This window comes from Bradyrhizobium sp. BR2003 (assembly GCF_009720285.1).
In the GTDB taxonomy this organism is placed as follows: Bacteria; Pseudomonadota; Alphaproteobacteria; order Rhizobiales; family Xanthobacteraceae; genus Bradyrhizobium; species Bradyrhizobium elkanii.
On record NZ_SMYJ01000028.1, the window covers coordinates 227,372 to 281,366 of the forward strand.

The 53,995-nt window shown below is 63.6% G+C and carries 60 protein-coding genes, 1 tRNA gene and 1 pseudogene (1 of these 62 only partly in view); 32 read left to right on the forward strand and 30 right to left on the reverse strand.

Annotated elements, in window-relative coordinates; genetic code table 11:
* From E2I15_RS23445 to E2I15_RS23460, 4 genes are all read left to right on the forward strand, one after another.
* Window positions 1–300 carry the 3' end of a PepSY domain-containing protein gene (locus tag E2I15_RS23445; protein WP_137478087.1) on the forward strand. 303 nt of this gene lie to the left of the window's left edge, so 300 of the gene's 603 nt are visible here — the last part of the coding sequence; the start codon falls outside the window, past its left edge; the stop codon is at window positions 298–300.
* A gap of 418 nt (window positions 301–718) precedes the next feature.
* On the forward strand, window positions 719–1,108 hold the full coding sequence (locus tag E2I15_RS23450; RefSeq protein WP_137478088.1) for a hypothetical protein: 390 nt from the start codon (window positions 719–721) through the stop codon (window positions 1,106–1,108).
* An 831-nt stretch (window positions 1,109–1,939) separates the two neighbouring features.
* Window positions 1,940–3,115, forward strand: a complete 1,176-nt coding sequence (locus E2I15_RS23455; RefSeq protein WP_137478089.1) for an LLM class flavin-dependent oxidoreductase — start codon at window positions 1,940–1,942, stop codon at window positions 3,113–3,115.
* Between the two features lie 1,064 nt (window positions 3,116–4,179).
* Entirely contained in the window at window positions 4,180–5,574 is a 1,395-nt protein-coding gene (locus tag E2I15_RS23460) for an FAD/NAD(P)-binding protein (RefSeq protein ID WP_137478090.1), read from the forward strand.
* Here E2I15_RS23460 and E2I15_RS23465 read toward each other — a convergent pair.
* The 3 genes from E2I15_RS23465 to E2I15_RS23475 form a co-directional block, all read right to left on the reverse strand.
* Window positions 5,571–6,365, reverse strand: a complete 795-nt coding sequence (locus tag E2I15_RS23465) for a MetQ/NlpA family ABC transporter substrate-binding protein (RefSeq protein WP_137478091.1) — start codon at window positions 6,363–6,365, stop codon at window positions 5,571–5,573. The genes E2I15_RS23460 and E2I15_RS23465 overlap by 4 nt on opposite strands.
* Window positions 6,366–6,398: 33 nt before the next feature.
* The gene (locus E2I15_RS23470) at window positions 6,399–7,724 is read right to left on the reverse strand and encodes an O-acetylhomoserine aminocarboxypropyltransferase/cysteine synthase family protein (RefSeq protein ID WP_137478092.1); all 1,326 of its coding nucleotides are present in this window, start codon (window positions 7,722–7,724) and stop codon (window positions 6,399–6,401) included.
* A gap of 231 nt (window positions 7,725–7,955) precedes the next feature.
* Complete coding sequence (locus tag E2I15_RS23475; protein ID WP_155262528.1) at window positions 7,956–8,108, reverse strand: hypothetical protein; 153 nt, start codon at window positions 8,106–8,108, stop codon at window positions 7,956–7,958.
* 31 nt (window positions 8,109–8,139) lie between these two features.
* On the opposite strand from E2I15_RS23475, the gene E2I15_RS23480 reads away from it, so the two are divergent.
* A complete protein-coding gene (locus tag E2I15_RS23480; RefSeq protein WP_137478093.1) occupies window positions 8,140–9,540 on the forward strand; it encodes an LLM class flavin-dependent oxidoreductase in 1,401 nt (466 codons plus the stop codon).
* Between the two features lie 41 nt (window positions 9,541–9,581).
* Here the strand turns inward: E2I15_RS23480 and E2I15_RS23485 are convergent, their stop codons facing one another.
* Together E2I15_RS23485 and E2I15_RS23490 are read right to left on the reverse strand one after the other, a co-directional pair.
* On the reverse strand, window positions 9,582–10,358 hold the full coding sequence (locus E2I15_RS23485) for a MetQ/NlpA family ABC transporter substrate-binding protein (RefSeq protein ID WP_137478094.1): 777 nt from the start codon (window positions 10,356–10,358) through the stop codon (window positions 9,582–9,584).
* A 31-nt stretch (window positions 10,359–10,389) separates the two neighbouring features.
* On the reverse strand, window positions 10,390–11,184 hold the full coding sequence (locus E2I15_RS23490) for a MetQ/NlpA family ABC transporter substrate-binding protein (RefSeq protein WP_137478095.1): 795 nt from the start codon (window positions 11,182–11,184) through the stop codon (window positions 10,390–10,392).
* Window positions 11,185–11,566: 382 nt separating this feature from the next.
* On the opposite strand from E2I15_RS23490, the gene E2I15_RS23495 reads away from it, so the two are divergent.
* On the forward strand, window positions 11,567–12,475 hold the full coding sequence (locus tag E2I15_RS23495) for an aliphatic sulfonate ABC transporter substrate-binding protein (protein WP_170991465.1): 909 nt from the start codon (window positions 11,567–11,569) through the stop codon (window positions 12,473–12,475).
* Window positions 12,476–12,488: 13 nt separating this feature from the next.
* On the opposite strand, the gene E2I15_RS23500 is transcribed toward E2I15_RS23495, so the two are convergent.
* Genes E2I15_RS23500 through E2I15_RS23515 form a run of 4 tightly spaced genes read right to left on the reverse strand, consistent with a single transcriptional unit; the run spans window position 12,489 to window position 16,255 of the window.
* On the reverse strand, window positions 12,489–13,154 hold the full coding sequence (locus E2I15_RS23500) for a methionine ABC transporter permease (RefSeq protein ID WP_137478096.1): 666 nt from the start codon (window positions 13,152–13,154) through the stop codon (window positions 12,489–12,491).
* On the reverse strand, window positions 13,144–14,259 hold the full coding sequence (locus tag E2I15_RS23505) for a methionine ABC transporter ATP-binding protein (protein WP_246667994.1): 1,116 nt from the start codon (window positions 14,257–14,259) through the stop codon (window positions 13,144–13,146). The genes E2I15_RS23500 and E2I15_RS23505 overlap by 11 nt, the downstream gene beginning before the upstream one ends.
* Window positions 14,260–14,309: 50 nt before the next feature.
* On the reverse strand, window positions 14,310–14,630 hold the full coding sequence (locus E2I15_RS23510) for a 4Fe-4S dicluster domain-containing protein (protein ID WP_137478097.1): 321 nt from the start codon (window positions 14,628–14,630) through the stop codon (window positions 14,310–14,312).
* On the reverse strand, window positions 14,627–16,255 hold the full coding sequence (locus E2I15_RS23515) for an FAD-dependent oxidoreductase (protein ID WP_137478098.1): 1,629 nt from the start codon (window positions 16,253–16,255) through the stop codon (window positions 14,627–14,629). The genes E2I15_RS23510 and E2I15_RS23515 overlap by 4 nt, the downstream gene beginning before the upstream one ends.
* A gap of 313 nt (window positions 16,256–16,568) precedes the next feature.
* Here E2I15_RS23515 and E2I15_RS23520 point away from each other — a divergent pair, with 313 nt between their 5' ends.
* Entirely contained in the window at window positions 16,569–17,909 is a 1,341-nt protein-coding gene (locus E2I15_RS23520; RefSeq protein ID WP_137478099.1) for an LLM class flavin-dependent oxidoreductase, read from the forward strand.
* Window positions 17,910–17,914: 5 nt separating this feature from the next.
* Here the strand turns inward: E2I15_RS23520 and E2I15_RS23525 are convergent, their stop codons facing one another.
* Window positions 17,915–19,009, reverse strand: a complete 1,095-nt coding sequence (locus E2I15_RS23525; RefSeq protein WP_137478100.1) for an LLM class flavin-dependent oxidoreductase — start codon at window positions 19,007–19,009, stop codon at window positions 17,915–17,917.
* Window positions 19,010–19,412: 403 nt separating this feature from the next.
* Here E2I15_RS23525 and E2I15_RS23530 point away from each other — a divergent pair, with 403 nt between their 5' ends.
* The 6 genes from E2I15_RS23530 to E2I15_RS23555 are packed head-to-tail and all read left to right on the forward strand — an operon-like array spanning window position 19,413 to window position 24,691.
* Window positions 19,413–20,183 (forward strand): ABC transporter permease subunit, encoded by a 771-nt coding sequence (locus E2I15_RS23530; protein ID WP_137478245.1) that lies wholly within the window; start codon window positions 19,413–19,415, stop codon window positions 20,181–20,183.
* Window positions 20,180–20,905, forward strand: coding sequence for an ABC transporter ATP-binding protein (locus tag E2I15_RS23535; RefSeq protein WP_137478101.1), 726 nt, complete (start codon window positions 20,180–20,182; stop codon window positions 20,903–20,905). The genes E2I15_RS23530 and E2I15_RS23535 overlap by 4 nt, the downstream gene beginning before the upstream one ends.
* Window positions 20,906–20,915: 10 nt before the next feature.
* The gene (locus E2I15_RS23540; RefSeq protein ID WP_137478102.1) at window positions 20,916–21,920 is read left to right on the forward strand and encodes an NrtA/SsuA/CpmA family ABC transporter substrate-binding protein; all 1,005 of its coding nucleotides are present in this window, start codon (window positions 20,916–20,918) and stop codon (window positions 21,918–21,920) included.
* A 43-nt stretch (window positions 21,921–21,963) separates the two neighbouring features.
* The gene (locus tag E2I15_RS23545; protein WP_137478103.1) at window positions 21,964–23,193 is read left to right on the forward strand and encodes an acyl-CoA dehydrogenase family protein; all 1,230 of its coding nucleotides are present in this window, start codon (window positions 21,964–21,966) and stop codon (window positions 23,191–23,193) included.
* A 42-nt stretch (window positions 23,194–23,235) separates the two neighbouring features.
* Window positions 23,236–23,808 (forward strand): flavin reductase family protein, encoded by a 573-nt coding sequence (locus E2I15_RS23550; protein WP_137478104.1) that lies wholly within the window; start codon window positions 23,236–23,238, stop codon window positions 23,806–23,808.
* Window positions 23,809–23,824: 16 nt separating this feature from the next.
* Window positions 23,825–24,691 carry a serine O-acetyltransferase gene (locus tag E2I15_RS23555; protein ID WP_246729434.1) on the forward strand — a complete coding sequence of 289 codons (867 nt, stop codon included), beginning with the start codon at window positions 23,825–23,827 and terminating at the stop codon, window positions 24,689–24,691.
* Between the two features lie 64 nt (window positions 24,692–24,755).
* On the opposite strand, the gene E2I15_RS39875 is transcribed toward E2I15_RS23555, so the two are convergent.
* Complete coding sequence (locus tag E2I15_RS39875; RefSeq protein WP_137478105.1) at window positions 24,756–24,992, reverse strand: excisionase family DNA-binding protein; 237 nt, start codon at window positions 24,990–24,992, stop codon at window positions 24,756–24,758.
* A gap of 299 nt (window positions 24,993–25,291) precedes the next feature.
* Here E2I15_RS39875 and E2I15_RS23565 point away from each other — a divergent pair.
* Window positions 25,292–25,411 (forward strand): annotated as a pseudogene (locus E2I15_RS23565) (IS630 family transposase); the annotation flags it as partial.
* A gap of 438 nt (window positions 25,412–25,849) precedes the next feature.
* Here E2I15_RS23565 and E2I15_RS23570 read toward each other — a convergent pair.
* From E2I15_RS23570 to sfnG, 7 genes are all read right to left on the reverse strand, one after another.
* Window positions 25,850–27,046 carry an acyl-CoA dehydrogenase family protein gene (locus E2I15_RS23570; protein WP_137478106.1) on the reverse strand — a complete coding sequence of 399 codons (1,197 nt, stop codon included), beginning with the start codon at window positions 27,044–27,046 and terminating at the stop codon, window positions 25,850–25,852.
* Window positions 27,047–27,071: 25 nt separating this feature from the next.
* Window positions 27,072–27,857, reverse strand: coding sequence for an ABC transporter ATP-binding protein (locus E2I15_RS23575; protein ID WP_137478107.1), 786 nt, complete (start codon window positions 27,855–27,857; stop codon window positions 27,072–27,074).
* A gap of 61 nt (window positions 27,858–27,918) precedes the next feature.
* Window positions 27,919–29,247: an ABC transporter substrate-binding protein gene (locus tag E2I15_RS23580; protein ID WP_155262529.1), complete on the reverse strand. Its 1,329-nt coding sequence runs from the start codon at window positions 29,245–29,247 to the stop codon at window positions 27,919–27,921.
* Window positions 29,248–29,249: 2 nt separating this feature from the next.
* A complete protein-coding gene (locus E2I15_RS23585) occupies window positions 29,250–30,320 on the reverse strand; it encodes a branched-chain amino acid ABC transporter permease (RefSeq protein ID WP_137478108.1) in 1,071 nt (356 codons plus the stop codon).
* A gap of 3 nt (window positions 30,321–30,323) precedes the next feature.
* Window positions 30,324–31,214 (reverse strand): branched-chain amino acid ABC transporter permease, encoded by an 891-nt coding sequence (locus E2I15_RS23590; protein WP_137478109.1) that lies wholly within the window; start codon window positions 31,212–31,214, stop codon window positions 30,324–30,326.
* A complete protein-coding gene (locus tag E2I15_RS23595; RefSeq protein ID WP_246667996.1) occupies window positions 31,214–32,026 on the reverse strand; it encodes an ABC transporter ATP-binding protein in 813 nt (270 codons plus the stop codon). The genes E2I15_RS23590 and E2I15_RS23595 overlap by 1 nt, the downstream gene beginning before the upstream one ends.
* A 127-nt stretch (window positions 32,027–32,153) precedes the next feature.
* Window positions 32,154–33,254 carry a dimethylsulfone monooxygenase SfnG gene (gene sfnG, locus E2I15_RS23600; protein WP_137478110.1) on the reverse strand — a complete coding sequence of 367 codons (1,101 nt, stop codon included), beginning with the start codon at window positions 33,252–33,254 and terminating at the stop codon, window positions 32,154–32,156.
* Window positions 33,255–33,374: 120 nt separating this feature from the next.
* Between sfnG and E2I15_RS23605 the strand changes: the two genes are divergently transcribed.
* Complete coding sequence (locus E2I15_RS23605) at window positions 33,375–33,770, forward strand: hypothetical protein (protein ID WP_137478111.1); 396 nt, start codon at window positions 33,375–33,377, stop codon at window positions 33,768–33,770.
* A gap of 383 nt (window positions 33,771–34,153) precedes the next feature.
* On the opposite strand, the gene E2I15_RS23610 is transcribed toward E2I15_RS23605, so the two are convergent.
* Complete coding sequence (locus E2I15_RS23610) at window positions 34,154–34,360, reverse strand: hypothetical protein (RefSeq protein ID WP_137478112.1); 207 nt, start codon at window positions 34,358–34,360, stop codon at window positions 34,154–34,156.
* Between the two features lie 576 nt (window positions 34,361–34,936).
* On the opposite strand from E2I15_RS23610, the gene E2I15_RS23615 reads away from it, so the two are divergent.
* The gene (locus tag E2I15_RS23615; protein WP_137478113.1) at window positions 34,937–36,193 is read left to right on the forward strand and encodes a site-specific integrase; all 1,257 of its coding nucleotides are present in this window, start codon (window positions 34,937–34,939) and stop codon (window positions 36,191–36,193) included.
* A 297-nt stretch (window positions 36,194–36,490) separates the two neighbouring features.
* On the opposite strand, the gene E2I15_RS23620 is transcribed toward E2I15_RS23615, so the two are convergent.
* Window positions 36,491–36,567: transfer RNA gene (locus E2I15_RS23620), tRNA-Pro, on the reverse strand.
* A gap of 79 nt (window positions 36,568–36,646) precedes the next feature.
* Between E2I15_RS23620 and E2I15_RS23625 the strand changes: the two genes are divergently transcribed.
* The 4 genes from E2I15_RS23625 (at window position 36,647) to E2I15_RS23640 (ending at window position 40,269) form a co-directional block, all read left to right on the forward strand.
* Window positions 36,647–37,642, forward strand: a complete 996-nt coding sequence (locus tag E2I15_RS23625) for an L-threonylcarbamoyladenylate synthase (RefSeq protein ID WP_137478114.1) — start codon at window positions 36,647–36,649, stop codon at window positions 37,640–37,642.
* A 125-nt stretch (window positions 37,643–37,767) separates the two neighbouring features.
* Window positions 37,768–39,195 carry an FAD-binding oxidoreductase gene (locus E2I15_RS23630; RefSeq protein ID WP_137478115.1) on the forward strand — a complete coding sequence of 476 codons (1,428 nt, stop codon included), beginning with the start codon at window positions 37,768–37,770 and terminating at the stop codon, window positions 39,193–39,195.
* Between the two features lie 14 nt (window positions 39,196–39,209).
* A complete protein-coding gene (locus E2I15_RS23635; RefSeq protein ID WP_155262530.1) occupies window positions 39,210–39,668 on the forward strand; it encodes a GNAT family acetyltransferase in 459 nt (152 codons plus the stop codon).
* Window positions 39,669–39,687: 19 nt separating this feature from the next.
* Entirely contained in the window at window positions 39,688–40,269 is a 582-nt protein-coding gene (locus E2I15_RS23640; RefSeq protein ID WP_137478117.1) for an NUDIX hydrolase, read from the forward strand.
* Between the two features lie 40 nt (window positions 40,270–40,309).
* Here the strand turns inward: E2I15_RS23640 and E2I15_RS23645 are convergent, their stop codons facing one another.
* Window positions 40,310–40,750, reverse strand: a complete 441-nt coding sequence (locus tag E2I15_RS23645; RefSeq protein ID WP_137478118.1) for a hypothetical protein — start codon at window positions 40,748–40,750, stop codon at window positions 40,310–40,312.
* Window positions 40,751–41,008: 258 nt separating this feature from the next.
* On the opposite strand from E2I15_RS23645, the gene E2I15_RS23650 reads away from it, so the two are divergent.
* Entirely contained in the window at window positions 41,009–41,263 is a 255-nt protein-coding gene (locus tag E2I15_RS23650; RefSeq protein WP_016840959.1) for a hypothetical protein, read from the forward strand.
* A gap of 89 nt (window positions 41,264–41,352) precedes the next feature.
* Here the strand turns inward: E2I15_RS23650 and E2I15_RS23655 are convergent, their stop codons facing one another.
* On the reverse strand, window positions 41,353–41,826 hold the full coding sequence (locus E2I15_RS23655; protein ID WP_137478119.1) for a hypothetical protein: 474 nt from the start codon (window positions 41,824–41,826) through the stop codon (window positions 41,353–41,355).
* Between the two features lie 124 nt (window positions 41,827–41,950).
* Between E2I15_RS23655 and E2I15_RS23660 the strand changes: the two genes are divergently transcribed.
* Entirely contained in the window at window positions 41,951–42,718 is a 768-nt protein-coding gene (locus tag E2I15_RS23660) for an SDR family NAD(P)-dependent oxidoreductase (protein WP_137478120.1), read from the forward strand.
* A gap of 169 nt (window positions 42,719–42,887) precedes the next feature.
* Window positions 42,888–43,148 (forward strand): helix-turn-helix domain-containing protein, encoded by a 261-nt coding sequence (locus tag E2I15_RS23665; RefSeq protein WP_016840962.1) that lies wholly within the window; start codon window positions 42,888–42,890, stop codon window positions 43,146–43,148.
* A 12-nt stretch (window positions 43,149–43,160) separates the two neighbouring features.
* On the opposite strand, the gene E2I15_RS23670 is transcribed toward E2I15_RS23665, so the two are convergent.
* The gene (locus E2I15_RS23670) at window positions 43,161–44,156 is read right to left on the reverse strand and encodes a GNAT family N-acetyltransferase (RefSeq protein WP_137478121.1); all 996 of its coding nucleotides are present in this window, start codon (window positions 44,154–44,156) and stop codon (window positions 43,161–43,163) included.
* 130 nt (window positions 44,157–44,286) lie between these two features.
* Here E2I15_RS23670 and E2I15_RS23675 point away from each other — a divergent pair, with 130 nt between their 5' ends.
* Window positions 44,287–44,814 carry a collagen-like domain-containing protein gene (locus tag E2I15_RS23675; protein WP_137478122.1) on the forward strand — a complete coding sequence of 176 codons (528 nt, stop codon included), beginning with the start codon at window positions 44,287–44,289 and terminating at the stop codon, window positions 44,812–44,814.
* A 56-nt stretch (window positions 44,815–44,870) separates the two neighbouring features.
* Here the strand turns inward: E2I15_RS23675 and E2I15_RS23680 are convergent, their stop codons facing one another.
* Both E2I15_RS23680 and E2I15_RS23685 read right to left on the reverse strand, forming a co-directional pair.
* Window positions 44,871–45,095 carry a hypothetical protein gene (locus E2I15_RS23680; protein WP_137478123.1) on the reverse strand — a complete coding sequence of 75 codons (225 nt, stop codon included), beginning with the start codon at window positions 45,093–45,095 and terminating at the stop codon, window positions 44,871–44,873.
* A gap of 83 nt (window positions 45,096–45,178) precedes the next feature.
* Window positions 45,179–45,445 (reverse strand): DUF2277 domain-containing protein, encoded by a 267-nt coding sequence (locus E2I15_RS23685; RefSeq protein WP_028342996.1) that lies wholly within the window; start codon window positions 45,443–45,445, stop codon window positions 45,179–45,181.
* 119 nt (window positions 45,446–45,564) lie between these two features.
* Between E2I15_RS23685 and E2I15_RS23690 the strand changes: the two genes are divergently transcribed.
* Window positions 45,565–45,810: a DUF2188 domain-containing protein gene (locus tag E2I15_RS23690; RefSeq protein ID WP_137478124.1), complete on the forward strand. Its 246-nt coding sequence runs from the start codon at window positions 45,565–45,567 to the stop codon at window positions 45,808–45,810.
* 15 nt (window positions 45,811–45,825) lie between these two features.
* Here the strand turns inward: E2I15_RS23690 and E2I15_RS23695 are convergent, their stop codons facing one another.
* Window positions 45,826–46,515: an ArsR/SmtB family transcription factor gene (locus E2I15_RS23695; RefSeq protein WP_137478125.1), complete on the reverse strand. Its 690-nt coding sequence runs from the start codon at window positions 46,513–46,515 to the stop codon at window positions 45,826–45,828.
* Window positions 46,516–46,653: 138 nt separating this feature from the next.
* On the opposite strand from E2I15_RS23695, the gene E2I15_RS23700 reads away from it, so the two are divergent.
* The 5 genes from E2I15_RS23700 to E2I15_RS23720 all read left to right on the forward strand — a co-directional run bounded on the left by E2I15_RS23700 (window position 46,654) and on the right by E2I15_RS23720 (window position 49,668).
* Window positions 46,654–47,055, forward strand: a complete 402-nt coding sequence (locus tag E2I15_RS23700) for a nuclear transport factor 2 family protein (protein ID WP_196238932.1) — start codon at window positions 46,654–46,656, stop codon at window positions 47,053–47,055.
* Window positions 47,056–47,154: 99 nt separating this feature from the next.
* Window positions 47,155–48,210 (forward strand): alpha/beta fold hydrolase, encoded by a 1,056-nt coding sequence (locus tag E2I15_RS23705; RefSeq protein WP_137478127.1) that lies wholly within the window; start codon window positions 47,155–47,157, stop codon window positions 48,208–48,210.
* 17 nt (window positions 48,211–48,227) lie between these two features.
* The gene (locus E2I15_RS23710) at window positions 48,228–48,575 is read left to right on the forward strand and encodes an MmcQ/YjbR family DNA-binding protein (RefSeq protein WP_137478128.1); all 348 of its coding nucleotides are present in this window, start codon (window positions 48,228–48,230) and stop codon (window positions 48,573–48,575) included.
* Window positions 48,576–48,729: 154 nt separating this feature from the next.
* A complete protein-coding gene (locus tag E2I15_RS23715) occupies window positions 48,730–49,083 on the forward strand; it encodes a hypothetical protein (RefSeq protein WP_137478129.1) in 354 nt (117 codons plus the stop codon).
* A gap of 174 nt (window positions 49,084–49,257) precedes the next feature.
* A complete protein-coding gene (locus E2I15_RS23720; RefSeq protein ID WP_137478130.1) occupies window positions 49,258–49,668 on the forward strand; it encodes a hypothetical protein in 411 nt (136 codons plus the stop codon).
* A gap of 97 nt (window positions 49,669–49,765) precedes the next feature.
* Here the strand turns inward: E2I15_RS23720 and bfr are convergent, their stop codons facing one another.
* On the reverse strand, window positions 49,766–50,254 hold the full coding sequence (gene bfr, locus E2I15_RS23725; protein WP_026193251.1) for a bacterioferritin: 489 nt from the start codon (window positions 50,252–50,254) through the stop codon (window positions 49,766–49,768).
* A 131-nt stretch (window positions 50,255–50,385) separates the two neighbouring features.
* Window positions 50,386–50,658: a (2Fe-2S)-binding protein gene (locus E2I15_RS23730; protein WP_137478131.1), complete on the reverse strand. Its 273-nt coding sequence runs from the start codon at window positions 50,656–50,658 to the stop codon at window positions 50,386–50,388.
* 383 nt (window positions 50,659–51,041) lie between these two features.
* Here E2I15_RS23730 and E2I15_RS23735 point away from each other — a divergent pair, with 383 nt between their 5' ends.
* Window positions 51,042–51,347, forward strand: a complete 306-nt coding sequence (locus E2I15_RS23735; protein WP_016843729.1) for a hypothetical protein — start codon at window positions 51,042–51,044, stop codon at window positions 51,345–51,347.
* Between the two features lie 236 nt (window positions 51,348–51,583).
* Window positions 51,584–51,868 carry a hypothetical protein gene (locus E2I15_RS23740; protein ID WP_038386082.1) on the forward strand — a complete coding sequence of 95 codons (285 nt, stop codon included), beginning with the start codon at window positions 51,584–51,586 and terminating at the stop codon, window positions 51,866–51,868.
* A 94-nt stretch (window positions 51,869–51,962) separates the two neighbouring features.
* Here E2I15_RS23740 and E2I15_RS23745 read toward each other — a convergent pair whose 3' ends face one another.
* Both E2I15_RS23745 and E2I15_RS23750 read right to left on the reverse strand, forming a co-directional pair.
* Window positions 51,963–53,162 carry a lytic murein transglycosylase gene (locus E2I15_RS23745; RefSeq protein WP_137478248.1) on the reverse strand — a complete coding sequence of 400 codons (1,200 nt, stop codon included), beginning with the start codon at window positions 53,160–53,162 and terminating at the stop codon, window positions 51,963–51,965.
* A 151-nt stretch (window positions 53,163–53,313) separates the two neighbouring features.
* Window positions 53,314–53,898 carry a TIGR00645 family protein gene (locus E2I15_RS23750; protein WP_137478132.1) on the reverse strand — a complete coding sequence of 195 codons (585 nt, stop codon included), beginning with the start codon at window positions 53,896–53,898 and terminating at the stop codon, window positions 53,314–53,316.
* Window positions 53,899–53,995 lie beyond the last annotated feature (97 nt).

Sequence of the window (53,995 nt, forward strand, 5' to 3'; positions counted from 1 at the left end):
TGGGAAAATGTCATAGATGCGAACACCGGGAGCGTGACAGAGAAGGAAATCTCGTCGTCGCTGAGGGAGCTCAACCGAGAGGACATGGGCAATATCACTGCCCTGAAGTCAGTTGAGCAAGAGCTGTCGGACGCCGTACGCATCGCCGAGAAAGCTGCAGAGGGAAGCGCTCTCGCCGGAGGCCTGATCAAACAGGATGGCAAACTCAACTTCGTGGTCGTCATCGCCAGTGGTGATCGCTTGAAGGAAGTTATGCTTGAGCCGCCCAGAGTCGGCAGGGAAAAGTCGGCTCGCCATTAGGCGCCGCCGACGGCGGCAGGACACGAAGCAAAGCTTTGGGGACGTCGACGCTTCTTCTATTGACCGAGTTTCGTTCAGACAGTCCGATATTCGACGACTTTTCTACAGTGACTCTATGTCGTTGAATTTTGGCGCTCCCTAGGGAACGGCGCGAACTTAGCAAACACAAACACTTAGCCGATAATTTGGGAACTTCCTCGAGCATTGAAACTCAACGTGTTTCTGAGGTCGACCCCAAATCAAAATTCGAACCGCTACGGCATTCTGTTTACTTAGGCCGTCAGCGGTTGGGCGGGTACGAGCGCGTCTCGGTGACCCTGTACGCTGCCCACGATGCGCTGAACCGGCCACTGGGGCGCTTCGCTAGGCGCCGCGACGCTTGGTCCGCTGTTAGCCAAGCGGCCTCCGGGGCGGCCCAATGAGCGCCCTCTCCACTGCAGCGGCGGCATTTTACACATTCATCAATGCCGCTACCTCGCCTGAGGAACTGAATGCGCTTTTGGATGCCCTCTGGCGCCGCCACTGGCCCGCTGGAACGTTCACCGGTGATGAAGCCCAGTTTCTCGCCGAGGCCATTCAGAAGCGCAAACCAGACCGCGGGTTCGTTGCGCGATCGCCCATCGGCGAACTCCGTGCGCGCGTGTCCTCGCGTTTTACGACCCGGCAACGGCCGCGTTCATCCAATCGCCAGGCCTCACGTGACCGGCGGCGCACGCTGGGCAGTTCGTCATCCATGCCGCCCGCAATGAGGGCAATGTTCACTGAAGGACAGCGCGCTGTGCTCGCCATCGTGGCCGGCGAGATCTAACATCATGGCGTTTGTGACTTGCCCTACGACAAGATCGCGGCCGTCGCAGGAGTATGTCGAACGACTGTGCAAACAGCCATGCATGAAGCCCGCCGGTTGGGCTTCCTTCACATCACTGAGCGACCTCAAAGGGGACAGAAGAATCTCACGAACCTTATCCGCATCACATGCGTCGAATGGGTGACGTGGATTAAGCGGGGACCTGTGGCTCACCGACCTGCAACCTACGGATTAGCTGGTCGGATAGGGTCCAAAGCGGTGAAAATGGTGAGCCCCACGAAGAACAGAGATTTAAGAAAGGAAGAGGCTTTGCAAGTAATACGCGGTGGAAGCTTGCCCTAGAAGATCTATCTTCATTGGGGAAGGTCAAGCTCGCATCGCGTCTAAACATTGGCGAAGGTTGACGAATCCGATCTTCCACACCGCTGGGCCGGCGTTGGGTGGTTGGATTGGTCTTGCGGTGCGCGACGCGAAGGCGGCTGGAACGGTCCGCGAGAGATCCTCATGCCGCGTTCGAAGCAATCATCGCAGGGGATTTGCAGGGCCGCCGCAGGAAACTGTGTTCGAGACACATACGCTCGGCGTGTAGCGTCGCTGTCGCCGTCAATCGGCGGACAATCCAGCACCGGCGGCCCAGAGGCTTTACGCGGCAGATTGGTCCGCAGTCTGGCGAACAGCCTGCGACCGCCGTTTTGACCCGGATGACAACGCTGCAGGGAACGGTTATCGTGTCGATCCAATCCCCTGTCAGGGAACGGCGTGTCAAGCGGCAGCTTGACTCGGATCAGAAGGCCAATGAAGGCCCAATCATAGAGACGGAGGAATGTGTCAATGAGCCAGCGCCTGCGCTTCGGCATCTTTCTCGCGCCCTTCCATAAGCCCGGCATTAACCCAACGCTCGCATTGCAGAGCGATCTCGATCTTATTCAATGGCTGGACCGCTGCGGCTATGATGAAGCCTGGCTCGGCGAGCATCACTCCGCTGGCACTGAGATTTCGGCCTCTCCAGAAATCATGATAGCGACGGCGGCCGAGCGCACGCGTCACATCAAACTCGGCACCGGCGTGACCAGCATTTCGTATCACAACCCGCTGTGGGTCGCTGAGCGCATCGTCCTCCTTGACCATTTGACGCGCGGGCGTGCGATGCTCGGCCTCGGCCCTGGCTCGCTTCCGACCGACGGCGTCATGATTGGGCTACAACAGAGTCAGACACGTGGGCTCCTCGAAGATGGCGTTGCCATCATCACGAAGCTTTTGACCACCGACGAACCGGTCACATTCAAAAACGATCGCTGGGACCTACGCGAGGCGCGGCTGCACCTGCGGCCTTACTCCAACCCACTCTTCGACGTTGCCGTCGCTGCCGTAGCGTCTCCTACTGGCGCCAAGCTTGCCGGCCGATATGGCCTAGGCATGCTGTCGGTGGGCGCCACTACCGCCGCCGGCTTTGATGCGCTGGCGCTGCACTGGGATGTACTGACCGCCGAGGCGAAGGCCCATGGCAAGACCGCTGACCGGAACAAGTGGCGACTTGTTGGCTTGTGTCACATCGCGGAAACCAAAGAGCAGGCATATCGCGACGTGGAATACGGCATCGAGCATTGGTTCCGCTACTTCCAGCAGGTCGCTGCATTCCCGCAAATGGCAGTGGTCGGCAACTCGGTTGCCGAAATGATCGAGTTTATCAACGGCTCTGGCCTTGGTGCTATCGGGACACCGGACGCGTGCGCCGCCCAGATCGAGCGGTTGTGGCAACAATCAAACGGCGGCTTTGGCGCCTATCTCCTCTTGGCGCATAACTGGGCCAATCCTTCAGCAACAATGCGCAGCTACGAACTTATCGCGCGCGAGGTCATGCCGCAGTTCCAGGGGCACGCGCAGGCGACGATTGATGCTGCTCGCCGCGCCAAGGAGGTCCGCGAAAGCCTCGCGGCGGCACAGGCGCAAGCCGTCGAAGATGCCCGAGCGCGCTATGGCGCGGAGGTGGCCAAGCGGCCGGCTTGAGTTATTCGACAGGATTGCTTCCACACTCCGACGCACCATCCGCCGGATCTACAGGTTTGCCACGCGGTCGGAGTGGGGGGCGGTCAGAACTCCAGTATTTGATGTCGGCCGACCGGCTGACCTGGTTCTGGTTCACGCGCAGAACCGTGGAATTAAATACAAAAAGCTCACCTCACACTTTGAAGGCCGACGAGGTGTGGGGGGTGGGTAATTCCTCAGCGATATTCAGTCCTCGGACCGGCCTCACTCCCATTCAGAGATTTTTTTCTGGTCCGGCAGCATTTTTGGGTCGGGTGATCAAATTGCGCACCCGTAGCTCATGAAATACGAACGATGTTTCAATCGCTTGCGGAAGAAGGACTATGGAAACCGCTAGGTGCTCATGAAAACTTGAGCAATTTTTTTCAACACTGGGAACTGAGCGATCTGGCCGGCGTCCCTTAGATATCTTGCGCTCCCGTGTTGCGTCCGGCTCCAAAGAGAAAGGTTTTGCAACGCCTCATGCGATCGACGATGTCGCTTCCGCGAGTAACGGCGCGCGTCATCGCAAGATGTGTGCTGACGACGGCCAGCGGAGCATCACTGACTCGAGCCGGGAGAAGGAATTTGCCTCACTGTAGATTTCAACGAAACGAGTATTCCGCAAAGCCGGTCTCACCGTATTCAATGATTGCAAAGTTGGATTATCCATCACGGCTTGCGTTCACGTGGAGCAAAGACGTGATAGTCTTATTCAATCATGGGTGTTTCAAGGAGCTTCTATGCGCTCGGCATTCTCCTGGACTCGCACTCTCAATCGTATGGCTCGGCGCATACAGCGATGGCGCAGACAGCTTGCACGCGTGGCAAACCCTGATCAGCGTGACCTCCACGAACTCTTCCTGTTTGGACCGCATGGTTAGCTGAGTAGCGGACAAGCAAGCCTGTTCGGATTGAACTTTTCGCTTCGATAGCTCGATAACATGCGGACGGCATCGTCGCTGTTGCCGACCATCTGCGTTTTCCTCACCTTGATCCTTGGCTTTGCGCGTCTCATGCAATTGACTGGTCGATGGAGGAGCATCATGACGGGTCCCGGTGGACGGCATGTCATCATTGTCGGCGGAGGTGCCAGTGGTGTCTTGCTGACTTATCAGCTGCTTCACCGTTCGTCGCACAACCTCCGTGTCACGCTGATCGAGCAACGTCCGGATATCGGCCGGGGTCTCGCTTATCACACCGGCAATCCGGACCATTTGCTCAATGTCCGAGTTGCCAATATGAGCGCGTTGCCGGATCAGCCGGATCACTTCTGGCGCTGGCTGGTTTCGCAGCAGGGCGGCATGCCTATATGTCCGGATCCCTATTGCTTCGTTCCCCGACGAGTCTACGGCGACTACATCGCAAGTCTGCTCGATCGCGATGCTTCGGATTGCGCGAACGGGCAACGCCTCACGATTGTTCACGGCAGGTGTATCGATGTGAGCGGCGACCCGGATCTGGCCGTCGCCACGCTCGACGACGGCCGCCGCATTGCCGGTGATACCCTCGTTCTCGCCACCGGACACAATATGCGCACCAGCAGTCCTGGACACGTGGATCCATGGACGCCGCCATCGACGGCCCCAATCGACGTCAATGCCGCCGTCCTGATCCTCGGAACAGGACTTACGATGGTCGACTATGTCCTGTCATTACTACGTGACGGGCACCGTGGGCCGATCATCGCGATCTCGAGGCGGGGCCTGCTCGCCAAACCCCACCGCCGGGTCGATTCGGTACGCATCGCGGAAGCCGAGGTTCCGTTCGGCGAAAGCATCGTCACCCTGCTGCGTTGGATTCGCGCGCGTGTTGCTCAGCATGCTGCGCAGGGCGGCGACTGGCGCGGTTTCATTGACGGCCTCCGGCCCTACACGCAGCGGCTCTGGCACGAACTCCCGCTCTCATCCAAACGCCGCTTCCTCGAGCATGCCCGTGCATGGTGGGACGTCCATCGGCATCGAATGGCACCGGAATTGGAGTCCCGCATCACCGCGGCGCTTTTCAGTGGGCAGCTCACCATGATGGCAGCAAAAGTGATCAAGATCGAGCCCAACTGCGGGGGCGCCACTGTGACCTACCGACGGCGCGGAGCTGCGGAGACACACCATCTGCGGGTCGGCGCCGTAGTTGATTGCACCGGAATCGTAAAGGATCCAACCGCCGCCCCCAATCCGGCGATACGCGGCCTGTTCGAACGAGGACGGGCTTGCGTCGATCCGCTCCGCATCGGCATCGAGACCGATCCTAATTGCGCAATCGTCGACTGCGAAGGCGTTCCCTCCGAGCGCTTGTTCGCGGTGGGACCACTGACTCGCGCGACCTTCTGGGAAATCATCGCAATCCCCGACATCCGAAATCAATGCGCAGAGCTCGCTGCCCTGCTTTCTCGAGAAGAAACAGGGCAGTTCCCGCTCCGCCGTGAACTCGCGAATGTTTAGCTGCCGAAGCCGGCCGGGATGAACGCCGGCAGCTTCTCGATGAAGTGCTTGACCTCGGGTGAATTGAAGACCTGGATGAAAGCCCTTAGGCGCGGATCGTCTTTCTTGTCCGGCCGAGCCGTAAAGCGCAGCACGAGGCCGTCATCAACCGTGCGATCGATCACCAACGCCGACTTCGGATCGCCACCGGCCGGAATCAGATAGGTGATGTTGACGAGCGCCAGCGTCACGTCATCGAGCGACCGGTAGGTCTGTGCCGGATCGAGCTCGACGATCTTTAGGTTCTTGGGATTTTCGACGATGTCGAACCGGCTCACCGAGAACCCCTTGCCCGGCGCCAGTTTGATCAGCCCGGCGCGCTCGAGTAGGATCAATCCACGCGCGCCGTTGAGCGGCTCATTCGGGATCGCGACGCTGTCGCCGGACTTGATCTCGTCGAGCGACTTGATCTTCTTCGAGAACAGCCCGACCGGCGCGATCACGCCGACCTTGTCGACCTGGATTAGGTTGAAGCCGCGCTGCTTGTTCTGGATCGCAAGATAGGTGCCGTGCTGGAACAGGTTGGCGTCGACGTCGCCGCTGTTCACCACCTCGTTCAGCGCGACCCAGTCCGACAGCTCGACGATCTTGACGTCCTGGCCCTTGTCTTTGGCGAGCTTGGCGGCAAACGCCGCCAGCTGACCGACCGGCCCCGCGCTGGTCGCGATCTTGAGAGGTTCGTCGGCAACAGCGGCCGCAGTCATCGCAAGCAGCACGCCGGCCGCCTGCGCCAGGCGCAACAATGTCTTCATGGTCTGGGTTTCAACTCCGTCTTCAGGGATCGGTCAGGCTGCCTTGCGGCTGCTGCCGCCGGCCTCGGCCTGGGCCAGGGCTTGGGTCAGGTCGGCGAGGATGTCATCGGGATGCTCGATGCCGACTGAAAGCCGCACATAGCCCGGCGTCACGCCTGCCGCGAGCTGCTCCGCTGAGCTGAGCTGCTGGTGCGTGGTCGAGGCCGGATGGATCGCCAGCGACCGCGCATCGCCGATATTGGCGACGTGATAGAACAGTTTCAGCGCATCGATGAAGCCACGGCCGGCCTCGACGCCGCCCTTCAGCTCGAAACCGACCAGCGCTCCATAGCCGCCGTTGAGATAGAGATCGGCGCGGCGCCGGTTCTCCCCGCTTTGCAATCCGGGGAAGATCACATGCGAGACGGCGGGATGCCGTGCCAGGAAGTTCGCGACCTTGATAGCGTTCTCATTGTGCTGGCGCAGCCGCAGCGGCAGCGTTTCCAGCCCCTGGATGAACTGGAATGCGTTTTGCGGGGCGATCGCGGCGCCGAGATCGCGCAGCAGCTTGACCCGCGCGCGCAGGATGTAGGCGATCGGCCCAAGCGGCTTGGCGGCTTCGGTCCAGATCGCGCCATGATAGGCATCGTCCGGCTGCGTCAGCAGCGGGAAGCGCTCGGCATGCGCCGCCCAGTCGAAATTGCCGCCGTCGATGATCGCGCCGCCGATCGAGGTGCCGTGGCCGCCGATATATTTCGTGGTGGAATAGACCACGATCGCCGCACCATGATCGAATGGGCGTGCGATCAGCGGCACGGCCGTGTTGTCGAGAATGAGCGGCACGCCGAGCGAACGCCCGATATCCGCAACCTCCCGGATCGGAAACACGTTGAGCTTGGGATTCGGCAGCGTCTCGGCGAAGTAGGCGCGGGTCTTCGCATCGGTGGCGCGGCGGAAATTCTCCGGATCGCTCGGATCGACGAAACGGACCTCGATGCCGAACTGCTTCAGCGTCTGCGACAGCAGCGTCCAGGTGCCGCCATAGAGATCGGTCGACGAGACGATGTTGTCGCCGGCCTGCGCGATGTTGAAGATCGCGTAGGCCGTCGCCGACTGGCCCGACGCCACGGCGAGCGCGGCCACGCCGCCCTCCAGCGCAGCCAGCCGTTCCTCGAACGCGTCAGCGGTCGGGTTCTTGATCCTGGTGTAGATCTGCCCGAGCGCCTCCAGCGCGAACAGCCGCGATGCGTGATCGGTGCTCTCGAATTGATAGGATGTCGTCTGATAGATCGGAACCGCCACCGCGCCGGTCGCCGGGTCCGACCGGTATGAACCGCCGTGCAAGGCGAGCGTCTCGACATTCTTGGTTTCGATCGGCATATCCAAATCTCCCGAAATCCGTGGACCCAGCATCAAAGGCGGCGGATGATGCGCAGCGACACCGTGGCTGTCGAGACGTTGGAGAAAATAGCGATGCGCGTGCTGGCGGCACGCCGGATGGCGTCGCGAATTTTTCAGCCCGTGCCCCAGTCGCGTTGCATTTGTTTCTCTGCGCCCACATGTTCGGCAGATCAGCGGCACATTGATCTTCCCGTCGATCGCGTTCGCAAATCAGCGCGCGATGCCGGACATACCGGTCATTCTGAACGACGCGGCGAGGTCGAGCGAACCAATCCCTGCTGCGCCGGACCAGAGACGGAGCACGATTTTGATCCCGCTACACAGAATAGAAAATAAAGCCACGCCGGTGACATGATAAATCACCTCCCTGTCCTAAATTGCCGGAAACTGCGCGATGACCAGACCGAGAGAGCTTCGCTTCAACGCGTTCAACATGATGGCGCCGAGCCACAACTGGGCGGGCCTGTGGTCGCATCCGCGCGACACCTCGCTCGACTACAACACGCTCGACTATTGGGTGGACTACGCCCGGACGGCGGAACGCGGCCTGCTCGACGGCATTTTCCTGGCCGACGTGTTCGGCATCTATGACGTCTACGGCGACAGCCCCGAGACCGCGCTGCGCCACGCCGTTCAACTGCCGAACGCCGAGCCGACCCTGCTCGTCTCCGCCATGGCACACGCGACAAGGCATCTCGGCTTCGGCATCACTTCCAACCTCACCTACGAGCATCCCTACCAGCTCGCCCGCCGCTTCTCGACGCTCGATCACCTCTCGCGTGGCCGGATCGGTTGGAACATCGTCACCGGCTATCTCGACAGCGGTGCTCGCGGCATGGGCCTTGCGGCCAATCGCGTGCATGACGAGCGTTACGAGGCGGCCGAAGAATTTCTCACGGCAAGCTACAAGCTGTGGGAGGGCAGCTGGGAGGACGGCGCGGTCCGCCGCGACCGCGCGGCGCGGATCTTCACCGATCCGGCCAGGATCCATCCCGTGCGGCACCAAGGCCGCCACTACACGGTCAACGGCATTCACCTCTCCGAACCTTCGCCACAGCGCACACCGCTGCTCTATCAGGCGGGAACCTCAAAGCGCGGGCGGGCCTTCGCTGCCAGGCACGCGGAGGCGATCTTCCTCAACGGCCAGACCAAGCCGATCCTGGCCCGCGCCGTGCGCGAGATCAGGGAGGCGGCCCGTGACTTCGGACGCGATCCTTATGACATCCGCCTGTTCGCCGGCGCGACCGTGATCGTCGCACCGACGCGCGCCGAGGCCAACGATCTGCTCGCGGAGTACGCAGAGCATGTCGATCAGGCCGGCCAACTTGCATTGCTGTCGGGTTGGACCGGCATCGACTTCTCGAAGTATCGCCCCGATCAGGCCGTGCAATATGTCGAGAGCAACGCGATCCAGTCGATGGTTGAGAATTTCACCGTGCGCAGCGACCGGCCGGTCAAGGTCGGCGACCTCGCCACCCTGAGCCGGGTCGGCGCGCGGTCGCCGTTCGTGATCGGCTCGCCGCAGGATGTGGCGGACGAGTTGATCGCCTGGGTCGATGAAACCGATGTCGACGGTTTTAACCTGTTCCGCCTGGTGGCGCCGGAATCCCTGACGTCGTTCGTCGACCTGGTGGTGCCGGAACTGCAGTCACGCGGGGTCTACAAGACGGCCTATCGCGAAGGCACGCTGCGCGAAAAGCTGTTTCCCGGACGCGGGCCCTATCTTGACGCCACGCATCCCGGCGCCGGCTTCCGTCGCTTGCCCTCGGCCACGCGCGCCGACGCCGCCGAATAGCGCGACTTACGAACCTCTCGGTGACTGGCAATCAACGCCCGTCACCAGGTCGCGATATAGGTGCCCTTGAAACGCTTCTCGAGGAACGCCTTCACGTCATCGGAATGGTAAGCGTCCGTCAGTTGCTTGACCCAGGGCTTGTCCTTGTCCTCAACCCGTACGGCAAGGATGTTGACCCAGGGACCATCCGCCGCCTCACGCGCAATTGCGTCGGTGGAGGGATTGAGCCCGGCCTGAACCGCATAATTGTTGTTGATCGAGACTAGGTCGACGTCCTGCAACGCGCGCGGCAACTGCGCGGCATCCAATTCGACGAAGCGCAGCTGCTTCGGATTGTCGGTGATATCGGCGATGGTCGAGGCGACGTTATTCGGGTCCTTCAGCTTGATCACGCCGTGCAGCGCCAGGATCATCAACCCGCGCGCGCCGTTGGACGGATCATTGGCGATCGCCACCCGGGCGCCATCCGGCAGGTCAGAAAGCTTCTTGTACTTCAGGGAGTAGACGCCCTGCGGCGAGGCGATCGTGTTGGCGACCTTGACGATCTTCCAGCCGGTCTTGGAGAGCTGGTTCTTCAGATAGGGCTCGTGCTGGAACGAATTGGCTTCGAGATCCCCGAGCGCGAGCGCCTGGTTCGGGATCACATAGTCGGTGAATTCGACCACCTTGATGTCGAGCCCGCGGCCAGCGGCCACCTTCTTCACGACATCCAGGATCTCGGCATGGGGCCCGGCCGTGACGCCGACCCGGATGGTGTCGGCCCTCGCCGCGCCGGTCAAAAGTGCTGCAACCGCGAGCGCGGTCATCAGGATACGCATCAATCTGTCCTCGATAATTGTGGATCGGCGATTACCAGCTCGGCAACACCGCGCCCTTGAACTTGCTCAGGACGAATTCCTTGATCTCTGGCGTGTGATAGCTATCGACCAGGATCTTGACCCACGGCTTTTCCTTGTCCGCGGAGCGGACCGCGATCAGATTGACATAGGGCCCCTTCGGATCCTCGCGCAGGATCGGATCCTTGACCGGATCGAGACCGGCCTGCGTCGCGTAGTTCGTGTTGATCACGGCGGCATCGACATCGTCGAGCGCACGGGGCGCCTGGGCGGCGTCGACCTCGATGAATTTCAGCTTCTTGGGATTGTCGGTGATGTCGATGACGGTCGGCTTGAACCCGACATCGCTCTTCAGCTTGATCGCCCCCTTGTTGCGCAGCAAGAGCAACGCCCGGCCGCCGTTGGTCGGATCGTTCGGAATCGAGACCTTCGCTCCCTCAGGCAGGTCGGCCCAGCTCTTGTGCTTGCGTGAATAGATGCCGATCGGAAAATTGACCGTCAGCCCCACCTGCTCGATCTTGTAGCCGCGATCGGCTTTCTGGTTGTCGAGATAAGGCTGGTTCTGAAACGAATTGGCCTGGATGTCGCCGGCGTCGAGCGCGGCGTTGGGCACGACATAGTCGGAGAACTCGATGAGCTGGAGATCGAGCCCGCTCTTGGCCGCGATCGGCTTCACGGCCTCGAGGATCTGGGCATGCGGCCCTGGCGTCACCCCGATCTTGATCGTTTCGGCCGCCGCCGCGGCCGACCAGATCGAGACAACGCCCGCCAGCGTGAGAAAGGTACGCACCAACATCTTGCTCTCCATGGAACTGAAAGCGCTTTTCAAGCTCATCGCCCGCGCTGGGGACGAAATCAATGAAATGAGAATCCAAATTTTCTCTCGTGGCGAGGCGCCGCCTGCCATGGCGGCGTTGAAAAGAGAATGGAACCGGTCAGGCCGGGCGCAATGTTCAAGCCGAAAATACTTTTCTCGACGGCCTCGCTGGAAGAGAAAATTGCACTCCTTCAGTCACATTCTGCGCAATTGCCTCCAGCGCACCGATTGCACACAAATGGCAACAGATCGAACCGGTTCAGGACGCCTCGCCATGCTTATCTTCCCCCGCCGCATCCTGCGAGCGCAGGCCGTACCATCGCCGACTGCGATATCGCGCCGCCTCGCGGTTGCCGCTATCGGGCTTTTGGCGATGACCTCGCTGGTTCGGCCAGCGGCCGCCGAGGAAATCCGAATCGGCTACCAGAAATCGTCGATGCTGACCGCGATCTTGAAGACCAATGGCGCGTTGGAGAAGGCCTTGGCGCCGCTCGGCCTCACCGTGTCGTGGCATGAATTCACCAGCGGCCTGCCGCTGCTTGAAGCCATCAATGTCGGCAGCGTCGATTTTGGCGCCGATGTCGCCGACACCGTGCCGATCTTCGCCCAGGCCGCTGGCGCTAGGCTCGCCTACATCGCCGACGAAGCCGCCTCGTCCTCGGCACAGGCGATCCTGGTGCCGAAGGATTCCGCGATCAAATCGCCGGCCGACCTCAGGGGCAAGAAGGTTGCGGTGACGAAGGGCGCGGGCAGTCACTTCTTGCTACTGGCGGTGCTCGCCAAAGCGGGACTGACCTTCAAGGACATCACGCCGGCCTATCTGACGCCCGCCGATGGCCGCGCGGCATTCGTCAGCGGCAATGTCGACGCCTGGGTCGCCTGGGACCCATTCCTCAGCAGCGCACAACGCCAGTCCGGCGCGCGCGTCCTGATCGACGGCAGCGGGGGGCTCGCAAGCTACAAGCGCTACTACCTCGCTTCAGCTGCGTTTGCCGAAAAGCGCGCCGACGCGCTGAACGTCATTTTTGCCAAGCTGGTCGAGACCGGCACCTGGGTCAAAGCCAATCCGAAAGACGCCGCCGCGCAGCTCGCAAGCCTCTGGGGTATCGACGCCGCCACGGTGGAAGAGGCAAATAGCCACCGCTCCTACAAGGTCGGCATCGTTACCGCGGCCGGTCTTTCCGAGCAGCAGACAATCGCCGATACGTTCACGGCTGAAGGCCTGCTGCCGCGCAAGGTGGATAGCAGCGATGTCAAGATCTGGGCGCCGAAGGGATCCTGACGGCCCCGCCTCCTTAGCGATTGCGCAGCCGGCGATTGACGCGGCGCGCCAGATAGTCGCCGGCGGTCTGCACGGTCTGCACCAGCGCGATCAGGACGACGACGACGGCCAGCATCATCTCAGGCATGAAGCGCTGATAGCCGTAGCGAATGCCGAGATCGCCGAGACCTCCGCCGCCGACCGCTCCGACCATCGCGGAATAGCCGAGCAGGCTGACGACCGCGAGCGTCAAGGCCAGCACCAGGCCCGGCAATGCCTCGGGGATCAGGACCTTTAACACGATCTGCAGCGGGCTCGCACCGAAAGAGCATGCCGTCTCGATCAGGCCGGCATCGACCTCGCGGATCGCCGCCTCGACCAGGCGGGCGATGAACGGCGTCGCTGCGATGGTGAGCGGCACGATGGCTGCGCCCGAGCCGATCGAGGTGCCAGCGATCAGGCGCGTGAACGGAATGATCGCGACCACCAGGATGATGAACGGCGTCGAACGCGTAGCATTGACGATCACGCCGAGAATGCCATTGGCCGGCGGCGCGGCGAACAAGTCGCCTTTCCGGCTGGTGGCCAGGAATATCCCGAGCGGCAGGCCCAATGTGGTCGCGACCAGGGCCGCGACCGAGACCATGAACAGGCTCTCGCCGGTGGCCTGAACGATCAGGTTAATGAGTTCACGCGACATAGCCGAGACGCTCCACCAGAATGTCATGCTGAGACAGATAGGCCAGGGCCTGCTTCGCCGCGGCTTCACCGCCGGGAATGCCCAGGATCAGCGAGCCGACATGCTGGCCGCCGATCTCGTCGATCCGGGCCGACAGCAGTGCCACGTCATGAGACAGCTCGCGCGACAGGCGCGCCACTACCGTGTCGCCGGCCTCGGTGCCGCGCACCTGCACACGGAGGACCGCCCTGCCGCCGGCAACCGGCTGTGGCGACAGCCGGCTGGTCAGCGAGACCGGAACGCTGTCCCCGATCGCCTCGGACAGGAACGCCTGCGTCACCGGATGCCGGGGATGCGTGAAGATATCGGCGACATGGCTACGTTCGACGACATGGCCGCCATCGATCACCGCGACCTCCTTGGCGAGTTGGCGGACCACCGACATCTCGTGCGTAATCAGCAAGATCGTGACGCCGAGCTCGCGATTGATGTTGGCCAGAAGGTCCAGGATCGCGCGCGTGGTCTGCGGATCGAGCGCCGAAGTCGCCTCATCGGACAGCAGCACGTTTGGCCGCGTCGCCAGCGCGCGCGCGATGCCGATGCGCTGCTTCTGGCCGCCGGACAGTTCGGAGGGATAGCGATCGGACTTGTCGGCGATGCCGACGAGCGCGAGCAATTCTTCCACGCGGACCGAAACGTCGGCCCTGGACCAGCCCGCGATCTCGAGCGGCAGCGCGATGTTATCCGCCGCCGTCCGCGACGACAGCAGGTTGAAATGCTGGAAGATCATGCCGATCGAGCGCTGCGCCAGGCGCAGCTCGCGGCCGGCCAGCGCGGAGATCTCCCGGCCATCGACGACGACGCGGCCGCTCGACGGCTTCTCAAGCCCGTTGATGAGGCGAACCAGGCTCGACTTGCCGGCACCGGAGCGACCGATCACGCCGGTGATCGAGCCGCGGGGAATCGCGAAATCGATCGCCTGCAAGGCATGCACACTCGGCTTGTCGCGATAGGCCGGATAGACCTTCGAGACGCGCTCGAAGCGGATCATCGCTTTGTTCGCGCCCGATATCGGCGGCAGCGGCGCGACAGGCTGCGCCGTCGTCAGGGATTGATGTACATTCATTCAATCGGTCCAATTGGCAGATGGCGTCGGTCGCCGGGCCCAGCCCGGACTCAATGACCAAAGAGCAGATAGCTGCGGTCGATGCCGCGGAGTTCGCGCGTCTCGTCGGTCCAGCCGACCGCGCGGCGGTAACTGCCCAATGCGGCGCTCTGCCGTAGCGCGACCACGTCGGTCGGGCAAGGGGTATCCGCATAGGGCGAGACGTAAAGTGCGTCCTCGGGACAATAGAGTTCGCAGAGAAAGCAGGTCTGGCAGTCGCCCTGGCGGGCGATCACCGGAATTCCATCCGTCTTGTCGAACACATTGGTCGGGCAGACATTCACGCAGATGTCGCAGGACGTGCAGCGTTCGGTGTCGATCACCTCGATCATTCCGCGGCCTCGGCGTAAGTGGCGTCAGCATGCGGCCGGACCGCGGTCCAGACCTCATCCAGGCCGCCGCTGGTCACGTAGTGGCGTTGCCGGTCGTCCTGATCAGGATAATCGTCACGGCGATGCATGCCGCGGCTTTCGTCGCGCGCCAGCGCGCTACGATACATCCAGCGCGACGTCGCCAGCATGGCCGCGCTCTCGCGGGCGCGCAGCAGATCGTCTCTGCTCACCGCGTCGGCCGCCGATGCATCGGCCCACGCAGCATCGAGCCGCGCCAGCGCACCCTCTAGGCGCGACGCATGCCGGAAATAGTTCAGCTCATACGGATAGACCTCGTCCTGAACCGCCTTTGCCAGCGCCGCCGGCTCGAACGCGCGGCGCGATCCGCTTCGAAACGCGACGGTTCCGGCAGAGGCCAAGTGTCGCTGACGCGCCGGCCCAAATTGGCGGGCGTAGTCGGCAGCGCCCCATCCGGCCCAGGTTCCCGATGACATCGCCCAGGCCGCGTTGTGGCTACCACCGCCGGTGAATCCGCCGCAGATCAATTCGCGCGTCGCCGCGTCGCCGGCAGCGTAAAGCCCCGGCACGCTGGTGGCGCAGCTGTCGTCGACAATACGCAGGCCGCCGGTGCCGCGTACCGTCCCCTCAAGCCGCAGAGTGACGGGAAAGCGATCCGTAAAGGGGTCGATGCCGGTGCGATCGAACGGCAGAAAGAAATTCGGCTGCGACGCCCGCATGTCCCGCTGCACGTCGTCATCGGCCTTGTCGAGGCGGGCATAGACCGGCCCCTGCAGCAGAGCACGCGCGATCGCTGAGCGCCCGCCCTTCGATGCCGCACCGGGAACGATACTGCCGTCCTCAAAGCTGAAGGTCGCCCAACCATAGAACAGCGTCTTGGTCACCGAGCCGAACGACGGCGAGATCGCATAAGGATTGGAAAACTCCATGCTGCTGAACTTGGCTCCGACCTCTGCGGCCATCAGGTAGCCGTCTCCAGTCAGCACGTTCGATCCCAGCGTCTTGCTCAGGAACGCGCAGCCGCCGGTCGCGATGACGACGGCCCTGGCGCGCACGGTCCAGTTGTCGTGCTTCTGGCGGCGTACGCCGCTGACGCCAGCAACCGCGCCGTCGTCGTCCACCAACAGTTCGAGCGCGGGGCTGTGATCCAGAATGGTGACGCCGGCCTGCTTGGTGCGCTTGCGCATCAGGCGCATGTATTCCGGCCCCTGCAGCGAATTGCGTTGCGACTTGCCGCCGTCATCGACCGGGTAAGGGTAGCCCCAGGCCGCCAATCGGTTGCTGTCCTCATAGGTCTGGCCGAGCACGCGGGCCATCCAGCGGCGATCCTGCAGGTAGCCGCCCATCTTCTCGCGATTGGCCATCGCGGCGTCGCGCAGCGCCGGATCGGGATCGACATACCAGACGCCAGTTCCGGCCGCCGCGGTGGCGCCCGACGTACCGCAAAATCCCTTGTCGGCAAGCACCACGCGCGCTCCACGCTCCGCTGCGCTCACCGCAGCCCAGGTGCCCGCCGGTCCGCCGCCAATCACCAGGACGTCGGCGTCGAATTCGACCGAGCCGGCTGGCGCAGCCCGCTGCTCGGCGCGTCGACCGTGGATTATCATCGTTCAGTTCTCCGGACGGCACCGATCGCTTGCAATGCGTCGCAACAACATCGTTACGCGCGCCTGCTCCCTTGGCAATTTCAGATATTTGCGCAGAGTTGGACGAAGCTTCCCCTGCCATGGCGCGTGGAAGAATAATCATGCAGCGGTGGATCGGATGTTTCCTCCGTAGCAGGAGAACAACATGAGACCAGTCTGCGAGCCGCACACCGGAGACGGATATTTCTTTTTGCATGCAGATGCCGGCCGTTCGTTTTCACGCGGCCCAGCAGGCGATACGTCGTGAACCATCTCACATCACTGCGTGGCAGCCATGTCCGACCGTCAGCTTCATCTCAACGTCAACCTGCTGCACTCCGGCGTCTACGCGTCGGCCTGGCGGCTGCCCGAAAGTGATCCCCGCGCCTGCTTCGATGTCGGCCATTACGTGCGCGTGGCGCAGATCGCTGAGCGCGGCAAACTCGATGCAATCTTCCTTGCCGACACGCCGGCGATCGCCGACCGCATCGACTATCGATCGTTCATGTCGATGGAGCCGACCATCGTACTGGCGACGGTTGCCGCGGCGACGAGCCATATCGGGCTGATCGCGACCGCCTCGACCACCTATAACGAGCCCTACAACATCGCGCGCCGCTTCGCGACGCTGGACCTCGCGAGCGGCGGCCGCGCCGGCTGGAATGCGGTGACCACGGCTGACGCGTCGGCCAGCCGCAATTTCGGCCTCAACAACGTGCTCGAGCACAAGGCCCGCTACGATCGCGCCAAGGAGTTCGCCGAAGTCGTCCATGCGCTGTGGGACAGCTGGGAAGACGACGCGTTCGTAGGCGATAAGGCGGCCGCCCGGTTTGTCGATACCTCGAAGGTCCATCCGATCGCGCATCGCGGCGCACATTACTCGGTGGCCGGTCCGCTCAACGTGCCGCGTTCGCCGCAGGGTCGGCCGGTCACCGTTCAGGCCGGCGGCTCCAGCGACGGCCGCGATCTGGCCGCCGCGCAGGCCGAGGCCGTGTTCACGCTGGCGCAGACCATCGAGGAAGGCGTCGCCTATGCGCGCGATCTGCGCGCTCGCGCCGCAGCCTATAGCCGTGCCGGCGACGCCATCGTCATCCTGCCGGGTCTTGCCACCGTGATCGGCAGCACCGAAGCCGAGGCGAAGCGGCGCCAGGACGAGTTGTGGGAGCTGGTTCCGATCGAGTACAGCCTTGCGCGTCTTGCCGGCACGTTGCAGGTCGATCCTGCAATCCTCGAGCTCGACAAGCCGCTGCCCGACCCGTTGCCTTTGCCGGCCAATGCCAACCACACCATGTTCCAGGGCACCGTGAACATCGCACGGCGCGGCAACCTCACGGTCCGCCAGCTGCTGCGCGCACTTGGCGGCGGCGTCGGACACCGCATCATCGTCGGCACGCCCGAGCAGATCGCCGATGATATCGAGGCCTGGTTCAGCGCCGGCGCTGCTGACGGTTTCAATCTGATGCCGGACGTGCTGCCCACGGGGCTCGAGGTCTTCGTCGACAGCGTGGTGCCGATCCTGCAGCGGCGCGGCCTGTTCCGAACCGACTACACAGGCACGACCTTGCGTACGCATTTCGGCCTGCCGCGACCGATCAGCCGCTTCGCGCGGCAGGCCGAAGCCGCGGCAACCGCGTGACGCGGTTACCGTGAGCCCGCCAGGCACGTCGAAGAGCCGTTCGCAACCAGGGATGAGGCACCGCGGACGCGCGGGATGATTTCCTTCGCAAAGCGCTCCATCTCGGCCTCGAAAGGCTGGAATTGCAGCATGAACAATTCGATGCCCGCGGCATGGAACGCCCCGATCCGGGCCGCCACTTCATCATAGCTGCCGACCAACCCCGCGGCGGTACCGCCATTGCTGCCGACCCGTTCCGTCTTCTGCATGGTCTGCATCATCACGACCTTGGGATCGGTGTTCTGGCGCTGGATCGCCTTCACGGGCGCGTCCTTCCGCGACAATTCGAGCAGCCGTTCATAGGCGGCCTGGGCTTCGGCCTGCGTCTGGCGTGCGATAACGAACGCGGACAGTCCAAAGCGAAGCGGCGCCGAGGTCCGCGGCCGCGCCGCCACGTCGGCAATCAGGCCGGCCACATCCTCGAGCGGCTGCCCGTTGATGAACCAGACGTCGCCATAGTCGGCCACCAGCGCACGCGCCGGCTCGGATTCGCCGCCGACATAGATCAACGGCCGGGGCCGATAGAGGCTGGTCGGCCGCAGCAGATAGTCGCGGACGTCGAAATGTTCTCCCTTGTAGGTCAGCCTTTCGCCCTGCATCAGGCGCGAGACGATCCTGATCCACTCGCGGCCATAGGCGTAGCGGGCATCGTGCTCGGCAAAGCCGATGCCGGCCTTGTCGAGCTCGGGCCGGTTCCAGGCATTGACCAGGTTGATCGCAAAGCGCCCGCGGCTGATGTTCTCAATCCCGAGCGCAAGTTTGGCGAGCACGACCGGCTGGTAGAGATAGGGCTTGATCGCCGCGATGATCTCGATCCGGCTGGTCAATGCCGCAACGGCCGCCGCCGCGCTCCAGGCCTCGAGCTGATCGAGATCCTCCTGATGCGGGTTGATTGTGTGCTGCGCGATCAGCGTGGAATCGTAACCGAGCGCTTCGGCGGCAAGCACGAGATCGCGGTTGCGTTCCCACGACGCGTCATACGGCTCCTGCGGATCCTGGTAAGCCGCGCGCGAACCATGGACCAGCGCCCAGATGCCAAAGCGAAGCGGTCGTGTCGACATGCGTCTCTCCGATTTCCCTGACGTTGCATCGCCGTGTTTTCAGAGAAGCACGGCGGCAGATCAAGCAGTGGCGCATCAAAAGATTTTCCTTGCCGCGTCACGAGTGCCGGTGAACCAGAAAACTCCGGACGCAACCACAATTGGAATACCGCTCTATTTCTGTTCGAGAAAATTCGTGGGACAGTTTGGGTCGCATGGAGGAATCTCTCTTTCGAACGACGGTGAGCCGTTGATCGAGAGCACGGTGAACCATGCCGCGCGCGATCAATGGTGCTCGCCCGCTGTATTGGACGAGGACAGGATAGACTTGAGCAACCTCGAACAGGCCGCGTCACCAATCGCGTTTGATTCTGCGAAGCGCAACGATCGCGCCGCATCGACATCCCGGAAGTTACGGTTCGCGATCGGCCAGCGCGGCCTGCTGCTGCTGTCGTGGCTCGCTCCGGTCGTGCTTCTGGTCGTCTGGGAATTGCTGGCGCAGGCCGGCTGGCTATCGCCGCAGGTGCTGCCGGCCCCGAGCAAGGTGGTGCGGACGGCCTTCAGGCTCGCGACGTCGGGGAGCTTGCTGAACGATCTCGGCGTCAGCCTGCTGCGCGCCACGGCCGGGTTTGCGATTGGCGGCAGCATTGGATTTGCGCTCGGCGTCCTCGTCGGCTTCTCGCGGATCGCGGAAGCTGCGATCGACCGCAGCATTCAGATGATCCGCGCGATTCCGTTTCTCGCTGCGCTGCCGCTGGTGATCGTCTGGCTCGGCGTCGGCGAAGCCCAGAAGATCTTCCTGGTTGCGCTCGGCGTTGCCTTCCCGATCTATATCAACACCACGCTGGGCATTCGCCAGGTCGATCCGAAGCTCGTCGAGCTCGGCCGCGTCCAGGGCCTCGGAATACTTGAGCTGATCCGGCGCGTCATCCTGCCTGGCGCGCTGCCCTCGATCCTGACCGGCGTCCGCTATGCGCTGGCGACAGCGTGGCTGGCGCTGGTGGTCGCGGAGACCATCGGTGCCCAGTCCGGCATCGGCTTCCTCGCCATGGACGCCCGCGAGTTCCTGCGCACCGACGTGATCGTGCTGACAATCGTGACCTACGCGCTGATCGGCGTCGCCGCCGACGGAATCGCGCGCGCCTTGGAGCGGCGCCTGCTGGCCTGGCATCCGAATTACGGAGGTACGCGATGACGCTGCATGTCCCGTCCTCACTGATCGCTGCTGCTGCAGCCGTCGTCGTCACCGGCCTGCATCGCGCCTATGGCGACCGCGTCGTGATCGAGAACCTCAATCTGCGCATCGAGCGCGGCGAATTCGTCGTCCTGCTCGGCGAGAGCGGTTGCGGTAAGACCACGCTGCTGCGGGCGCTGGCCGGCCTCGATCCGATCGATGGCGGGCGCATCACTGCGCCGCGGCGGCCGGCCGTCGTGTTCCAGGAACACCGGCTGCTACCGTGGGACAATCTGTGGCGCAACGTCGCGCTCGGTCTCAATGTGGGCAACGCACGGCAGCGCGCCGCGGCCGCACTCACCGAGGTCGGGCTGGGCGGCCGGCTCGACGACTGGCCGCGCAACCTCTCCGGCGGACAGGCCCAGCGCGTGGCGCTGGCCCGCGCGCTGGTGCAGGAGCCCGAGCTGCTTCTGCTCGATGAACCCTTTGCCGCGCTCGACGCGCTGACCCGCATTCGCATGCACGATCTGGTGCGCGAGCTGGTGGCCGCGCATCGGCCCGGCGTTCTGCTGGTCACCCACGACGTCGATGAAGCGATCGCGCTCGCCGACCGCATCCTGGTGATGCGCCAGGGCCGGATTGCCTTCGAGCACCGCGTGAGCCGCAACGGTGCGGCTCCAATCGCCCGCGCCGACCTGCTGGCGGAGCTCGGCGTCGGCACCGTCCATTCCATCCCTGCCTGAGGATCACGCAATGACCCGCCTCCGTTTCACCAATCCGTCCCGTCGCAGTTTCCTCGGCGGCGCGGCGTTCGGCATCGGCGCGCTCGCCGGCCTCGACCTGTCCGCGTCAGCAGATGCGGCGACCGGTCGCGTCACCGACACGGTGCGTCTGACCTGGGGCCTGAGCGGGCTCAACCTGATCGCCAAGGAGCGCGGCGAGTTCGAGAAGTTGCTGGCGAGGGACGGTATCAAGGTCGAATGGCTGGGGCCGTTCCCGAACCATGCACCAACGCTACAGGCGGTGACCGGCGGCAGCGCCGATTTCAGCTTCGGCGGCAGCACGACGCCGGCACTCGCCGCGATCATCGCCGGCTCGCCGCTGGTGTTCACCCAGTTCGTGGTTTACGAGCCGCGTACCACCGCGATCATCGCACGGGATGACTCCGGCATAAACAAGGTCGAGGATCTCGTCGGCAAGTCGGTGGCGGTGAACCGCTCGGGCCTCGGCGAGTTCCTGTTGGTCGCGGCGCTCGAGAAGCACAAGGTCGACCGCACCAAGGTGAAGTTCGTCTATCTCAACCCGCCGGATGCCGCGCCGGCGCTCGCTTCCGGTAAGGTCGACGCCTGGTCGATGTGGAGCCCCGGCGTGGACATCGCCCGGCTCGAATACAAGGCGCACGACATCTTCCTAGAAGGCCGCGATCTCGAGTTCCAGATCGATTACACGTCCTATCTGACGACCAGGAAGTTTGCCACCGACAATCCTGCGCTGGTCCGTGCCGTGAACGACGCGTTCCGCGCCGAAGGCAAGTGGATTTCCGAGAACAGCAAGGATGCCGAGTTCATCGCGCAGAAGGCCGGCAAGTACAGCGACCAGGTCCGCGACCAATTCATCGCGCTGAACCGGCAGTATCGCTACTTCGCCGCCAACGACGAGAACTTCCTCGCCGAGCTGCAACGTGCCGCCGACTGGCTGGCCGAACGCAAGGTGCTTCCGGAGCCGATCAAGGTCACCGACCATCTGGCCCAGCTCTGATCAACAACCGTCCAATCAACCAACGTCGCCTCGGGTGATATCCATGAACAAGCCTGTAACCGCCACCTCGCTGGAGCCATCCGACCGCCTGCGCGATCTCCCGCCCGATATCGACGCGCTGCTTGGCCGCATCGCCGAGGGTGCCGGCGATCGCGAGCGCGAGCGCGTGCTGCCGTTCGCGGAGATCGATTTCATTCGCAAGGCCCGTCTCGGCGCCTTGCGGCTGCCGCTTGATGCCGGCGGCGCCGGCCTGTCGATCCGCGCGCTGTTCGAGATCGTCATCCTCCTCGGCGAGGCCGACGCCAATGTCGCGCACATCCTGCGCAACCATTTCAGCGTCGTCGAGCGTCTGGTGCGGCGCCCCAAGGACGAGCAGCACCGGCAGTGGCAGAAGGCGGTCGCCGACGGCGCGATCATCGGGCTTGCCGCGACCGAGCTCGACACGCCGAAAGTCGGCAACGTCACGCCGAACACGACGCTTACCGCCGATGGTGACGACTACCTGCTCAACGGCACGAAATACTACAGCACTGGTACGCTGTATTCGGACTACGTCCTCGTTCGCACCGCTGACGCGTCCGCGAGCAATGCCGCCGTGCTTATTCCGGTCAAGCGCGATGGCATCGAGCTGGTCGACGACTGGGATGGCCTCGGTCAGCGGCTGACCGCGACCGGCACCACGCATTTCCGCAACGTCCGCGTCAAGCGCCAGGAGGCCGTGTTCGATGCGCCGGACACCGGCTATGGCATTCCCTACTCCAACACGTTTGCCCAGCTGTTCCTGACCGCGATCAATGCCGGCATTGCGCGCGCCGTGCTGCGCGATGCCGCCGCGCTGGTGCGGTCGCGCAAGCGGACGTTCTACTACGCGCCCAGCGAGGTGCCGGTGGACGATCCGCTGTTGCAACATACCGTCGGCCAGATCGCAAGCGGTGCATTCGCCGCCGAGACCGTGGTGCTTGCCGCCGCGGAAGCGCTCGATGCCGCCACCGATGTTTTCGACGCCGGCGCTACCGACGCGGTCGACGCCGCGCACAAGGCGGCGCTGCTGTCGGCCAAGGCCAAGATCGTTGCGGATGAATTCGCGATCCGGAGCGGGAGTCTGCTGTTCGATGTCGGCGGCGCCTCGGCCACCAAGAAGGCGACCAATTTCGACCGCCACTGGCGCAACGCGCGGACGCTGGCGTCGCACAATCCGAACACCTTCAAGACCCGCTCGATCGGACAATATGAGATCAGCGGCACGCCGCTCCCCGCCAAGGGCTTCTTCTAACAAGAGCTCCGATCCGGCGAGGCAACGCAAGGGAGAACCCCGATGAGCAGGCCGGATATCCATCTTGTCGATGCCGATCACGAGATCGAGCGGCAATTCCGTCTTGTGATGCGCCGCCTCCCGGCTGGCGTCTGCATCATCACCGCGGGACAGGGCGAGGACATCACCGGCATGACGGTGACCTCGCTGACCTCGCTCAGCGCCAGCCCGCCGCGGCTATTGGTCAGCATCAACCGGCAGGCATCGTCCTTCGCTGCCATAGCCCGTTACCGGCAGCTTGGCGTCAACATTCTCGGCTCGGACCAGCAAGTGCTGGCCGAGCGCTTCAGCAATAGCCGGCTGAAGGGCCGCGAGCGCTTCGAGGGCACCGCCTGGAGCCCCGGCGCATCCGGCGTCCCGCTGCTGGAGCGGTCGCTTGCGATGATCGAGTGCCAGGTCGAGGAGATCATCGAGCGGCATTCCCACGGCATCATCGTCGGCCGCCTCTCCAGCATGGAGCCGTCGCATCGGCTGTCCGGCCTCGCCTACTGGAACGGGCAGTACATCCAGATCGATCACGAAGCCGATCTCGATCTGTTGGCCGAAGTCAGCATCCCTCTAGCGCATGTCCGTTAGGACGGGAAGGTACAGCATGAAACGCGAGTTGCTGCCACCGTCGCCGCCGTCATCAGCCGGCTCCGTGAGCCGACCACCCGGCCGCTGGCAGCTCGACGGGATCGTGGCCGAGCGCACGTCCCGAGAGGAAACCCACAGCATCCGGCAAGACGGCGAGGCGCCTCGCGCGCCCTCGCGCGAGGCGCTGGAGGCGATCCTGGACGGCCTCACCGAGGCGCTATTCCCACGTCACTACGGCCAATCGGACCTCGATGGCGAGAACATCGACTATTTCGTCGGCAACACGCTGAGCACGGCGCTGGATTCGCTCAGCGCGCAGATCCATCGTGGTGCACTGTTCGTCGGCGACGAACTGGAGCCGGGCTTTGTGCACGAGGAGGCGATCGAGCTGACGCGCGCCTTCGCCGCCCAGCTGCCACAGGTCCGCGGGCTCTTGATCAACGATCTGCGGGCGGCGTTCGTCGGAGACCCGGCGGCGCGGAATTTCCCCGAGATCCTGATCGGCTATCCCGGGATGACCGCCATCATCCACCATCGCCTTGCCCATCTGCTCTACCAGATCGGCGCCCGGCTGGTGGCTCGCCTGATGTCGGAGATCGCCCACACCAGGACCGGCATCGACATTCATCCCGGCGCCCGGATCGGCTCCGGCTTCTTCATCGATCACGGCACCGGCGTTGTGATCGGCGAAACCGCCATCATCGGCAACAACGTCCGGGTCTACCAGGCCGTCACCCTGGGCGCGCGGCACTTCCCGACCGACGACGAATGGCGCGGTCCGCCTCAAGGTGTTCAAGCAGATGCTGGCGGAAAACAAGTTCATGCCGCCGGGCGTCGAGCAGTGGAATTTCAGGCTTCCAGACTCGGGGCTTTTCCGGGCTGAGGCGACAACCAAGGCAAGAGCCAATTCACGATCGATATGGTAGCCGTGCCATCGTCAGCTGTCATCAGGAGCCGCGAACCTGTCCAGGGTCGGCTGGTTTCGCATTGACACCAACCAGAGCCAACAGAGATTGCACAATGACTAGACGACGGCGACCGACCATCGTCGTGGCAACTCGACCATCTCCGATTAGTTCATAGATCTTGGTCCGCCCGAGACCTGTCGCCTCACAGGCCTCCGCGACAGTGCAGGTCACCCGCTGCGCAAACGGGAGGCGACGCAGATGGCTGGGCACCGGCATATCTGCGGCTGTACTACGTTCAACTTGGACACTGCTTTTGAGGTCCCGACCACGCCGTATCAAAATCACGTCTCCTCCATAATCGAAAGAGCTACCCTGAGGCGCCCCGCCTTCAACGTCAACGGAAGCAAAGGAGCAGAAGGGAGGGCCCTAGCGAGCGTCAGGAAGTGGCAGAAAAGACACGGCTACGAAAGACAACGCTGAATTTTTCGTAACTGAGATTGTACCCGACCAGGACGACAGGAAATCTGATGCTGGACAGGGCATCGGAGGCGTACTCCGCATCAGTCTTGACGTCACGCAAGCTGCACAACAAAAACCCGAAGTCCTTCAAATGGACTAAGTCTGCCAACCAGATTTTGGCTTCCGTTAAACGCTTCTGCCACAAAGCTCACCAGACTTTATGTGGTGAACTTTAGATTCACGTGACTAGCACTACTTTGGCAGATTGCTGGATTTCTTATCAGGATTCCCGAATCAATTTTTCAATAATTCATAAGTGGCCTACCGATCAGTCCTGCGTCGAGGAGTAACCGCTGAGCAGCTATCGGCCATCAAGAATAGGCTGCGCATCCTTCCAATCTGCTTGGCTCTGATGGCCTGTATTGCAGATATCCAGCACTCTTTCCGATCTTTAAAACAAGCAATGCTGTTGGTGTTACCCCACTCCCTACCGCGCAAGCGGAAGGCATAGATAACGCCGTTATCCAGCACCTTGCCGCAAAGTTGATCGAGCGAGCCAAAGACTGCCAACGACTTCTGAAGGGCCCCTAAGCTTGTACAAATTCGCGGTTCGCGGTCAACTACCGACGTAGTGGACGGTCATCCGCGGCCTATGGAGTAGAGGCCGTGAGGCCTTACTCACCGCCTTCGTAGAACAGCTCCAATGGTAGGCCGACCAGCGCCTTGCCGATCCAGTCCCGTGCGATCACATTCGACGGGCCCATCGCGATCGCTGCGCGCGCGTCTCGATAGGATCGCTCGATCGGACCCCGATGGTAGCCATAGCCGCCGGTCACCGTCAGCGCGGTGGCCGCGACCTTGTTGGCGACCTCGGCGGCGTGGACCTTGAATTCGGTCAGCGGAATCAGGATCTCGCTCTGCGGCCTGCCGGCGCACCACAGCACGTCGAGTCGCGCCGCGAGCTCGTTGCGCCACGGCCGCAAGGTCTCGACGAGCACCTTGGCGGCGCCGAGCTCCTGCCGGATCGCCTGGTAATCCGATAGGCTCTTATTCCGATCCTTGTGCACGAAGCTCGTGGTGTGCGCCACCGCCGCGTTCAGCGCTCCGCGCGCCACGCCTTCCCAGACCGCGCCGAGCCCGATCAGATAAACCGGCGACACGCCGTCATAGATGATCTCCTTGCCCTGCCCCTCGGTGCCGAGCCGGTCGCGCCGTGGCACCTGCACGTTGCTGTAGCGGATCGGGCCTGAATGATTGGCCCGCACGCCGAGCGCATCCCAAGGCCGTGATTCGATCCCTTCGGCCTTGCCGTCGACGATGAAGAACACAATATCGGCCTGGTCCTTCGCGCCGGGCGTGCGCGTCTGCACCACATAGTAATCGGCTTGGCCCGAGCTGGTCGTGAACGACTTCTCGGCATTAACCAGATAATCCTCGCCGTCGCGCGAGGCTTCGGAGAGATTGTACCACCAGTGCCCGCCAGTGGCGCGCTCGCTGGTCGAATAGGTGCCGAGCAGGCCGCCATCGTTGGATTTGAGCCAGCGCTCCTTCTGATCGGCGCTGCCGAACAGATTGATGGTCTGGGCCGCGCCGACATGCATCACATAGACGAGGCCAGTCGAGGCATCCGCTTGCCCGATGCGATAGGCGGCTTCGGCGAAGTCGACGTGAGCGAGGCCGAGCCCGCCATGCTGCACCTCGTTCAGCACGCCGGTCCAGCCGGCCTCCGACAGCGCACGCAGATTCTCGCGCGGAAACCGGCTCTCCTTGTCGTTGCGATCGGCGTTCACCTTCACGGTGGCGTCGATCGCGGCGTCGAGTCTTGCATAGACGTCGTCGTCGATCTTTCGGGCGAAATTTTCTTGGGCCATGGTCATTCTCCGGTCCGGGTTGATGTCAAGCGACAGCCTGGGTCGGCTGCCGGCTCGGATCGACTTGTGACGATCCGCCGAGATAGAGCGTCTTGATGTCGCCGCGCCGCCGGAGCTCGGCGGCGGCACCCGCGAGCACGCTGCGGCCGTTCTCTAGCACGACAGCGTGGTCGGCGAAGCGCAGCGCCACCGTCGAGTTCTGCTCCGCGACCAAGATCGACAGACCCTTCTCGGCATTGAGCTGTTTGAGCGCGCGAAAAATTCCCTCCACGACGAGCGGCGCCAGCCCCATCGATGGCTCATCGAGCACCAGCAGCCGCGGCCGCGACATCAGGGCGCGGCCGATCGCTGTCATCTGCTGCTCGCCGCCGGAGGTCAGCCCGGCCAGCGAACGGCGCCGCTCCTTCAGCCGCGGAAACAACGTGTAGACGCGGTCGAGATCATCTGCGGTCTCGGCGCGGGTCGCATCGCGCCCGATCGCGCCGGTGAAGAGGTTCTCCTCGACCGTCAGCGACGCAAAGCAGTGCCGCCCCTCGAGCACCGGCACGATGCCCTCGCGCACCAGCGTGGCGGCCGATGAACCGGCGAGGTCACGACCATCGAACACAATACGGCCGGCAGTGATCTGGCCGCGACGGGCGGGCAGAAGCGACGACACTGCCTGCAAGGTGGTCGATTTGCCAGCACCGTTGGCGCCGAGCACGGCGACAATTTCGCCTGGCCGCATCACGAGCGACACATCGCTGACGGCGCGGATCGCGTGGTTGTAGGTCGCGGCCAGGCCGTCGACAGAGAGCAGGACTTCACTCATGGTTCGATCCATCGGGTTGCCGGCTGCGGGAGGCACAAGGCTCACGCAGCCGCGCGATCGGTTACTGGCTGACCGGATCGTCGCCGGAGGTGCGGGCCTTGATGCCGTGCTCCTGAGCATAGGCGGCCGCGGACTTCTCGATGATCGGCCGCAGGAACGCCCAGTCCGGCGCGATCCAGTCCGAGACCACCTTCCACTTCGCGCGATCCCACTGCTGGAACGTGACGCGGCCGTCGCCCTCGTGATTGTCCCAGGTGACATTGATAGAATGGAACAGCCCCTTGGCGCCGAGCGTTTCGACCCGCGCCGGATCGAGCTGCAGATGCTCAAAGCCCCAGCGCACCTCGTCGCCGGTCAGCGTGCGCTTGCCGAACTTCGCCTGCGCGATCCGGATTGCCTCGACATTGAGAATGCCGTTGACGATGCCGAGGTTGTGGTAGACGCTGCCGATCCGCTTCTTGTCGTCGAGATTGCCCTTGCCTGCGCCATAGACGGTCTTGATCACCTCTTGCAGCACCGGATATTCGGCACCGGAGGCTTGTGTCGTGATCGCGATGTAGCCCTTGGCGGCATCGCCCGCCGGGATCACATCCTCCTCGGAATTGGACCAGACATTGCCGATAATGTGGTCGGCCGGGAAACCGACCTTCTGCGCGGTCTTCAGCGCCACCGGATTCATCACGCCCCAACCGCGCAGCACCACATAGTCGGGCTTGGCACGCCGGATCGAGAGCCATTGCGATTGCTGCTCGTTGCCGGGATGCGGCACCTCGATCTGCTCGACGCTGAAATGATACTTGTCCGCGAGGAGCTTGTAGATCGGGATCGTCTCCCTGCCGTAGGGCGAGCCGTGATAGAGCACGACGATTTTCTTGTCCTTGAGCCTGTCGACGCCGCCTTCGCGGCTGGCGATGTAGTTCACGATACCCGAGGTCTCGCTGTAAGGATTGAGCAGCAGCGGGAAGACGTAGGGAAAGACGCGACCGTCGGTCGAATCGGTGCGGCCATGGTTGACGGTGATCAGCGGCACTTTGTCCTTAGTGATGCGGTCGATCATGGCGTAGGCGATGCCGACCGACAGCGGATTCCAGGCAGCGACGCCGGGCCGGTTCTTCAACCGCTCATAGACCTCGACGCCGCGCTCGACCTCGTACTGGGTCTCGCCCTCGTCCCAGGTCAGCTTTACGCCGTTGACGCCGCCGTCGCGGATATTGATTAGGTTCAGATAGTCGATGAAGCCGCCGAAGAAGCCGGTGCCGCCGGCGGCATAGGGGCCAACCCGATAGCTTTGCAGCGGAAAGAACTGCTCGTCGGCGTGGACCGCCGGTGCTCCGGCAAATGCAAGGACGCCCACTACCCCCAGCGCGAATTTCAAGTGTCGAAACCTCATCGTCAGCTCCTTGATGTGTCAGTTGCAGGAAACGTCTTGCGGAGACCGGTCCACGCCGCCGACGCCGCGCGAAACCGGTCCCACAGCGCGATCAATCCGCGCGGCTCCGCGATCAAAAAGGCGATGATCAGCGCACCGATCACGATGCGCTGGCTCATCTCCAGCACGCCGGAGTCGAACACGCCACCGAGCAGCGCCGCGCCGAGCCGCGACAGGATCAGCGGAAACACCACGATGAAGGCCGCGCCGAGGAACGCGCCGCGCAGCGATGCCAATCCACCGATGATGATGATGAAGAGGATCTGGAACGAGCGATCGAGATTGAAGCCGGCCGGCTCGACCGTGCGCAGGTAGGCAAAGGCCCACAGCACCCCAGCGACCCCGATCAGGAATGAGGAGACGCCGAACGCAAGCAGCTTGGTCCGTAGCAGCGGCACACCGATCACCTTTGCCGCGATCTCGTGATCGCGGACCGCGATGAAGTTGCGGCCGGTCTGCGATTGCAGCAGCAGCAAGGTCAGGATCGTCGCCACCGTCACGACGGCCAGCGAGAACAGGTAGCGGCCCGCCGCGCTGGTGAAGGAATAGCCGGCGATGGTCAGCACTGGCGCGTCGATCACGCCGGACGGATTGTCGTTGGAGAACCAGCCGAACTTGGTCAGCGCCCATTGTACGAAGAACTGCGCCGCGAGCGTCGAGACCGCAAGATAGAACCCGCGCAGCCGCAGGCTCGGCAGCCCGAACACGATGCCGATCGCGGCCGCGACGAGGCCGGCCAGCACCAGGTCGAGCAGCAGCGGCAGCTCGGGCACACGGAGATGCAGATTGTAGGCGGCATAGGCGCCGACCGCGAGGAACGCGGCCGAGCCGAGTGACACCTGCCCGGCACAGCCGGTGAGGACGTTGAGCCCGACCGCGGCGAGCGCCAGCGCGAGGAACGGCGTCAGAACCGCGTCCATCAAATAATCCGAACCGGCGAGCGGGATCACGCCGAACGCAATCACTGCGCCGATGCCGATCAGGATGCGGTCGATGACGGGGCGGGTCTGGCGCGGGTTCGAGGTTGCGTCCATGTGCTAGACCCTCTCGACCAGCTTCTGCCCGAACAGTCCCGAGGGCCGCACCAATAGGAATACCAGCGCGACGACATAGGCCGCCCAAGCCTCGATGCCGCCGCCGACCAACGGGCCGACATAGACCTCGGCGAGCTTCTCGATCGCGCCGATCAGGAGGCCCCCGACGATGGCGCCGGCGATCGAATCGAAGCCGCCGAGCACGAGCACCGGCAGCGCCTTGAGCACCACCAGCGACAGCGAGAACTGCACGCCGAGCCGCGCGCCCCACAGCAATCCGGCGACCAGCGCAACGATGCCGGCGACCGTCCACACGATGGCCCACACCCGCGGCAGGCGAAGGCCGACCGCAAGTGCTGCAAACGGATCGTCGGCGACGGCGCGGAACGACAGCCCTGTCCGCGTGGTGCGGAAGAACAGCGCGAACAGCGCAACCAAACTGCCCGCCACCGCCGCCGCGAACAGGTCGAACCGGCTGATGAAGACGCCGACGATATCGAGCGGCACGTCGCTGATGCCGATGTCGAGGCCGTGGACCTGGGTGCCCCACAACAGCTGCGCCGCGCCTTCGATCACATAGGACAGCCCCAGCGTCGCCATGAACAAGGTGATCGGCGGCTGGTTGACCAGCGGCCGCAACACCGTGCGCTCGACCACGACACCGAGCGCGACCATGATCGCGAGTGTCGCCAGCAGCGCGAGCGGAAGCGCGACGCCGCGCTCGACCAGACTGACGAAGGTCAGCGCCGCGAACAGCAGCATCGCGCCCTGCGCGAAGTTGAGCACCCCCGAAGTCTTGTAAATCACCACGAAGCCGATCGCGACCAGCGAATACATCACGCCCGACAGCAGGCCGCCCACCAGCACTTCGATGAGAAATTGATAGTCAAACATCAAAGTGCGAGCTCCGTTTCGTCCGCATGCGCGACGCCGAGATAGGCATCGACCACCGCTTGGTCGGACCGCACCTGGTCCGGCGTGCCGTCGGCGATTTTGCGGCCATAGTCGAGCACCGCGACGCGATCGGACAGCCCCATCACCACACCGATGTCATGCTCGATTAGGACGATGGTGGCGCCATAGCTGTCGCGGGCGTTACGGACATGCGCGGCCAATTCGTGCTTCTCGCCGAGCGCGACGCCCGCAAAGGGCTCGTCGAGCAGCAAAAGCGACGGCCGCGCCACCAGCGCGCGCGCCAACTCGACGCGCTTTTGCAAACCATACGGCAAGGTTCCGGCGGCGCGGTCGCGCACCTCGCGAAGGTGCAGGAAGCCGATGACGTCTTCTGCGGCGGCGCGGTTCTCCGCTTCGATCCGCCGTGCCAGAGGCGAGCCGGCGATCTGGCGCAGAAAGCCGGCGCGGACCCGGTGCGCCAGTCCCATCAGGACGTTGTCGCGCACCGAGAGGCCCTTGAACACAGCGAGATTCTGGAACGTCCGCGCCACACTATGCTGCGCCAGCCGCGCCGTAGGTACATGGCCGAAGGAATGCTCGCCGAGCCAGACCCGGCCCCGGTCCGGCCGGTAGAGCCCGCTGATGACATTGAGCAGCGAGCTCTTGCCGGCACCGTTGGGGCCGATCACCGCGCGGATCTCGCCTTGCGCGACCTCGAGATCGATGTCGCGCAGTGCGGCGACGCCGCCGAACGAGAGCGAGATGTCAGCAAGCGCGAGCACCGGCTGGATCTCGCCACTGCCTCGTTTCACGAGCGCACGGTCCGCGACGTCCGCGCGCGCGGACAAGGGCGCAGAGAGAGCCGGCTCGACAAGGGCGCCATCCAATGGAAGCACACCCGCGCTTGCTGCGATCCTGGTCACGCCAATGTTTCCCGGATCACTCGGCGGCCTGGACGTGCCGCGCCGCGTCCGCTTCCAGTGCACGCACCAGCGGAATGACGCGGCGGCCGAAATACTCGACCTCTTCCTGGAAATGCAGGAAGCCGAGCAGCACCAGGTCGACCCCGACCTCCTTGAGCGCGATGATGCGCTCGGCGATCTGCTCGGGCGTGCCTATCAGGTTGGTCTTGAAGCCGTCATTGTACTGGACGAGATCCTCGAAGCTCGATTTGGCCCAATTGCCCTGACCTTCCGGCGAGGCTTTGCCGGCGTTCTTAACCTCGTGACCGAAGGCATTGACGGCCTCCGGATCGGCCTTGGCGATGATCTCGTTGAGGACGCTGCGCGCCTCGGCCTCGCTGTCGCGCGCGATCGCGAACGCATTGACGCCGATCCTGACCGAATGGTTGTTGGCCCTTGCCTTGGCCCTGATGTCATCGACCTGCTTCTTGATCTCATCGACCGAATTGCCGTTAGTGAAGTACCAGTCCGACACTCGCGCGGCCATGTCGCGCGCCGCGCGTGAGCTGCCGCCCTGGAAGATCTCGGGCAGCGGCTGGGCCGGCTTCGGCTTCAGCGTGTAGTCGCTGAAGCGATAGAAATCGCCGCGGAAGGTGAAGCTGTCCTGGGTCCAGATCCCGCGCAGCGACCGGATGAACTCTTCCGAGCGCCGGTAGCGTTCGTCGTGATCGAGCCAGGGTTCGCCGATCGCGGTGAACTCGCCACGGAACCATCCGGAGACGATATTAACCGCAACGCGGCCCTCGGTGAGCTGGCTGATGGTGGCAATCTGCTTGGCGGCGACCGCCGGATTCCAAGGCCCGGGCAGCAGCGCCGCGATCACCTTCAGCTTCGTGGTCGCCGCGAGCAGCGCGTGGCTAAAGGCGACCGGCTCGTGCTGGAACTCGGCGCCATAGCCGGCCGTGAAGCGGATCTGGCTCAGGGCATAGTCGAACCCCGCCTGTTCCGCGATCTGCGCCAGTCGGCGATTGTAATCGATATCCCAGCCGGTTCGCTGCTCGATCTTGCTGATCACGAGGCCGCCGGAAACGTTCGGCACCCAATAGGCGAATTTGATCTGATCATGGTTCGCGGTCATAGGAATGTCCTTCTGAAGTTTGGATTTGCAAGTGTGACGCAAGCAGCACGATGCATTCACGCTGCGGCTGGTCAGCGGGTTACGACACAGCTCGTTCAAGCCGTCACTGAGAGCGAGATGATGGGAAACTTTGCGCGATCAGCCCTTATCCGTGCCGGCGCGCAATCGGTGCGTCAACAACAAGGTGCGCGATACGACATCAGCTGCGCAAAGCAGGTTCGAGATCGGTCAAAGAGGCCCCTGAAAGTCATCCGCGTTCCCCTCGCAAGCATCATCGGCGAGCAACCAATACTCTCAGAGAAAGTTGGGACGAGCGAGTCCAAGCCAAACTCTTTTTCAGCGCGTCCGGGAAAGCGGTATTCTTTTGTTGACGCGAAACGCGACGATTGTTGCCATGCGGGCGAAAACTCGGTTGCGAAGACTCGCCTGCTGAAGTTAATGGCAAGCGGTTTTGATAGCAAAATCGAGAGCCGTCCAACAAGTGTATCGCTGGACCGACATTTCATCAGCAGTTGAATTTCCTGCCGTCGGAATGACACAAGCGCGAAGACTGTCGTTATCCATTTGCCAAATCCAAGCAGTTCCTTGCGATGCGGTGTCGCTGGCATAGTTTATCCAATAGGAGGTTGCGGCCGCCGTCGATCGATAGGTTGGATTGGACAGATTACGTTGACCCCCTCTATTCAGAAACGAAGTGATCGGCGTTGTCGGGCAGCGAGGGTCTACTTCGCCGCTGAGTCTCCTTCATAAAGCGAGCAGGTTAGTTTTTCATTTGGAACGTTATCTCGCGGCGAGATCCTTCTCCGTCGAGGCTGGTTCGAAGAACGCCTTTGCCTTTAGATGATTTCGCAGAGCGACTGGCCTGTACGGGCCGAAGCTCGTAAAGTTGCGGACCGAGCTCATCGCAAGCCTTTGATAGACCGTCTCGTGAAGTTGCGCAGTTTCTGGCACGTCGCGGACCGCTTTCGACCAACGAAATGCGGTTCCCCCATCCCGACCATGCATTCGTCGCGCATCATTCCATCGGCCGGCGGATAGAGCCGTAACAGGTTCTTGTCGACGATCACGCGCCCTGCTTGGGGAATCTTCTCGGTGATGAATTCCACCATCCAGTCGAGTGTGATGTCAGACAGCCGAGTCTCGTTCTCAGGATAGCTTCGGCTGTCACAGGTTGTTGAGATTGCAGAACCTGCGATAGGGCGGCGCCACCTCAAGCTCGAATAAGATCCTCCCGCCTATTGAGCTGCTCACCACTGTCCCCGGAGCAAAGGGCCGCCGCCACTCCACTGCGCTCTGCAAGCACAATTGTCCGATTCGCAGTCGTAAGCCGCCGATTACCCCATCCACGCATCAATAGGACTGCTCGAAGGGTGGATTTCGTCTACACTTAGGACCTAACGCTCTGATCCAACGGCAGCGCGACTTCACGAGCAACGCGTTCAAGGAATGCCGAAGCGCAAGATCGACAAGCTCGCTCGCGCAAAAGCGCGGCCCGATCCTGCCCAATGGGGTGAGGATGAAGTAATGACCCTTGTCGAGGCCGCGGCAGTGTTCTTCCCACTCGGTCCGTTGACAATATCATCGTTGCGCAGAGCCGCGGCCACTGGGACTCTTGAAATCGCCAAAGTTGCGGGCAAGGATCTGACAACCCCTCGAGCGATCTGCAAATTGGTCAAGCCGTCATGCCGGGCCGCAAAGCCAAGCCGCCACGACTCTGGTTTAGAGAGGACGATGAAACCTGGATCATCCTCGATCGTGGACGGCAAATCCGCACAGGCTGCAGCCGCGACGACATTGACGGAGCTGCGAAGGCGCTCGAGACCTATATCGGCGAGCGACATACGAGCACCATCGGGGCAACTGACCCGAACGTCCTCGCGATAGCCGACGTCCTCACTGCCTACGAAATTTCAAAGCGGCCCAAGGACACGGGCGATGAACGCGCGTGGGCACAACATGACCTGCTGCTCATTCGCTTGCTCGATCTTAACAACTTTTTTGGCGATAAAACCGTCAGTCAGCTCAAAGCTCAGCTTTGTCGCGACTTTGTCGATTGGTCCACCGGTACTGCGAACGACAATCATAGGAAAGCTGGCATCAAGCCACGCAACGGGACAGTCTCTGATCAAACCGCACGACGCCGACTTGAAGATCTACGCGCTGCCGTGAACGCCTACCACGCCGAGCATACGCTCACCGTCGTTCCAAAGATCACTCTTCCTCCTAAAGCCGAAGGACGACACCGATGGCTAACGCGCAACGAGGCAGCGCGGCTACTCGGAGCAACAATCGGCTACGTGTGGGACACCGAGCAGGAAACGTGGAAGCGCAGCGAGGATGGCGAGCTCGCGCGCCGGGAGCGGTGGATCATTCGTCGTCGCTATCCCGCGGCGCGCTTCTGCCTGATCGGTATCTACAGTGCTCGTCGCGAAGAGACCATCCGGCGCACCCAGTGGCTGCCAACAACGACCCATCCATGGATGAACCTTGACGCGATGGTCTACCAGGGCAAAGGGGCGCTGGAGCAGTCGACCAAGAAACGGCGGCCGCCGGCAAAGATCGCTAGCCGCCTGCGTCCGCATCTGATTCGATGGCGCAGGATCGACCAAGCTCGATCTGCAGAACTCCGCGCCTCAGGGGTTATGAGAGACGGTGAACAAATCCGGTTCGTCGTGAACCGCCTGCACGACGGCCAGCCGCTTGCCGGTAAGATCAGGTCAGCCTGGAATGGTATTCTGGAGGACGCCGGACTGGGCGACGACGTCGTCCGGCATTCGCTGCGCCATACAGCGGCGACATGGTTGATGCAGGCGGGCGTCGACATGTGGGAAGCCGCTGGCTGGCTCGGCATGACCGTTGAGCAATTAGAGGCCAACTATGGCCATCACCACCCGGACTTTCAGGAAGAGGCGGCGAAAGCTTTTGGGGCAGGGCGCTGAGCTGACCACTACTCTCCGCGAGCTATTCGTGCTTTGATATCGGCCAAATCAGCTCGTAGGTCCGAAGGGAGGACTTGTGGTGCTTGATGGTGTTCGATGTAGCATCCCGACAGGGGCTAGTTCCCTCGCGCTTCCCGATCGTCTTTTTTCCGATTTAGAACAGAGCAAGGCCGCCGCGGACCGCTGTTCGACGTCCTTGACGGTGCCTCGAGGGCGACAGACATGGCTGCCGAGCTTCAAATCGTTGCGCATTTCGTTGCGCACAAAAAACACAGAACCTATAAGTGCTTGAAAGAATGGTCGGAGTGGCAGGATTCGAACCTGCGACCCCTGCGTCCCGAACGCAGTGCTCTACCGGGCTGAGCCACACTCCGACTGAGAGCCGGGCTTATAGCGTCGGGTTTCAGGGACTGCAAGGGACCACAAGGCACCCAATTGAGGAATCTAGTCACAGTGGATACAGGTCTGAAAACGCACGTTTTGTCCGCCGGCGCCGCCGCCACGGCGACCGCCGCCGGGGTCCTGGCCGAGGGCGGCCTGGTGGCGTTTCCGACCGAGACCGTCTATGGCCTCGGCGCCGACGCCGGCAACGCCGCCGCGATCGCCCGCCTCTACCAGGCCAAGGGCCGGCCGGCCTTCAATCCGCTGATTGCCCATGTCGCCGATCTTGGCGCCGCCCGCCGGATTGCCCTGTTCAACGGGCAGGCCCTGCGATTGGCGGACGCGTTCTGGCCCGGTCCCCTGACCCTGGTGCTGCCGAGGGCGCTCTCCTGCCCGGTTGCGGAACTCGCGACCGCCGGGCTCGATACGGTCGCCATCCGCATCCCGGCCCACAAAGTGGCGCGCGACATCATCAAGGCTTTCGGCGGTGCCGTGGTAGCGCCGTCGGCCAATATCTCCGGCCATGTCTCGCCGACCACCGCCGAGCATGTGAACGGAGATCTCGCCGGCCGCATCGACCTGATCGTCGACGGCGGACCGGTCGAGGTCGGCGTCGAATCCACCATCGTCGGCTGCTTCTCCGATCCGGTGCTGCTGCGGCCGGGCGGGCTGACGCGCGCCGAGATCGAGCGCGTGCTCGGCCAGCCCTTGCAGTCGCCGCCGCAAGACGCGGAAGTCGACGCCCAGCCGGTTGCCCCCGGCATGCTCGCCTCGCATTACGCGCCGCGGACGCCGGTCCGGCTCAATGCCAGCGACGTCCATGTCGGCGAAGCCTTGCTGGCGTTCGGGCCGGCCAAGGTCGCGCGCAGCGAATGCGCCTCCGTGGTGATGAACCTATCCGAGCGCGGCGACCTGGCCGAGGCCGCCGCCAATCTGTTCGGCTACCTCCGTACCCTCGACAAGAGAAACGCGGATGCGATCGCGGTGACGCCCATTCCCGAGGACGGGTTGGGCGAAGCCATCAATGACCGGCTGCGCCGCGCGGCCGTTGGACGGCAACAAGCATGACCCGGACCGGAACGGCCGCGTTAGCGCCAAGCGGGAACCGGCTTTCCCTCGCGACAAACGCGAAGCGTTTGCGCGAAGGGCATGCTTGGGCAAAGATCCCCGACTGAGTGAAAGACCAAGAAAAAATGAATATCGTCCAATCAGCGGTGCCGCCGCTTCCGCCCGAATTGCTTGAAAAATTCCGCGCCATCGTCGGCGCGAAATATGCGGTGACCGACGCCGCCGACATCAAGCCTTACGTCACCGAGGAGCGCGACCTGTTCCACGGCCGTTCGCCGCTGGTGCTGCGCCCCGGTTCGACCGCCGAGGTCGCTGCGATCTGCAAGCTTGCGACCGAGCACAGGATCGCGCTGGTGCCGCAGGGCGGCAACACCGGCCTGGTCGGCGGCCAGACGCCGCACAATGGCGAGGTCGTGGTCTCGCTGCGACGGCTGGACAAGATTCGCGACATCGACGTCGAATCCAACACCATGACCTGCGAGGCCGGCGTGGTGCTGCAGATCGCGCAGCAGAAGGCAGCCGAGGTCGACCGGCTGTTTCCGCTCTCGCTCGGCGCCGAGGGCAGCTGCACGATCGGCGGCAACCTCTCGACCAACGCCGGCGGCACCGGAGCGCTCGCCTACGGCGTGGCGCGCGAAATGGCGCTCGGGGTCGAAGTCGTGCTGGCTGACGGCCGCGTGCTGAACGCGCTGTCGAAGCTGAAAAAGGACAACACCGGCTACGATTTGCGCAATCTCTTCATCGGCGCAGAAGGCACGCTCGGCATCATCACCGCGGCAACGCTAAAGCTGTTTCCGCGGCCGCGTGCGGTCGAGACCGCCTATGTCGGTCTGAAGTCGCCGGCGGCTGCACTCAAGCTGCTGTCGATCTCGCGCGATCAAGCGGCCGGTGCGCTGACGAGCTTCGAGCTGCTCGCCGACGTCGCGGTCGATTTCTCGATCCGCCACGGCATCGATATCCGCGATCCCCTGACCAGCAAGCATCCCTGGTACGTGCTGATGGAATTGTCGTCGTCGCGCGACGATGCGCGCGACACGCTGGAGGCGATCCTGGCCCAGGGCATGGAGGACGGCATCGTCGACGACGCTGTGATCGCCGCCAATCTGAGCCAGCGCCAGGCGTTCTGGAAGCTGCGCGACGAGATGTCGGCGGCGCAGAAGCCGGAAGGCGGCTCGATCAAGCACGATATCTCGGTGCCGGTCGCAGCCGTGCCCGCCTTCATCGAAGAGGCCAATGCGGCGGTGGTGAAGCTGATTCCGGGTTCGCGGCCGGTGCCGTTCGGCCATCTCGGCGACGGCAACATCCACTACAATGTCAGCCAGCCGGTCGGCGCCAATGCGGCCGACTTCCTGGCGCGCTGGCACGACGTGAATGCCGTCGTGTTCGAGATCGTGCTGCGGATGGGCGGCTCGATCTCCGCCGAGCACGGCATCGGCGTGCTGAAGCGCGACGAATTGCCCGACGTCAAGGACAAGGTCGCAATCGAGCTGATGCGGCAGGTCAAGGCGATGCTCGATCCGCTCGGCATCATGAACCCGGGCAAGGTGCTGTGACCGCGCAGGCGACGATGCCCTCCTCCTCCTCCTCCGCCGCCTCCCTCGCCATTGCACCGATCACCGATAACGACATCGCCGATGTCGTCGCGCTGTGGCAGGCCTGCGGCCTGACGCGGCCGTGGAACGATCCTGCTGCCGACATCGCGCTGGCGCGGCGCGGACCGAACTCGGCCGTGCTGGTCGGCCGCGACGCCAATGCGATCGTCGCGACCGCGATGGTCGGCCACGACGGTCATCGCGGCTGGGTCTACTACGTCGCGGTCGATCCCAACCGCCAGGGCAAGGGACTTGGCCGCACCATCATGGCGGCGGCCGAGGACTGGCTGCGCGCCGCCGGCGTGCCGAAGCTGCAACTGCTGGTGCGGCGGGAGAATGCCAAGGCCGGCGCGTTCTACCAATCGCTCGGCTATGACGAATCGACTTCGGTGATGCTGGCCAAATGGCTCGACGGTCGCGAAGCGACGCCGTGAGAGGCTTGAGGATCAACGCATGAGCATCGCCGACCGCGTCCGCGTCAAGGACGTCGAGCTGCTTTCGAAGCGCCGCTACGAGCTGAAGAGCGCAACGTTCGATTACCGGCGCGCCAACGGCGAATGGCAAACCCAGGTGCGCGAGGTCTACGACCGCGGCAACGGCGCGGCGCTGTTGCCCTACAATCTGACGTCCCGCAGCGTCGTGCTGGTGCGCCAGTTCCGCTACCCCGCCTTCGCCAACGGCTATGACGATCTCCTGATCGAGGCTGCAGCCGGCATGCTCGACGATGCCGAGCCGGAAGCACGCATTCGCGCCGAGGCGGAGGAGGAGATCGGTTACCGGCTCGCGCATGTGCGCAAGGTGTTCGAGGCCTTCACGTCTCCGGGCGCGGTGACCGAGAAGCTGCATTGCTTCGTCGCCGAATACGACGCCGCGATGCGTGTCGGTGACGGCGGCGGGCTCGCCGACGAGGGCGAGGACATCGAGGTGCTCGAGCTTGCGATCGACGACGCGCTCGCCATGATCAGCGACGGGCGCATCGTCGACGCCAAGACCATCATGCTGCTGCAATACGCCGCGCTGCATCTGTTCAGGTGAACGCGGCTTATCCCGGCCTGTGCCGGGACGCTCCCGATCTCTACCGCATGGTGATCGCAAGGCCGCTCAGATCGGCGTTGGCCATCAGACCGACCTGATGTCCGGTCAATTCAAGCACCGCGCCCTTCTGATTGGTCAGCACGATCGCGCGCGCGCCGCGTCCGACGGCAAGCCCCGCGCCGGCCGCACCGTAGACGCCGGCAACGTCGGACGGACGGTTGATGTTGCTGACGCGGCCGCGCAGCACGGTCTTGGAGCCGCCGAACACCAGGCCGTAGTCGAGGCCGCCGGTGGAGAGCCGGTAGGAGCGGCCGCGGAAGGTCAAGACGCCGCTGCCGCCGGAGCCGCCGATGATCCATCCGGCCTTGTAGATCGTGAGCGTCACGAAGCCGCTGTCGGCGCGGGCCGCGGAAGAGAACGCAAGGCCGGTGAACGCCAGCAGCGTCACCAGCGCGGCGCGAAGGGTGGATGAAAATTTCATGTGCGGTATCCCCAGGATTTGCTCGCGTCGGTTTTGCTCGCGTCGCGACACGGCTGCGAATCGCGATGCGCCGACTGTAACAAGCGCGTAAACAGGCGCAATTTGGCACAGCGATGGCCGATTTGTTGGCGGGTGCTTTCGCTCGACCAGCGTTGAACCTGTACCCGGGGTTGCAACACTCACTGCATGTCCGGGGCGTCGGCCCCTGAGCTCCAGGATTTCCCGTGGAGCATTCATTTTTCAAACCGGAGATTTCCCATGCGTCGTCTTGCGATTGCCTGTGCCGCCATTGCCGCAACCGTGTCCGTGCTTGCCGCGGCAAGCCCGGCCAGCGCCACGCCCTATCATCTGATCCGCTGGCAGGACACCGGCTTCTGCCAGATCTGGGACCAGAGCATCCCGACCACGCCGTGGCCGGCGAACTTCTCCATCGTCAGCGAGGAGCTGCCGACCTTCGACGCCGCGTTCAGCTACAAGACCGGCCTCCTGAACAACGGCACCTGCTCGTTCTGAGCGAACGCCATTCGATCACGCACAGGGCGGACACCCGGCAACAGCGCGGCGTCCGTCCTTGTGCTGTCATGTGGTGACGCGATCCAGCGTCAATGATGCTTGATCAGGGCGTCGCGCGCGGCGGCGAGTTCGAGGAATGCCGCGCCGTTGCCGCCACCGTCGGGATGCACCGTCTTGGCGGCGCGCTTGAAAGCCTGCTGGACTTCGGTCGCCGCGAGCCGGCGGCCGAACGGCAGGCCGAGCAATTGCCGGTACTGCTCCTCCTGCGTCAGCACCTTCGGCGTCAGGCCGCGCCGGCCGAACCGCGGTGCCGACAGCGCGTGCAGCGCATCGCTGATGATGCCGAGACGGCGCAGCGCCATCGACTTGGTGCGGCGGTCGGCCGATTTCAGCGCCGCCTGGCGCAAGATCGGCAGCACCTGTGCGGCCGCATGCCGCAGCGTCTCGTCGATGTCGGTCGCGGCGATCTCGGCGACCATCTTGGCGATCTCGCGATAGTCAGGGTCCGGCGCCGCGCAAAAGCGCTCGATCGCAACTTTCCAGTGTCTGATATGCGGGTCCATGATCGGTCCGTGCTGTCATCCGAATCCGGATAACAGCAACGCGCAAATGCGGCTTGGCGTTTCGGTTGGCGCAGTTTTGAATAGTGTTGTCGACAACGCTCACAAATCAGAACGAGGAAACGCCATGGCCCTTCTCGACAATCACATCGCCGTCATTACCGGTGCGGGCTCGGGTATCGGGCGTGCCATCGCACTCGGCTACGGCCGCGAGGGCGCGCGCGTGGTGCTGCTCGACATGAACGGCGATGCGGTGGCGGAAGCGGCCAGGGAGATCCGCAATGCCGGCGGCAAGGCGGAGAGCTTTGCACTCGACGTGACCAATCGCGACGCCTGCGTCGCGATGGCAAAGCAAGTGGCCGACAAGGTCGGGCCGATCTCGATCCTGGTCAACAATGCCGGCATCGCGCGCCGCAACGGCATGCTCGGCACCGACGAAGCCGTGATCAAGGATTGGGAAGACATCATCTCGATCAATCTCACCGGCGTGTTCAACGTGACGCATTCGTTCCTCGCGCCACTGCGCAAGAACAAGGGACGCATCGTCAACATCGGCTCGATCCAGTCCTTCGTGCATCTGCGCACGCCAAGCTCGCCGGCCTATACCGCCTCCAAGCACGGCGTGCTCGGCTTCACCAAGGCGTTGGCCGCCGAGCTCGGCAAGGATGGTGTGCGCGTCAATGCAATCGGGCCGGGCTTCATCGAGACGCCGTTGAACGAGAAGGTGCGCGCCACCAATCCCGACCTCGTCAAGGTCTTCATGGACCACACCCCGCTCGGCCGCGCCGGCAAGCCGGAGGACATCGTCGGCCCCGCCATCTTCCTCGCCTCGGACCTGTCGGCCTATGTCTCGGGATCGATCGTGATGGTCGATGGCGGATACCGCACATTGTGACGGATGGAACCGAAATCGTGGCGATTTCTGGGTATTTTGCTTACAGAGCAGGGAGTTAGGGGCGCGTTAAGGGCTTGTTAACCAAACCGGCACACCGTGGATCTACGGGGTAGTTGGTTCTCGATGTCTTCGCTTCACCGACGAAGCGGGCGTTGATCGGGAGGAGTTCATGTCTTACGCGTCCACCGTACCGTCGCCGGAAGCTCTGCTGCCGTCGCTGGCTCCAAATGAAATCGTCCCACTGCTGATCGGCGCGACCGTCGATGAAGTCGAGCGCGAGCTCGTGCTGCAAACGCTTGCGCGCTGCGACGGCAATCGCACCCGCGCAGCGCGCGTGCTCGGGCTGTCGGTCCGGACCTTGCGGAACAAGATCCGCGAATATTCGGCCGACGGCATCGACGTGCCGCTGAGCGAGCACGCCGCAGCCTGACCGCACGTCGATCTAGATCGGCGGGTCGATCGCAAGCCGCCGCCAGCGCGACAATAGCTCGCTGCCCTCGGCGTCGAGGCAGCGAGCGAGACGCACTTCGGTCATCGCGGCCCGTTGCAGCGTCTGCGCGACCAGCGCCGTCGCATAGTCCCAATAGTCGCGCCGCTCCTTCGGATCGTCGTCGACCAGGGATTTTGCGAGGATCTCGACATAGATCGCAACGACGGCTCTTTGCCAGAGATCACCCGCGCGCTCGCCCTCCACCGACGGCGCGCCGGTCCGCGACTGCCAGGCCAACCAATAATTTTCCTCCGCGCCGACCCAAGCGGACGGCAACAGCGATGGATCGAGGCATGGCGAGCGACACTCAAGCGGCTGCATGCCGCGCGCGTCGCAGAAGAAGCAATAGCCGAGCTTGTCGTACCAGCTGACGCGCAGCAATCTGCGAATCCCGGTCTGTTGATCCGCGGCGAGCTGCCTCACGCCCGTTCGTTCGAGATCATCGATGATCGCCGCCAGGCGATCGCGGTCATACGGCTCGACCTCGAGCACCACGCCGATATTGCGTGGAAACAGGGCGTCGAGCATTTCGATCATCTCGCGATAGAACCGGCGCGCCAGGCCGCCGCCGCGCCACGCCTTCGCGACGCCCACATAATTGCAGTAGATCAGCTCGCTTGCGTGATCGTATGTGAAGAAACCGAGGCCGATCGCGCGCCCCTCCGCGCGCAAGATGAAGCAGCGCGAGTCGAGACAATATGACAGCTTCCGACCGCCGACGCTGAACTCTCGTCGCTCGCCGACATCGTCTGACAGCACCCATCGCACAATGTCGTCGGGGGCGTCGCGCTCGTTCGGAGGAAACAGCTCGGCATAGAGGTCGAGGACGCCGGTATTGCGAAACGCCGCTTCATCGCGCAGATCGTGCGGCGTCACCACGATGTCGAACGTCAGCGCCTTTGTTGCGTCGCCTGCAACTGCCCCGCGCCTGTCGTTCAGAATCCGCAACGCGTCCTCCCGTCACGATCTTCGCATCGAATTATGACTGTTGATCGCTTGCATCAGCGGCGCCGGGCAGAATTGAAGCCGTCATCCAACCTCTGTTACAAGCGGCTTGAAATCGCGACGGAGCATATCAGTGGCTGACGAGACAATCTCCCGCCAGGGGTCACGAGGGGCGCAGGGACCGCAGGGCCGTCAGGGCGAGCCGGGTCGGCCCGGTCCGCAAGGACATCCGGGACGGCCGGGGCCGGAAGGTGCGCGCGGCAAGCCCGGTCCGCAGGGCAAGCCCGGACGGGTTGGAAAGGCGGGTCCCCAGGGCAAGCCGGGAGTGCAGGGAAAGGCAGGCGTGCAGGGTCCGCGCGGCGAAGCTGGTCCACAGGGACCGCAGGGACCGGCCGGCCCGCGCGGTGAAGCCGGCCCGCCCGGACAATTGCCGTCGATCGAGCAGGTGATGCCATGGCTGCACATGATCTTCGACGCCTGGGAAGACTACAAGCGCACCAAGGAGCGTGAAGCCGCCGAGCTCGCCGAGCGCGATGCCGCCGAGCGCGCGGCGGCGGAAGCGATCGCGCTTGACGTCGACGCCATCGACTTCGCGGATGAAGACGACGAGGACGACGATCACAAGAAAAAGAAGAAGCACCGCAAGAAGGACAAGAAGTAACCCTTCTTGTCCTCGCGCGGCGACACGGCCAGCTCCGTCCGTGTCGCGCCCGATGCCTACCGCTCCGCGCCCGGATTGGCCGGAGGATCGGAGGGCCGGGCGAGGTGCATGAGCTGGTAGACCCAGCGCATCGCGTAGTACCAGGCAACGCCCGCGAGCGCCCCGCAGGCCGACAGGATGATGACGTTGGCAAGGTCGATCGTCCCGCTCGACCACAGCATGCCGCAGGTCCAGAGCACGGCGAACGCAATCGAACAGAACGTGAGCAGGGCAGGCTTCATGGCGTCGCTCCGGGATCGGGTGAACGGCACCGATGCCCGGACGCGCGGCGCCGTACCGTGATCTGCATCACGGTACGCCCCCCTCAGCCAAACCGCAGGCGCGAACGCTCCCTCGCCTTCTCCGCCTCCACCTCGCGATCGCGCGCCGGCGCCGTGGTCTGCAACGAGATCAGGAGCTTGCGCGCGGCGGTCGAGACCTCGGCCACGGCCAGGTTGAAGGCGGCCTCATTGGACTGCGACGGCTTGTTGAAGCCGGACAGTTTGCGCACGAACTGCAGCGCCGAGGCGTGGATCTCGTCCTCGGTGGCGGGCGGCTCGAAGTTGAACAGCGTCTTGATATTGCGGCACATGTCGGTCTCCCTCGCCCGCGGCAACGGGGCGGCTCCCTCAAAGACGATCGGCTGCTGCAAAATACGACATCGTGGTCTATTCTGGCAGTCTCATCGTCCACGGTGGAGCGAGGTTCCGGATGAGCCACGTGATCTACAAGGTCGTCCAGCACGACGGCGGCTGGGCCTATACCGTCAACGGGGTGTTCTCGGAACCATTTCCTACCCACGCCGCGGCACTTGCCGCTGCCCGACGCGCCGCCAACGAGCAGCGTGTCCCAGGGCGCACCGAGGCGATCATGTACGAGACGTCAGACGGCAAATGGCTGACCGAAACCGCCTCCGGCAACGACCGCCCGGAGACCGAAGTCGAGGACGGCCGCTAGTTCACCTCGTCGCCTTCAGAACGGAACCTGGACGCCAAGCCGGTCGAAGAACGCCCGCCCCCGATCGGTGATCCGCAATGCGCGCGGAATCCGATGCGGCGCAACGCCGCGCATCTCGACCAGCCGCGCCAGCACGGCATTGGCAAACGGACCGGCGAGATGCGGCACGCGCTCGGTCCAGTCGTTGCAGAGCCGCAGATGCGGCTGCCGCGCCGGATCGAAATCGATCGCCTCGGCCCGGCACCAGGCCAGCCCCTGCTCGGTCACGCGACCACCGCGGCCGTCGATCACGACGAGGCGGCGGCGGATCAGCGCATTCGACAGCAGCACCCCGAGCTGACCCGCAAGGTGGTGGTAGCAGGTGCGCGATTGCCTGAGCTGCCCGGCCGGCATTGCACGCCGCCGCCCCACGGTGGCCTTGGCCGCAAGATCGACGAGGTTCTCGATCAGCGCCGCGACGTCGTCATCCCTGATCCGGTAATATCTGAACCTGCCCTGTGCCCACACCGACAGCACGCGGGCGTCGACCAGCTTCTGCAAATGCGCGCTGGCGCCTTGCGGCGAAATGCCGGCGACCGCAGCAAGCTCGCCCGCCGGCAACGCCTTGCCGTCGGCCAGCGCACTGACCATCGCCTCGCGGACCGGATCGCCCAAGGCCTCGGCGATCCGCGAAAATCCTGTTTGCAGGGCTTGGGATGATCCCACCGCATCGTCCTCCGGATCGCGCCGAAACGTCCTACCGCATGCGCCGTGCCGCGCAGCTCATTTCAGATTTTCCTGAAACGTCGCGGTGGCCTCTTCCGCTCAAATGGGCGGCAGTCGACGAAACGCAAGGGAACAATCATGACAGCCGGCAGCAACGACGCGGAACGCATCTACAGGCTCTGGGACGAAGCGCTCGGCAGCAAGGACCTCGAGGCAGCGCTCGCGCTCTACGCAGCCGACGCCTCGATCGAGAGCCCATTGGTGCAGCATTTGATGCAGACCAAGGACGGGATCGTCCGCGGCCGCGACGCGCTGCGCGAGTTCATCACGCGCGTGTTCCGCACCAACCCGCCGCAACGGCGGCGCTTCAAGCAGGGTTTCTTCGGCAACGGCCGCGTCCTCACCTGGGAATATCCGCGGCAGTCTCCGGACGGCGACCAGATGGATCTCGTCGAGGTCATGGAGATCGAGCACGGCCTGATCCAGCGTCACCGCGTCTATTGGGGCTGGTACGCACTCAACGTGCTGAAGGCGAGTTAACCGGACACTTCTGCGTCACGCGCGTGGACGACGCTTTCCGTCATGCTAGGCTTGCACCGACGCGGCTGGACAAATGCGCCGCGCGTGGGGAGAAGCACCATGATCCGTTTGTGCGCGGCGCTTGCGGCCGCTCTCGTCTCGATGTCGGTACCGGCCATGGCTGCAGATTACCCCACGCCGCAGGATGGCGAGTGGACCGCGAATGACTTCAAGTTTCATAGCGGCGAGGTGATGCCGGAACTGCGGCTGCACTACACCACGGTCGGTGCGCCGACCGGACAGCCGGTGCTGGTGCTGCACAGCTCCGGCGGCTCGGCCGCCAGCATGCTGACGCCGAGCTTTGCCGGCCAGTTGTTCGGCCCCGGCCAGCTGCTCGACGCGGCGAAATACTACATCATCATCCCCGACGGCATCGGGCACGGCAAATCGTCGAAGCCGTCGGACGCGATGCGGACCAGCTTTCCGAAATACGACTACAACGACATGGTCGACGCGCAGTATAGGCTCGTCACCGAAGGACTCGGCATCAAGCATCTGCGGCTCGTGATCGGCAACTCGATGGGCGGCATGCACACCTGGATCTGGGGCGTGCGCTATCCCCGGATGATGGACGTGCTGGTGCCGATGGCCTCGCAGCCATCAGCGATGGCGGCACGCAACTGGATGCTGCGGCGGACGATGCTGGAAACGATCCGCAACGATCCCGACTACAATGGCGGCAACTACACCAGCCAGCCGCGGATGATGAAATACGCCATCGCCGCCTATCGCTTTGCCAGCGCCGGCGGCACGCTCGGCTACCAGACCCTGGCGCCGAGCGTAGCGCAGGCCGACAAGCTGGTCGACGACCAGCTGGCGTTGCCGGTCACCGCGGATGCCAACGACTACATCTATCAATGGGAGGCCTCGCACGATTACGATCCCTCCGCCGGACTGGAAAAGATCGAGGCAACCCTGCTTGCCATCAATGCCGCCGACGATGAACGCAATCCGCCGGAGACCGGCGTTACTGAAGCTGCAGTGAAGCGGATCAAGAACGGCAGGATTGATCTGATCCCGGCAAGCAGCGAGACACGCGGCCATCTCACCACCGGCGATGCGAAGTTCTATGCCAGGCAGTTGCAGGAACTGTTGCAGACGGCGCCGACGATGTAGCGATCGAGGTCCGGGCGATGTCCGCTGATCGCTTCCGCCGTATTGCACTCGACCTGCCCGAGGTCGTTGAAGGCGCGCATCACGGCACAACAGATTTCCGCGTCGGCAAGCGCATCTTCGCGACGCTCGGCTATCCCGACCAGGATTGGGGCATGGTGAAGCTGACACCCGAGCAACAGGCGATGGTGGTCGAGGCCGAGCCGGAGATTTTCCGACCGGTGCCGGGCGGCTGGGGCAAGAGCGGCAGCACCAATGTCCGCCTCGCGAAGGCTGATCAGGTCACGCTGCGCAGCGCGCTGAAAATGGCGCGGGACAATTTCGCGGTGAAACCCGCGAAGAAGGCGCGTGCGAAACAATCATCCTGAGCGCAACCATCCCGCACTGCATCACGCCTGACTGCGCGGCTTCGCCGATTCTTTGAGCATGCATCCCGCGCGCGGTTCGTGCCTAATCGCGCAAACACCGGATTCGCGCGACGCTATGCGCGGGTCACGTAGAGATTTTTGCCGGAGGAAGGCAATGCGAAGGCTCACGCATGTCGCGGTGCTTGCGTGGCTCGCCGTGATGGCGGGCGCTGCACTGGCGTTCGACAACGGCCAATACGACAACGTGCCGCCCGATATCCGCGCCTGGTTCAAGAGCGTGATCGCGCCGAATGGCGTGCCGTGCTGCGACATCTCCGACGGCCATCGCACCAGCTACGACGTTCGGGGCGGCGCCTATTGGGTGCCGATCGAAGGCGAGTGGATGATGGTGCCGGAGCGCGCCGTGATCCGCGGTCGCGGCAATCCGGTCGGCGAGGCCGTGGTGTGGTACGTGCACCACCGCGGCAGCATCATCATCAGCTGCTTCGTTCCGGCGGATGCTGTCTGAACGGCGCCCGCCGTCTGCGCGGGAGGTCGCGTCAATTTGAAACAGTTACTCTCTGTTAACCTTACTTTTTAACCAATAATTAAGGATGAGTTTGCGGGCGCCATGAGGCGCGGCCTAGCGTCTGCAGAAATGCTCCGTAACCGCGAGTTGGTGCGTGCCATGGCTCTTCGAAGAATGGCGTATCGAACATATGGGGTGCTGATGGCCTCCCTTGGCGTCGCAGCGCTGCTGCTGGCCTCCCCGACCGAAACCTATGCGAGATCCGGATCCGCGGCGCGCGGCACGTTCTCCTCGCACCATCCGGCCTTCCGCCATCATGTGCGGGTGCCCGGCATCGTGTTGCCGGACGCGGGCGGATATTATGATGGTGCGGCGAGCGTTCCCTTCGCCGCCGAGGTCCCGCCGCCGGTCTCCAACGACGTCCGCTACACCTACACCCAGGACGTGCCGTGGGATTGGGCGCATCGCTATCCGCCGGCCGTGGTGCCGTCGGATCGCCCCTATGTGTCGAGCTGTCCCACCGAGAGCGTCACGGTGCCCGGACGCGGCGGCGACCGCACCGTCAACATCATGCGGTGCTACTGACGAATAGCTCTATCCCTTTCGCAAAAACAAAAGAGGCCGCCCGCAAGGACGGCCTCTCGTATTTTGCCCGACGCTCAGTGCGCCGGCAGACAGCCGGTCAGGAATCCTCGCCCTTCAGATGTCCGACGTGCTTCTGGGTGTAGAGCTCAAGGCCAATGCGCTTGATCAGGTCGAGCTGGGTCTCGAGGAAGTCGATGTGGTCTTCCTCATCCTTCATCAGCTGCTCGAACAGGTCGCGGCTGACATAGTCCTTGACGCCGTGGCAGTAGGTCGCCGCCTCCTGGTAGAGCGTGCGCGCGCCGATCTCGGCGGCGAGGTCACACTCGATGATCTCCTTGACGTCCTGGCCGATCTTCAGGGGATCGAGCACCTGCAGGTTCGGGAAGCCGTCGAGGAAGAGGATGCGATCGACGAATTTGTCGGCGTGCTCCATCTCCTCGATGGACTCCTTGCGCCAGACCTTGGCCATCTCCAGGAGGCCCCAATTGTTGAGCATCCGGTAGTGCAGCCAGTACTGATTGATGGCGGTCAGTTCGCTGCGCAGCCCCTTGTTCAGATAATCGATGACCTTCGGGTCGCCTTGCATGATCCACTCCACCTGTCGCGGCCAACCTTGGCCGGCACTGAATTTAGAATCTTTCTAAATCAGATTACCGGCAAGAGCAACTCTTCGCAGAAGCGGCGCCTGGATAACCGGATTCGGGGGATTTGGTGAAATCAGCAGGCCGCGAGCGCGAATTCAGCCGGCTCGGCGTCCTCGTTGTCGGCGTGCGGATGGCCGCTGTGGGGGCAGCCGGAGCAGCAGGCCTTGGCGCAGGGACCGAGCGCCTCGTCGATGATTGCCTTGATGGTGCGCGCGCAGCGGCCGCATTCGGCACTGCAGCCGAGGCAGCCGTACACCTGCTTGGCATTTCGTGTCACGGACCCACCGCCGTTGACGGCATTGCGGACATCGTGGTCGCTGAGGACGTTACAGGAACAGACGATCATCGGAGAAAGGCGGGGTCCAACGGTGATACTTCCCAGTATGGATATTGTCGGCTCCCGCGCGATGCAAAAGGAAAAAGCGGTTTTTGTAGCAATTCCAAACTGATGCGGGATTCATATTGGAATGAGTCTAAATCGCTCGGAGGTCGAACCCGCTGGGTGACCGGACGGGCCAATAAGCGCTGTCTTCGCCGCCGACCGCCATGAGCACACGCCTCGCCGCGGCGCTATCGGGCTTGTGCGTTGCAAGAAACTGCAAAAGCTGCAAGCATTTGGTCGCGAATGCGGCAGCGTCATTCATTGATCATTCAAGCTGAATATGGAACCCTCCGGCGAGACAGATCGCCAATGCACGCTGTCCCTGCTGCCGCGAGAAAGGTGAGGCCATGAAGAAGACATTGCTGGCGCTTTGCGCCGTTGCCGCTGTGGCGGCTTCGACTGTGGCGGTGCCCGCCCCCGCCCAGGCACAACGCGGTGTCGCCGCCGGCGTCGCTGCGGGATTGATCGGTGGCGCCATCGTCGGTGGCGCGATCGCATCGCAGAACCGCTATTACGGTCCCGGATACGGCTACTATGCGCCCGGCCCGGCCTATGTCGCCGAACCCGGCTACGGCCCCGACTGCTTCTGGCAGCGCCAGCGGTTCTGGGACGGCTACACTTGGCGCGTTCGCAGCGTCCGCGTTTGCGATTGATCGCCGTTCATCTCGATTAAATCGAACCAGTTGTCCCGGAAAACCGACTGTTTCTCCGGGACATCTGCTGTAGATGGCCAGAAAAAACCGCTTTTCTGCGCGATCAGCCTGCGGACGTTTACTTTCGGTTGACTGTTCTGCGCTGTTTAGCAAGACAGCAGTTCGAGATCAGCGTGCGAGTCACCTCAACCCGGCGCCGAACCACGACGCCACCACCTTCCAGGAGAGCCAAAGACATGAAGAAGACTTTAGCTGCCCTTGTCGCCGTTACCACGATTGCCGGTTCGCTGGCCGTTGCTCCGGCTGCCAAGGCTGGTGACGGCGGCGCCGTCGCAGCCGGCGTTGCCGGCGGCCTGATCGGCGGCGCCCTGCTGGGCGGCGCGATCGCAGGCGCTCGCCCCGCCCCGGTCTATGTCGCACCGGCGCCGGTTTACGTCGAAGAGGCCCCGTGCCGCATGGTTCGCGAGCGCTTCTGGGACGGCTATGGCTGGCGCTTCCGTCGCGTCCAGGTTTGCGACTGATCGACGGACACGTTTTCAGCATCACACTCGAAAACCCGGCCTCGCGGCCGGGTTTTTGCTTTGCGCCACCAGGCGGTCCTGCGAGCCGGCCTGATCAGCGCTGCCCGTTCATCGCGCGCAGCACCGCCTCGCTCGGCCAGCAATCGACCCTCAGCCCGGCCTGCTTCTGATAGGCGCCGAGCGCCGCGCGGGTCTGCATCCCGGCCTTGCCGTCGAGCTTGTCCTTGTAGAGACCGATCTTCGTCAGCTGCTGCTGCATCGCCTCGACATCCGCGGAGCGTAGCTGCTTCGATGCCGACCATGGCGTCGCGAATGGCTGCGGGCTCGTCATGCGGTCGGCGAGGTGGCCGACGAACAGCACGTAGAGGTCGGAGAAATTGTATTCCTTGATCACGAAGTAGTTCGGCGTCGTCAGGAAGGCCGGACCGTAGCTGCCTTCCGGCTGCAGCAGCGAGGCCGATTGTGCCTGCTCGGCCGCGCTGAGCTTCTGCCCGCGCACCGGCACGAAGCCTGCGCGCAGCCATTGGCTGATCGGCTTCGTCACTTCAGGCACGCCCATCGTGCAGTCGGCATTGGCCGGCGCCTGCACCTCATAGGCCCAGCGCACGCCGGGCTGCCAGCCCTTGTTGACCAGCTGCTGCGCGGCGGAGGCGAGCGCGTCCGGCACCGAATGCCAGATATCGACGCGGCCGTCGCCGTCGAGATCGACGCCGTGCTTGTAATATTCCGACGGCAGGAACTGGGTGTAACCGGTCGCACCGGCCCAGGAGGAGCGCATCTCCTTGCGCGTCACCGCACCCTCGCCGAGGATCTTCAGCGCGAGGATGAACTCGGTGCGGTACTGATCCTTGCGGCGGCCGACATAGGCCTGCGTCGCCACCACGCGCAGCGTGTCGTAGGGCAGCGAATAACGCCCGTAATCGGTCTCGCGGCCCCAGATCGCCAGCACGACGCTGGCCGGGACGCCGAACCGCTTCTCGATCGCATCGAGCGACGGCCGATACTTCTGCATCAGGCGCTGCCCCTCCGCGGCGAGCCGCGCGATCGAGGCTTCCCTGATGTAATCGGCCGGCACCTGCACGAACTCGGCCTGCGCCGGCGCGCCGGTCTTGGGACGTCCGGGCAGGATCAGGTCGGGCAGCTTGTAGTCGGGCTCGAGCGAGCGCGTCTCGCGATCGAAGGTCTCGCGCGACACGCCGGCGGCCTTGGCCTCCGGCCACAGCGAGGCGATGAACTGGGTGAACGCAGCATCGGCGGCGCGCGCAGGCGAGACGACGGACGAGGATGCAAGCAAAAGCCCGAAGGCAAGCGCGCGGAGGAATGTCAAATGTAACAGCCTGTTCACGCAGCGGTCCCATGGGTGCGCCAAGCGGCGAACACCCGCGATATCTGGTGTCGTGAGCCTTATCACGACACTGGATTGCTGTGAACCTTCGGCGGCCGCGCTAGTGGCTGGCGTGCTGCTTGGCGCCTTCGATCGAGTCGTTCGACAGCTTGTCGACGATGGCGATGCCGATCGCCGACAGGATGAAGACGCAGTGGATGATGGTCTGCCACATCACGCCGGTCTCGGTGTAGTTGCCCTTGCCCGACGACAGCGCGCCGGCCTCGATGAAGGTGCGCAGCAGGTGGATCGACGAGATGCCGATGATCGCCATCGCCAGCTTGATCTTCAGCACGCTGGCATTGACGTGGCTGAGCCATTCCGGCTCGTCGGGATGGCCCTGCAGATTGAGGCGCGAGACGAAGGTTTCGTAGCCGCCGACGATCACCATCACGAGCAGGTTCGAGATCATGACGACGTCGATCAAGCCGAGGACGGCCAGCATGATCTGCTGCTCGCTGAAATCGAAGGCATGGGCGAACAGGTGCCACAATTCCTTCAGGAACAGCACGACATAGACGCCTTGGGCGATGATCAGGCCGACATAGAGCGGCAATTGCAACCAGCGCGATCCGAAGATCAGCATGGGAACGGGACGCAGCGACCGGCCCTTTGCGGGGGCGCGCGCCTCGGAAAGTGCGGACATGGTGGAGTGCTCGCAGAATTTGATTTGCGGGAGCGCTCTATCTACGCAATCCCGCGCGCTTGAAAAGCGACAACTGGCCGCAGATTGCGCCGCGATG

What these genes read in the sequence shown, in the direction of transcription:
- E2I15_RS23630 (WP_137478115.1), top strand. Translation starts at nt 37,768, where the DNA reads ATGAATATCGTCCAATCAGCGGTGCCGCCGCTTCCGCCCGAATTGCTT.
- E2I15_RS23480 (WP_137478093.1), top strand. Translation starts at nt 8,140, where the DNA reads ATGACCAGACCGAGAGAGCTTCGCTTCAACGCGTTCAACATGATGGCG.
- E2I15_RS23660 (WP_137478120.1), top strand. Translation starts at nt 41,951, where the DNA reads ATGGCCCTTCTCGACAATCACATCGCCGTCATTACCGGTGCGGGCTCG.
- E2I15_RS23735 (WP_016843729.1), top strand. Translation starts at nt 51,042, where the DNA reads ATGAAGAAGACATTGCTGGCGCTTTGCGCCGTTGCCGCTGTGGCGGCT.
- E2I15_RS23730 (WP_137478131.1), bottom strand. Translation starts at nt 50,658, where the DNA reads ATGATCGTCTGTTCCTGTAACGTCCTCAGCGACCACGATGTCCGCAAT.
- E2I15_RS23700 (WP_196238932.1), top strand. Translation starts at nt 46,654, where the DNA reads ATGACAGCCGGCAGCAACGACGCGGAACGCATCTACAGGCTCTGGGAC.
- E2I15_RS23555 (WP_246729434.1), top strand. Translation starts at nt 23,825, where the DNA reads ATGAAACGCGAGTTGCTGCCACCGTCGCCGCCGTCATCAGCCGGCTCC.
- E2I15_RS23500 (WP_137478096.1), bottom strand. Translation starts at nt 13,154, where the DNA reads ATGTCGCGTGAACTCATTAACCTGATCGTTCAGGCCACCGGCGAGAGC.
- E2I15_RS23585 (WP_137478108.1), bottom strand. Translation starts at nt 30,320, where the DNA reads ATGGACGCAACCTCGAACCCGCGCCAGACCCGCCCCGTCATCGACCGC.
- E2I15_RS23640 (WP_137478117.1), top strand. Translation starts at nt 39,688, where the DNA reads ATGAGCATCGCCGACCGCGTCCGCGTCAAGGACGTCGAGCTGCTTTCG.
- E2I15_RS39875 (WP_137478105.1), bottom strand. Translation starts at nt 24,992, where the DNA reads ATGCCGGTGCCCAGCCATCTGCGTCGCCTCCCGTTTGCGCAGCGGGTG.
- E2I15_RS23570 (WP_137478106.1), bottom strand. Translation starts at nt 27,046, where the DNA reads ATGGCCCAAGAAAATTTCGCCCGAAAGATCGACGACGACGTCTATGCA.
- E2I15_RS23590 (WP_137478109.1), bottom strand. Translation starts at nt 31,214, where the DNA reads ATGTTTGACTATCAATTTCTCATCGAAGTGCTGGTGGGCGGCCTGCTG.
- E2I15_RS23520 (WP_137478099.1), top strand. Translation starts at nt 16,569, where the DNA reads ATGTCCGACCGTCAGCTTCATCTCAACGTCAACCTGCTGCACTCCGGC.
- E2I15_RS23690 (WP_137478124.1), top strand. Translation starts at nt 45,565, where the DNA reads ATGAGCCACGTGATCTACAAGGTCGTCCAGCACGACGGCGGCTGGGCC.
- E2I15_RS23655 (WP_137478119.1), bottom strand. Translation starts at nt 41,826, where the DNA reads ATGGACCCGCATATCAGACACTGGAAAGTTGCGATCGAGCGCTTTTGC.
- E2I15_RS23525 (WP_137478100.1), bottom strand. Translation starts at nt 19,009, where the DNA reads ATGTCGACACGACCGCTTCGCTTTGGCATCTGGGCGCTGGTCCATGGT.
- E2I15_RS23545 (WP_137478103.1), top strand. Translation starts at nt 21,964, where the DNA reads ATGAACAAGCCTGTAACCGCCACCTCGCTGGAGCCATCCGACCGCCTG.
- E2I15_RS23450 (WP_137478088.1), top strand. Translation starts at nt 719, where the DNA reads ATGAGCGCCCTCTCCACTGCAGCGGCGGCATTTTACACATTCATCAAT.
- E2I15_RS23575 (WP_137478107.1), bottom strand. Translation starts at nt 27,857, where the DNA reads ATGAGTGAAGTCCTGCTCTCTGTCGACGGCCTGGCCGCGACCTACAAC.
- E2I15_RS23750 (WP_137478132.1), bottom strand. Translation starts at nt 53,898, where the DNA reads ATGTCCGCACTTTCCGAGGCGCGCGCCCCCGCAAAGGGCCGGTCGCTG.
- E2I15_RS23710 (WP_137478128.1), top strand. Translation starts at nt 48,228, where the DNA reads ATGTCCGCTGATCGCTTCCGCCGTATTGCACTCGACCTGCCCGAGGTC.
- E2I15_RS23650 (WP_016840959.1), top strand. Translation starts at nt 41,009, where the DNA reads ATGCGTCGTCTTGCGATTGCCTGTGCCGCCATTGCCGCAACCGTGTCC.
- E2I15_RS23460 (WP_137478090.1), top strand. Translation starts at nt 4,180, where the DNA reads ATGACGGGTCCCGGTGGACGGCATGTCATCATTGTCGGCGGAGGTGCC.
- E2I15_RS23465 (WP_137478091.1), bottom strand. Translation starts at nt 6,365, where the DNA reads ATGAAGACATTGTTGCGCCTGGCGCAGGCGGCCGGCGTGCTGCTTGCG.
- E2I15_RS23615 (WP_137478113.1), top strand. Translation starts at nt 34,937, where the DNA reads ATGCCGGGCCGCAAAGCCAAGCCGCCACGACTCTGGTTTAGAGAGGAC.
- E2I15_RS23720 (WP_137478130.1), top strand. Translation starts at nt 49,258, where the DNA reads ATGGCGTATCGAACATATGGGGTGCTGATGGCCTCCCTTGGCGTCGCA.
- E2I15_RS23645 (WP_137478118.1), bottom strand. Translation starts at nt 40,750, where the DNA reads ATGAAATTTTCATCCACCCTTCGCGCCGCGCTGGTGACGCTGCTGGCG.
- E2I15_RS23455 (WP_137478089.1), top strand. Translation starts at nt 1,940, where the DNA reads ATGAGCCAGCGCCTGCGCTTCGGCATCTTTCTCGCGCCCTTCCATAAG.
- E2I15_RS23470 (WP_137478092.1), bottom strand. Translation starts at nt 7,724, where the DNA reads ATGCCGATCGAAACCAAGAATGTCGAGACGCTCGCCTTGCACGGCGGT.
- E2I15_RS23495 (WP_170991465.1), top strand. Translation starts at nt 11,567, where the DNA reads ATGACCTCGCTGGTTCGGCCAGCGGCCGCCGAGGAAATCCGAATCGGC.
- E2I15_RS23605 (WP_137478111.1), top strand. Translation starts at nt 33,375, where the DNA reads ATGGGAAACTTTGCGCGATCAGCCCTTATCCGTGCCGGCGCGCAATCG.
- E2I15_RS23535 (WP_137478101.1), top strand. Translation starts at nt 20,180, where the DNA reads ATGACGCTGCATGTCCCGTCCTCACTGATCGCTGCTGCTGCAGCCGTC.
- E2I15_RS23740 (WP_038386082.1), top strand. Translation starts at nt 51,584, where the DNA reads ATGAAGAAGACTTTAGCTGCCCTTGTCGCCGTTACCACGATTGCCGGT.
- E2I15_RS23705 (WP_137478127.1), top strand. Translation starts at nt 47,155, where the DNA reads ATGATCCGTTTGTGCGCGGCGCTTGCGGCCGCTCTCGTCTCGATGTCG.
- E2I15_RS23580 (WP_155262529.1), bottom strand. Translation starts at nt 29,247, where the DNA reads ATGAGGTTTCGACACTTGAAATTCGCGCTGGGGGTAGTGGGCGTCCTT.
- sfnG (WP_137478110.1), bottom strand. Translation starts at nt 33,254, where the DNA reads ATGACCGCGAACCATGATCAGATCAAATTCGCCTATTGGGTGCCGAAC.
- E2I15_RS23540 (WP_137478102.1), top strand. Translation starts at nt 20,916, where the DNA reads ATGACCCGCCTCCGTTTCACCAATCCGTCCCGTCGCAGTTTCCTCGGC.
- E2I15_RS23490 (WP_137478095.1), bottom strand. Translation starts at nt 11,184, where the DNA reads ATGGAGAGCAAGATGTTGGTGCGTACCTTTCTCACGCTGGCGGGCGTT.
- E2I15_RS23485 (WP_137478094.1), bottom strand. Translation starts at nt 10,358, where the DNA reads ATGCGTATCCTGATGACCGCGCTCGCGGTTGCAGCACTTTTGACCGGC.
- E2I15_RS23680 (WP_137478123.1), bottom strand. Translation starts at nt 45,095, where the DNA reads ATGAAGCCTGCCCTGCTCACGTTCTGTTCGATTGCGTTCGCCGTGCTC.
- E2I15_RS23665 (WP_016840962.1), top strand. Translation starts at nt 42,888, where the DNA reads ATGTCTTACGCGTCCACCGTACCGTCGCCGGAAGCTCTGCTGCCGTCG.
- E2I15_RS23510 (WP_137478097.1), bottom strand. Translation starts at nt 14,630, where the DNA reads ATGATCGAGGTGATCGACACCGAACGCTGCACGTCCTGCGACATCTGC.
- E2I15_RS23635 (WP_155262530.1), top strand. Translation starts at nt 39,210, where the DNA reads ATGCCCTCCTCCTCCTCCTCCGCCGCCTCCCTCGCCATTGCACCGATC.
- E2I15_RS23685 (WP_028342996.1), bottom strand. Translation starts at nt 45,445, where the DNA reads ATGTGCCGCAATATCAAGACGCTGTTCAACTTCGAGCCGCCCGCCACC.
- bfr (WP_026193251.1), bottom strand. Translation starts at nt 50,254, where the DNA reads ATGCAAGGCGACCCGAAGGTCATCGATTATCTGAACAAGGGGCTGCGC.
- E2I15_RS23715 (WP_137478129.1), top strand. Translation starts at nt 48,730, where the DNA reads ATGCGAAGGCTCACGCATGTCGCGGTGCTTGCGTGGCTCGCCGTGATG.
- E2I15_RS23515 (WP_137478098.1), bottom strand. Translation starts at nt 16,255, where the DNA reads ATGATAATCCACGGTCGACGCGCCGAGCAGCGGGCTGCGCCAGCCGGC.
- E2I15_RS23550 (WP_137478104.1), top strand. Translation starts at nt 23,236, where the DNA reads ATGAGCAGGCCGGATATCCATCTTGTCGATGCCGATCACGAGATCGAG.
- E2I15_RS23505 (WP_246667994.1), bottom strand. Translation starts at nt 14,259, where the DNA reads ATGAATGTACATCAATCCCTGACGACGGCGCAGCCTGTCGCGCCGCTG.